53 protein-coding genes (2 of these 53 only partly in view) are annotated in these 55710 nt (G+C 70.8%); 33 read left to right on the forward strand and 20 right to left on the reverse strand.

The annotated features are described in order from the left end of the window. The 4 genes from ACZ4WQ_RS17250 to ACZ4WQ_RS17265 all read left to right on the forward strand — a co-directional run. Window positions 1–976 carry the 3' portion of a sugar kinase gene (locus tag ACZ4WQ_RS17250; RefSeq protein ID WP_385340649.1) on the forward strand. The gene continues 35 nt to the left of window position 1, outside the view, so only the last 976 of its 1011 coding nucleotides appear in the window; its start codon lies beyond the left edge, outside the window; its stop codon occupies window positions 974–976. Continuing rightward, window positions 973–1806 (forward strand): IclR family transcriptional regulator, encoded by an 834-nt coding sequence (locus ACZ4WQ_RS17255; RefSeq protein ID WP_398371003.1) that lies wholly within the window; start codon window positions 973–975, stop codon window positions 1804–1806. The genes ACZ4WQ_RS17250 and ACZ4WQ_RS17255 overlap by 4 nt, the downstream gene beginning before the upstream one ends. A gap of 28 nt (window positions 1807–1834) precedes the next feature. Then, window positions 1835–2248: a RidA family protein gene (locus tag ACZ4WQ_RS17260; protein ID WP_311726225.1), complete on the forward strand. Its 414-nt coding sequence runs from the start codon at window positions 1835–1837 to the stop codon at window positions 2246–2248. A gap of 188 nt (window positions 2249–2436) precedes the next feature. After that, window positions 2437–3909, forward strand: coding sequence for a GntP family permease (locus ACZ4WQ_RS17265; protein WP_398371006.1), 1473 nt, complete (start codon window positions 2437–2439; stop codon window positions 3907–3909). Window positions 3910–4023: 114 nt separating this feature from the next. Here the strand turns inward: ACZ4WQ_RS17265 and ACZ4WQ_RS17270 are convergent, their stop codons facing one another. The 3 genes from ACZ4WQ_RS17270 to ACZ4WQ_RS17280 form a co-directional block, all read right to left on the reverse strand. Then, window positions 4024–4566: a GNAT family N-acetyltransferase gene (locus tag ACZ4WQ_RS17270; RefSeq protein ID WP_398371008.1), complete on the reverse strand. Its 543-nt coding sequence runs from the start codon at window positions 4564–4566 to the stop codon at window positions 4024–4026. Between the two features lie 85 nt (window positions 4567–4651). Further along, on the reverse strand, window positions 4652–6610 hold the full coding sequence (locus ACZ4WQ_RS17275) for a ricin-type beta-trefoil lectin domain protein (protein ID WP_398371010.1): 1959 nt from the start codon (window positions 6608–6610) through the stop codon (window positions 4652–4654). A gap of 117 nt (window positions 6611–6727) precedes the next feature. Beyond that, entirely contained in the window at window positions 6728–7315 is a 588-nt protein-coding gene (locus tag ACZ4WQ_RS17280; RefSeq protein WP_398371012.1) for a CGNR zinc finger domain-containing protein, read from the reverse strand. 76 nt (window positions 7316–7391) lie between these two features. On the opposite strand from ACZ4WQ_RS17280, the gene ACZ4WQ_RS17285 reads away from it, so the two are divergent. Further along, the gene (locus ACZ4WQ_RS17285; RefSeq protein WP_398371014.1) at window positions 7392–8249 is read left to right on the forward strand and encodes an alpha/beta fold hydrolase; all 858 of its coding nucleotides are present in this window, start codon (window positions 7392–7394) and stop codon (window positions 8247–8249) included. A 34-nt stretch (window positions 8250–8283) separates the two neighbouring features. Here ACZ4WQ_RS17285 and ACZ4WQ_RS17290 read toward each other — a convergent pair whose 3' ends face one another. Both ACZ4WQ_RS17290 and ACZ4WQ_RS17295 read right to left on the reverse strand, forming a co-directional pair. Continuing rightward, entirely contained in the window at window positions 8284–8970 is a 687-nt protein-coding gene (locus tag ACZ4WQ_RS17290) for a cation efflux transmembrane domain-containing protein (protein ID WP_311726220.1), read from the reverse strand. Next, window positions 8970–9305, reverse strand: a complete 336-nt coding sequence (locus ACZ4WQ_RS17295) for an ArsR/SmtB family transcription factor (protein ID WP_311726219.1) — start codon at window positions 9303–9305, stop codon at window positions 8970–8972. The genes ACZ4WQ_RS17290 and ACZ4WQ_RS17295 overlap by 1 nt, the downstream gene beginning before the upstream one ends. A 109-nt stretch (window positions 9306–9414) precedes the next feature. On the opposite strand from ACZ4WQ_RS17295, the gene ACZ4WQ_RS17300 reads away from it, so the two are divergent. Next, the gene (locus tag ACZ4WQ_RS17300; protein WP_398371816.1) at window positions 9415–9687 is read left to right on the forward strand and encodes a MerR family transcriptional regulator; all 273 of its coding nucleotides are present in this window, start codon (window positions 9415–9417) and stop codon (window positions 9685–9687) included. Here the strand turns inward: ACZ4WQ_RS17300 and ACZ4WQ_RS17305 are convergent. Further along, the gene (locus tag ACZ4WQ_RS17305; RefSeq protein WP_398371016.1) at window positions 9654–9995 is read right to left on the reverse strand and encodes a hypothetical protein; all 342 of its coding nucleotides are present in this window, start codon (window positions 9993–9995) and stop codon (window positions 9654–9656) included. The genes ACZ4WQ_RS17300 and ACZ4WQ_RS17305 overlap by 34 nt on opposite strands. 110 nt (window positions 9996–10105) lie before the next feature. Between ACZ4WQ_RS17305 and ACZ4WQ_RS17310 the strand changes: the two genes are divergently transcribed. Further along, a complete protein-coding gene (locus ACZ4WQ_RS17310) occupies window positions 10106–10834 on the forward strand; it encodes a dienelactone hydrolase family protein (protein ID WP_398371018.1) in 729 nt (242 codons plus the stop codon). 42 nt (window positions 10835–10876) lie between these two features. Here the strand turns inward: ACZ4WQ_RS17310 and ACZ4WQ_RS17315 are convergent, their stop codons facing one another. From ACZ4WQ_RS17315 to ACZ4WQ_RS17325, 3 genes are all read right to left on the reverse strand, one after another. Next, window positions 10877–12691, reverse strand: coding sequence for a protein kinase domain-containing protein (locus ACZ4WQ_RS17315; RefSeq protein WP_398371020.1), 1815 nt, complete (start codon window positions 12689–12691; stop codon window positions 10877–10879). Window positions 12692–12884: 193 nt separating this feature from the next. After that, the gene (locus tag ACZ4WQ_RS17320) at window positions 12885–14078 is read right to left on the reverse strand and encodes a hypothetical protein (protein ID WP_398371022.1); all 1194 of its coding nucleotides are present in this window, start codon (window positions 14076–14078) and stop codon (window positions 12885–12887) included. A gap of 122 nt (window positions 14079–14200) precedes the next feature. Continuing rightward, window positions 14201–15559 (reverse strand): M14 family metallopeptidase, encoded by a 1359-nt coding sequence (locus tag ACZ4WQ_RS17325; RefSeq protein WP_398371024.1) that lies wholly within the window; start codon window positions 15557–15559, stop codon window positions 14201–14203. Between the two features lie 183 nt (window positions 15560–15742). On the opposite strand from ACZ4WQ_RS17325, the gene ACZ4WQ_RS17330 reads away from it, so the two are divergent. Together ACZ4WQ_RS17330 and ACZ4WQ_RS17335 are read left to right on the forward strand one after the other, a co-directional pair. Then, entirely contained in the window at window positions 15743–16594 is an 852-nt protein-coding gene (locus ACZ4WQ_RS17330) for a serine protease (RefSeq protein WP_398371027.1), read from the forward strand. A 167-nt stretch (window positions 16595–16761) separates the two neighbouring features. After that, window positions 16762–18069 carry a lipase gene (locus ACZ4WQ_RS17335; protein WP_398371029.1) on the forward strand — a complete coding sequence of 436 codons (1308 nt, stop codon included), beginning with the start codon at window positions 16762–16764 and terminating at the stop codon, window positions 18067–18069. A 13-nt stretch (window positions 18070–18082) separates the two neighbouring features. Here ACZ4WQ_RS17335 and ACZ4WQ_RS17340 read toward each other — a convergent pair whose 3' ends face one another. Together ACZ4WQ_RS17340 and ACZ4WQ_RS17345 are read right to left on the reverse strand one after the other, a co-directional pair. Further along, on the reverse strand, window positions 18083–20680 hold the full coding sequence (locus tag ACZ4WQ_RS17340) for a WD40 repeat domain-containing protein (protein ID WP_468022274.1): 2598 nt from the start codon (window positions 20678–20680) through the stop codon (window positions 18083–18085). 91 nt (window positions 20681–20771) lie between these two features. Further along, window positions 20772–21785, reverse strand: a complete 1014-nt coding sequence (locus ACZ4WQ_RS17345; protein WP_385340499.1) for a chitinase — start codon at window positions 21783–21785, stop codon at window positions 20772–20774. Window positions 21786–21985: 200 nt separating this feature from the next. Between ACZ4WQ_RS17345 and ACZ4WQ_RS17350 the strand changes: the two genes are divergently transcribed. Then, the gene (locus tag ACZ4WQ_RS17350; RefSeq protein ID WP_468022275.1) at window positions 21986–22819 is read left to right on the forward strand and encodes an NAD(P)H-binding protein; all 834 of its coding nucleotides are present in this window, start codon (window positions 21986–21988) and stop codon (window positions 22817–22819) included. 57 nt (window positions 22820–22876) lie between these two features. Here ACZ4WQ_RS17350 and ACZ4WQ_RS17355 read toward each other — a convergent pair whose 3' ends face one another. Further along, a complete protein-coding gene (locus ACZ4WQ_RS17355) occupies window positions 22877–24622 on the reverse strand; it encodes a chitinase (protein WP_468022276.1) in 1746 nt (581 codons plus the stop codon). A 235-nt stretch (window positions 24623–24857) separates the two neighbouring features. Between ACZ4WQ_RS17355 and ACZ4WQ_RS17360 the strand changes: the two genes are divergently transcribed. The 12 genes from ACZ4WQ_RS17360 to ACZ4WQ_RS17415 all read left to right on the forward strand — a co-directional run bounded on the left by ACZ4WQ_RS17360 (window position 24858) and on the right by ACZ4WQ_RS17415 (window position 35965). Then, complete coding sequence (locus ACZ4WQ_RS17360; protein WP_398371038.1) at window positions 24858–25754, forward strand: hypothetical protein; 897 nt, start codon at window positions 24858–24860, stop codon at window positions 25752–25754. A gap of 25 nt (window positions 25755–25779) precedes the next feature. Continuing rightward, complete coding sequence (gene cpaB, locus ACZ4WQ_RS17365; protein WP_311727485.1) at window positions 25780–26484, forward strand: Flp pilus assembly protein CpaB; 705 nt, start codon at window positions 25780–25782, stop codon at window positions 26482–26484. A 61-nt stretch (window positions 26485–26545) separates the two neighbouring features. Beyond that, entirely contained in the window at window positions 26546–28327 is a 1782-nt protein-coding gene (locus tag ACZ4WQ_RS17370; RefSeq protein WP_398371040.1) for a CpaE family protein, read from the forward strand. A 4-nt stretch (window positions 28328–28331) separates the two neighbouring features. Beyond that, window positions 28332–28700 carry a TadE/TadG family type IV pilus assembly protein gene (locus ACZ4WQ_RS17375; RefSeq protein ID WP_385340490.1) on the forward strand — a complete coding sequence of 123 codons (369 nt, stop codon included), beginning with the start codon at window positions 28332–28334 and terminating at the stop codon, window positions 28698–28700. A 55-nt stretch (window positions 28701–28755) separates the two neighbouring features. Continuing rightward, window positions 28756–30114: a CpaF family protein gene (locus tag ACZ4WQ_RS17380; RefSeq protein WP_311727488.1), complete on the forward strand. Its 1359-nt coding sequence runs from the start codon at window positions 28756–28758 to the stop codon at window positions 30112–30114. Between the two features lie 6 nt (window positions 30115–30120). Further along, window positions 30121–31059 carry a type II secretion system F family protein gene (locus ACZ4WQ_RS17385; protein WP_311727489.1) on the forward strand — a complete coding sequence of 313 codons (939 nt, stop codon included), beginning with the start codon at window positions 30121–30123 and terminating at the stop codon, window positions 31057–31059. A 13-nt stretch (window positions 31060–31072) separates the two neighbouring features. Next, entirely contained in the window at window positions 31073–31966 is an 894-nt protein-coding gene (locus ACZ4WQ_RS17390; protein WP_311727490.1) for a DUF5936 domain-containing protein, read from the forward strand. Window positions 31967–32419: 453 nt separating this feature from the next. After that, window positions 32420–32584, forward strand: a complete 165-nt coding sequence (locus ACZ4WQ_RS17395) for a membrane protein (protein WP_014176788.1) — start codon at window positions 32420–32422, stop codon at window positions 32582–32584. Window positions 32585–32592: 8 nt separating this feature from the next. Then, the gene (locus tag ACZ4WQ_RS17400) at window positions 32593–33300 is read left to right on the forward strand and encodes a hypothetical protein (protein WP_311727492.1); all 708 of its coding nucleotides are present in this window, start codon (window positions 32593–32595) and stop codon (window positions 33298–33300) included. A gap of 56 nt (window positions 33301–33356) precedes the next feature. Next, window positions 33357–33950, forward strand: a complete 594-nt coding sequence (locus tag ACZ4WQ_RS17405; protein ID WP_311727493.1) for a hypothetical protein — start codon at window positions 33357–33359, stop codon at window positions 33948–33950. Between the two features lie 7 nt (window positions 33951–33957). Next, window positions 33958–34593, forward strand: coding sequence for an OmpA family protein (locus tag ACZ4WQ_RS17410; protein WP_311727494.1), 636 nt, complete (start codon window positions 33958–33960; stop codon window positions 34591–34593). Between the two features lie 58 nt (window positions 34594–34651). Beyond that, window positions 34652–35965 (forward strand): SLC13 family permease, encoded by a 1314-nt coding sequence (locus ACZ4WQ_RS17415; RefSeq protein WP_398371045.1) that lies wholly within the window; start codon window positions 34652–34654, stop codon window positions 35963–35965. 58 nt (window positions 35966–36023) lie between these two features. Here the strand turns inward: ACZ4WQ_RS17415 and ACZ4WQ_RS17420 are convergent, their stop codons facing one another. Both ACZ4WQ_RS17420 and ACZ4WQ_RS17425 read right to left on the reverse strand, forming a co-directional pair. Further along, the gene (locus ACZ4WQ_RS17420) at window positions 36024–36434 is read right to left on the reverse strand and encodes a cold shock domain-containing protein (RefSeq protein WP_311727496.1); all 411 of its coding nucleotides are present in this window, start codon (window positions 36432–36434) and stop codon (window positions 36024–36026) included. Window positions 36435–36543: 109 nt separating this feature from the next. After that, entirely contained in the window at window positions 36544–36939 is a 396-nt protein-coding gene (locus ACZ4WQ_RS17425; protein WP_385340485.1) for a DUF192 domain-containing protein, read from the reverse strand. A 71-nt stretch (window positions 36940–37010) separates the two neighbouring features. Here ACZ4WQ_RS17425 and ACZ4WQ_RS17430 point away from each other — a divergent pair, with 71 nt between their 5' ends. The 5 genes from ACZ4WQ_RS17430 to ACZ4WQ_RS17450 all read left to right on the forward strand — a co-directional run bounded on the left by ACZ4WQ_RS17430 (window position 37011) and on the right by ACZ4WQ_RS17450 (window position 43427). Then, on the forward strand, window positions 37011–37763 hold the full coding sequence (locus ACZ4WQ_RS17430; protein ID WP_398371048.1) for a prepilin peptidase: 753 nt from the start codon (window positions 37011–37013) through the stop codon (window positions 37761–37763). A 332-nt stretch (window positions 37764–38095) separates the two neighbouring features. Next, complete coding sequence (locus ACZ4WQ_RS17435) at window positions 38096–38857, forward strand: isoprenyl transferase (RefSeq protein ID WP_311727677.1); 762 nt, start codon at window positions 38096–38098, stop codon at window positions 38855–38857. Window positions 38858–39260: 403 nt separating this feature from the next. Continuing rightward, window positions 39261–40598 (forward strand): PhoH family protein, encoded by a 1338-nt coding sequence (locus ACZ4WQ_RS17440; RefSeq protein ID WP_398371050.1) that lies wholly within the window; start codon window positions 39261–39263, stop codon window positions 40596–40598. A 438-nt stretch (window positions 40599–41036) separates the two neighbouring features. Continuing rightward, window positions 41037–41750 (forward strand): aggregation-promoting factor C-terminal-like domain-containing protein, encoded by a 714-nt coding sequence (locus ACZ4WQ_RS17445; protein WP_449658051.1) that lies wholly within the window; start codon window positions 41037–41039, stop codon window positions 41748–41750. Window positions 41751–41888: 138 nt separating this feature from the next. Continuing rightward, complete coding sequence (locus ACZ4WQ_RS17450) at window positions 41889–43427, forward strand: AI-2E family transporter (RefSeq protein ID WP_468022277.1); 1539 nt, start codon at window positions 41889–41891, stop codon at window positions 43425–43427. A 60-nt stretch (window positions 43428–43487) separates the two neighbouring features. Here ACZ4WQ_RS17450 and menC read toward each other — a convergent pair whose 3' ends face one another. After that, the gene (gene menC, locus ACZ4WQ_RS17455; RefSeq protein ID WP_361183501.1) at window positions 43488–44600 is read right to left on the reverse strand and encodes an o-succinylbenzoate synthase; all 1113 of its coding nucleotides are present in this window, start codon (window positions 44598–44600) and stop codon (window positions 43488–43490) included. After that, window positions 44597–45472 carry a GNAT family N-acetyltransferase gene (locus ACZ4WQ_RS17460; protein WP_311727503.1) on the reverse strand — a complete coding sequence of 292 codons (876 nt, stop codon included), beginning with the start codon at window positions 45470–45472 and terminating at the stop codon, window positions 44597–44599. The genes menC and ACZ4WQ_RS17460 overlap by 4 nt, the downstream gene beginning before the upstream one ends. 191 nt (window positions 45473–45663) lie before the next feature. Between ACZ4WQ_RS17460 and ACZ4WQ_RS17465 the strand changes: the two genes are divergently transcribed. Further along, window positions 45664–47295, forward strand: a complete 1632-nt coding sequence (locus tag ACZ4WQ_RS17465; protein WP_398371055.1) for a PucR family transcriptional regulator — start codon at window positions 45664–45666, stop codon at window positions 47293–47295. 41 nt (window positions 47296–47336) lie between these two features. On the opposite strand, the gene dapE is transcribed toward ACZ4WQ_RS17465, so the two are convergent. After that, window positions 47337–48398, reverse strand: a complete 1062-nt coding sequence (gene dapE / locus ACZ4WQ_RS17470; RefSeq protein WP_311727505.1) for a succinyl-diaminopimelate desuccinylase — start codon at window positions 48396–48398, stop codon at window positions 47337–47339. Window positions 48399–48676: 278 nt separating this feature from the next. On the opposite strand from dapE, the gene ACZ4WQ_RS17475 reads away from it, so the two are divergent. The 4 genes from ACZ4WQ_RS17475 to ACZ4WQ_RS17490 are packed head-to-tail and all read left to right on the forward strand — an operon-like array spanning window position 48677 to window position 52844. Continuing rightward, window positions 48677–49567, forward strand: coding sequence for an ABC transporter substrate-binding protein (locus ACZ4WQ_RS17475; RefSeq protein ID WP_398371058.1), 891 nt, complete (start codon window positions 48677–48679; stop codon window positions 49565–49567). Beyond that, the gene (locus tag ACZ4WQ_RS17480) at window positions 49564–50502 is read left to right on the forward strand and encodes an amino acid ABC transporter permease (RefSeq protein WP_311727507.1); all 939 of its coding nucleotides are present in this window, start codon (window positions 49564–49566) and stop codon (window positions 50500–50502) included. Before ACZ4WQ_RS17475 ends, ACZ4WQ_RS17480 begins: the two co-directional genes overlap by 4 nt. Next, window positions 50499–51263: an amino acid ABC transporter ATP-binding protein gene (locus ACZ4WQ_RS17485; protein ID WP_311727508.1), complete on the forward strand. Its 765-nt coding sequence runs from the start codon at window positions 50499–50501 to the stop codon at window positions 51261–51263. Before ACZ4WQ_RS17480 ends, ACZ4WQ_RS17485 begins: the two co-directional genes overlap by 4 nt. Continuing rightward, window positions 51264–52844, forward strand: a complete 1581-nt coding sequence (locus ACZ4WQ_RS17490) for an N-acyl-D-amino-acid deacylase family protein (RefSeq protein WP_361183492.1) — start codon at window positions 51264–51266, stop codon at window positions 52842–52844. Between the two features lie 63 nt (window positions 52845–52907). Here the strand turns inward: ACZ4WQ_RS17490 and ACZ4WQ_RS17495 are convergent, their stop codons facing one another. Both ACZ4WQ_RS17495 and ACZ4WQ_RS17500 read right to left on the reverse strand, forming a co-directional pair. Beyond that, the gene (locus ACZ4WQ_RS17495) at window positions 52908–53447 is read right to left on the reverse strand and encodes an alkyl hydroperoxide reductase (RefSeq protein WP_311727510.1); all 540 of its coding nucleotides are present in this window, start codon (window positions 53445–53447) and stop codon (window positions 52908–52910) included. A gap of 12 nt (window positions 53448–53459) precedes the next feature. Continuing rightward, on the reverse strand, window positions 53460–54014 hold the full coding sequence (locus ACZ4WQ_RS17500; RefSeq protein ID WP_361183490.1) for a peroxiredoxin: 555 nt from the start codon (window positions 54012–54014) through the stop codon (window positions 53460–53462). Window positions 54015–54152: 138 nt separating this feature from the next. Between ACZ4WQ_RS17500 and ACZ4WQ_RS17505 the strand changes: the two genes are divergently transcribed. Then, window positions 54153–55112: a hydrogen peroxide-inducible genes activator gene (locus tag ACZ4WQ_RS17505; protein ID WP_398371062.1), complete on the forward strand. Its 960-nt coding sequence runs from the start codon at window positions 54153–54155 to the stop codon at window positions 55110–55112. A gap of 4 nt (window positions 55113–55116) precedes the next feature. Here ACZ4WQ_RS17505 and ACZ4WQ_RS17510 read toward each other — a convergent pair whose 3' ends face one another. Next, window positions 55117–55710, reverse strand: the 3' portion of a protein-coding gene (locus ACZ4WQ_RS17510; protein WP_398371064.1) for a Uma2 family endonuclease. Its footprint extends 15 nt past the window's final position; only the last 594 of its 609 coding nucleotides appear in the window; the start codon falls outside the window, past its right edge — the gene reads right to left on this strand; the stop codon is at window positions 55117–55119.

The raw sequence follows: 55710 nt of genomic DNA on the forward strand, positions 1-55710 counted from the left end.
CGCCGACGTGCCCGCGTTCTCGCGGGGGATCGGCGGCGCGGAGTCCAACGTCGCCTGCGGGCTCGCGCGCGGCGGGCACACCGCCCGGTGGATCAGCCGCGTCGGCGCGGACGGCTTCGGGGACCACCTCGTCGCGGAGATCGCCGCCGCGGGCGTGGATGTCTCCCGCGTCCAGCGCGACCCCGACCGCCCCACCGGCATCTACTTCCGTACGGCGGGGGAGCGGGAGCGGGAAGGCGACGGGCAGCCGCTCTCCGAGGTCGTCTACTACCGGGCCGGGTCCGCCGCCTCGGCCATGTCCCCCGGCCTGGTGCCCCGGGAGGCGGCGTGGTCGGGCCGCGTCCTCCACCTCACCGGGATCACCCCGGCCCTCTCCGCCGACTGCCACACCCTGATGCGGGAGCTCACCGCCCCCGCCCCGGGCCGCCCCCTCGTCTCGTTCGACGTCAACTACCGCACCGCACTGTGGCGCGGCCAGGACAGCGAGCGCCTGCTGGACCTCGCCCGCGGCTGCGACCTCGTCTTCGTCGGCGAGGACGAGGCCGAGATCGCCTGGGGCCTGCACGGCGCGGAGGCGGTCCGGGCGGCCCTGCCCGAGCCGCGGGTGCTGGTGGTGAAGCAGGGCAGCGCGGGCGCCACCGCGTACGCCCGGCAGCCGGACGGCGGGGAGGACGAGGTCACCTTCGAGCCTGCCCTTGACGTGGACGTGGTCGCGTCCGTCGGCGCGGGCGACGCCTTCGCCGCCGGGTTTCTGTCGGGCACCCTGCGCGGGCTGCCCGTCGCGGAGCGGCTGCGCCACGGCCATCTGATGGCGGCCGCCGCCCTCACCGTCCCCGGCGACCTGGGCACCCCGCCTTCGCGCGAGCACGCCGACCGCCTGGCCGCCCTCGACCCCGGCGCGTGGGGCAGACTGCGACTCGGCCCCGGCTGGACGGACACCGGGACCGTACGCGCGGAGGTGGTGACCGACCCATGAGCCAGACCGTCGACCGAGCGCTGAGCATCCTGCCGCTGCTGGCGGAGGGCCCGGCCAATCTGGAGCAGGTGGCCACGCGGCTCGGCGTGCACAAGACGACCGCGCTGCGGCTGCTGCGCACCCTGCACGAGCACGGCATGGTCTACCGGCAGGAGGACCAGCGCTACCGGCTCGGCGCCCGCCTCTTCGCGCTCGCGCAGCAGGCCGCGGAGAACCTGGACGTACGCGAGATCGCCCACCCCTATCTGGTCGAGCTCAACGAGCGGTGCGGGCACACCGTCCACCTCGCCGTGTACGAGGACAACGAGGTGCTCTACATCGACAAGGTGGAGAGCCGCTACCCGGTCCGGATGTACTCGCGCATCGGCAAGCCCGTCGCGATCACCGTCGCCGCCGTCGCCAAGCTGCTGCTCGCCGACCTGCCCGAGGCGGAGCGGCGCGCGGTGGCCGAGCGGCTGCCGTACCCCGCCTACACCCCGCGCTCCACCCCGAACGCCGCCGCGTTCCTCAAGGAGCTGGCGACCGTGCGGGAACAGGGCTGGGCCACCGACCTCGGCGGCCACGAGGAGTCGATCAACTGCGTCGGGGCACCCATCCGGGGGGTGGACGGGCGGGTCGTCGCCGCGTGTTCGGTCTCCGCGCCGAACGTCGTGGTCACGGCCGAGGAGCTGCTCGCGCTGCTGCCGCTGGTGCGCCGCACGGCGGAGGCGATCAGCCGCGCGTACTCCGGAAGCGCCCCGCCGGACGTGCCGGATCCCGACGTGCCGGACCCCGACGTGCCGGACCCCGACGTGCCGGATCGCGACGTGCCGGACCCCGAAGACAAGTAACCGCCCGCCGAACCAAGGGAATCGACCCATGAGCGAGAAGCTCCAGAAGATCGCGATCACCCCGGACACCCACACCGCGCCGCCCGCCAAGTTCTCCCACGGCGTGAAGAAGGGCAACATCCTCCAGGTCGCCGGGCAGGTCGGTTTCGGCCCCGCGGTCCCCGGCCAGGCCCCCGCCCCCGTCGGGCCGACGCTGCGCGAGCAGACCCTCCAGACCCTGCGCAATGTGCAGTCCGTCCTGGAGGCGGGCGGGGCGAGCTGGGAGGACGTGGTGATGGTGCGCGTCTACCTCACCGACACCGCCCACTTCGCCGAGCTCAACGACATCTACAACGACTTCTTCGCGGACCTGAAGGAGGCCCCGGCGGCCCGTACGACCGTCTACGTCGGCCTCCCCGCCGGGCTGCTCATCGAGATCGACGCGCTGGCCGTCCTCGGCTGACGCACGCCCGAGGCGGGCGGGGCACGCCCCGCCCGCCCGCCGCACTCCGCCGTACTCCCTCCGCCCACCGCACGCGCCACCGTCGTCGAAATCCAGCGTTCTGAACCTCCGCACCGGCACCTCCAGTTCCCCCGCGCGCGGCCCCCCGCCGCGCGGCGGTACCCCCTACCCGGAAACCGGAGTTCCTCATGCCGCTCACGGCCGCCCCCGCTGCCGAGACCCCGCCCCACACCGGTGGTCTCCTCGCGATCATCGACGGCACCGCCGGTCTGCTGACCGTCGCCGCCCTGGGCATCGCCTTACTCCTCTTCCTCATCATCAAGGCCCGGTTACAGCCCTTCGTCGCGCTGCTGGGCGTGTCCATCGCGGTGGGCCTGGCCGCCGGCCTGTCGGTCACCGAACTCTTCGGCACGGTCCAGAAGTCCGACGCCGTCTCGCTCATCGAGTCCGGTATGGGCGGCATCCTCGGGCACATAGCCATCATCATCGGCCTGGGCACCATGCTCGGCGCGATCCTCGAAGTCTCCGGCGGCGCCGAGGCGTTGAGCGCCCGGCTGCTCGGTCTCTTCGGCGAGAAGCGCGCCCCGCTCGCGATGGGCCTGACCGGTCTGATCTTCGGCATACCGGTCTTCTTCGACGTCGGAATCTTCGTCCTCGCGCCGATCGTCTACGCGGCCGCCAAGCGCAGCGGCAAGTCGATCGTCCTGTACGCGATGCCGATGCTGGCCGGTCTGTCCATGACCCATGCCTTCCTGCCCCCGCACCCCGGCCCGGTGGCCGCGGCCGGGCTGCTCCACGTCGACCTGGGCTGGGTCATCCTGATGGGCATCCTGGTCGGCGTCCCCTCCGTGCTCGCCGCCTGGGCGTACGCCGCGTGGATCGGCAACCGCCTCTTCGTCCCCGTGCCGCAGGACATGCTGGAGGCGGCGGAGGAGGCCAAGGCGGCCGTGGCCGCCGAGCAGCGCGCCGCGGGCACCACGCCCGCGGAGCGGCCGGTGCCGGTCTCCACCGTCCTCGCGATCATCGGCACCCCGCTGGTCCTCATCCTCAGCGCGACGTTCTCCTCCATCGCGCTGGACCCCAGCACCGGCCGCTCGGTGATCGAGTTCTTCGGCCACCCCTTCGTGGCGCTGACCATCGCCCTGCTGCTCGCCTACTACCTGCTGGGCATCCGGCGCGGCTGGTCCCGCAAGTCCCTGGAGACCGTCTCCACCGCCTCCCTCAAGCCGATCGGCAACATCCTGCTCGTCGTGGGCGCGGGCGGGGTCTTCGGCGCGGTGCTCAAGGGCAGCGGCGTGGCCCAGGCGCTCGCCGACGCCTTCGACAGCGCGGGCCTGCCGGTCATCCTGCTGGCCTGGCTGATCTCGGTGGTGCTGCGCGTCGCGCAGGGCTCGGCGACGGTCGCGATCGTCACCACGGCGGGCATCGTCTCTCCGATGCTGAGCGAGGGCCACTACGCGCAGGCGCATCTGGCGCTGGTCATCATGGCCATCTCGGCGGGCTCGATCTTCGCCTCGCACGTCAACGACGGCGGATTCTGGATGGTCGCGAAGTACTTCGGCATCTCCGAGCGGGACACGCTCAAGTCGTGGACCGTGCTGGAGTCGGTGCTGTCGGTGGCGGGCTTCGTGGTCGCGGGGCTGCTCAGCCTGGTCGTCTAGGAACTGTGCGCTCCCAGCTGAGGCGTGTATCGAAAGTAGATCTTGTTAGTGGGATGACCTTGGTTCGTGACAAACTCGCGGCCCGCTACGAGGCCACCGTCCTCGTTTCCGCGATCAACGAGCGGTTGTGACGTACTGGTCCGACGACAACTCGAACACCCGTACTCGCCGACCGCAGGTGGGATTGACGGTCTCTCGGACCGGATGCATCCCCAGTTTGGTCATGATCCGTTCGGAGGCGTCGTTGCCCACTTGAGCGATGCTGACGATCCGCACCAGCCCTCGCTCTTCGAACCCGAACCGTACAGCGGCCGCAGCGGCCTCGGTGGCCAAGCCCTGCCCCCAGTGGGAACGTCCCAGCCGCCAGCCGACCTCAACCGCCGGCAGTACCTCCGGCAAGAAGGTGGGCACCGAAAGGCCGGTGAACCCGGCCAGTTCGCCAGTGGACCGGATTTCCACGGCGAACAGGCCGAAGCCCTGTGACTCCCACTCGCTCTCCCATGCCTGGATCCCGCCGCGAGTCTGCTGTTCGTCACGGACGCTGCCGTCACGGATCCACCGCATGACCTCGGGGTCGGCATTGACGGCAGCCATGGGCGCAACGTCTTCCTCGCGCCAGCGACGCAGGATCAAACGGGGAGTCTCAAGCGTGACCATCCCATCATTCTGGATCACAGATGGGCTCTCCGCCATCCGCACCAGGCACTTCGATACACGCCCGTGGACAACGGGAGTTGTGCAACTACGGTGAGGCGGCAGTCCATCGCTGATCGTCGCCTTCATCGCACTCGCTCGTTTTCAGCTGATAGCCGTTGGTCTCCGAAGGGGAGTTGGAGTCCTCCAGGCAGAGACGAGTCTTCATGTTGTACAGAGTGGAACTGTCGCCGGAGATATCCCACCGCTGATAATCGCCTTCATTGCATGAATACGTGTACACCTGGCCGGATTCGTTACTGTCCAAGCAGAGATCAGTCGCCACATCGCGCAGTTCGATCTCTTCCCCGGAGATGTTCCACTTCCCGTCCCCGCTCCCATTGTCGGAGCAGTCGCCCAAGTGCGGGCCGCCGGAGCCGCTGCCGCTCAAGCAGCGATCAGTCGCCACATTGCGCAGCACGGAATTTTCGCCGGAGATGTTCCACTTCTGGCGATCGCTGCTATCGCATTCGATCGTGCGCAACGTGCCGTCGTCGTCGCCGTCCAGGCAGAGATCAGTCGCCGCATTGCGCAGTACTGACTTGTTGGATATGTTCCATCTCTGCTGATCGTTGCGATCACATGTCGACATGCTCAGCTCACCGGCATCGTCACTGCCCAAGCACATATCGCTCGCCGCATCACGCAGACTGAACCTCTTCCCGGACGCGGTCCATTTCTGGTAACCGCCGCCATTGCAGTCGAATGCGTAAGCTTCTTCGTCGCCGTTACTGTCCAGGCAACGTCCGGTCGCCGCGTTGGTGAATGTTTTTACGGTCGAGTCCAACTCTTTTGGAGGTGCCGCGGCGTTCGCCGGAGGGTTCGCGGGGGACGTCTTTTCCTGTGAGGTATCCCGCGATGGGGTTTTCTGTGATGAGGATTTCTGCGAGGAGTTCGGGGAGGCGCCGTCGTCCCCGTCGCCGCCTCGGTTCGGGAGCCAGATGAGCAGGGCGGCGACCGCGACGGCGGCGAGCGCTGCAACGCCTATGGCCAGTCGGCGCCTCCCGGGAGTCCCGGGCCGCGTCGCGGATTGCGGGTCGTAGACGGTTCTCTCGGGTATGGGCGGCGAGGAGACCGTCTGGGCCGAAGGCTGAGGTGGCATGGGCGATATGGGCGGCGCGGGCGCGGGCGCGGGAAGGAAGGCCGGGGGCAGCCACCCGGCGGTGGGAAGCACCTCGGTCAGGCCGAGCCTGGCCCCGGCATCCCGGCAGAGGGCCACCACCTCGGCGGGCGTGGGCCGCGCCTCGGGGTCCTTCTCCAGGCAGCGGCTGATGACGGGCCGTATTTCCGCCGGGCAGGCGGTGAGGTCGGGCTCTTCGCGATCGATGCGGTAGAGCACGGCCGGGCCCGGCCCCTCCCCGAAGGGGTGGACCCCGGTCGCGGCGACATACGCGGTCAGGCCGAGCGCGAAGACATCGATGGCCGGGGTCACCGGAGCGGCGCCCCTGAGCTGCTCCGGAGCCATGTACAGGGGGGTGCCGATGCGCACGTCGGTGCCGGTCAGCGGAGTGGCCTCGGCGGCCCGCGCGATCCCGAAGTCGATGACGGCGGGGCCGCCCGGCGCCAGGATGACATTCCCCGGCTTGAGATCCCGGTGGGTGACCTGCACCGCGTGGATGGCCTCCAGCGCGTGGGCCACGCCCGCGATCAGCCGCAGGGCCGCGTCTGTCGGCAGCGGTCCGTGCGTGGCCACCGCCGCCGCGAGCGAGAGGCCCGGGGCGTACTCGGTGGCCAGCCAGGGCACGGGCCCTCCCGTGTTGCTGTCCACGACCGGCAGGATGTAGCGGCCCCGCACCTGCCGGCTGGAGCGCACCTCCTGCTCGAACCGCTGCCGGAACTTCGGGTCCTCGGCGAACTCGGGATGCACCACCTTCAGAGCGATCGGCTGCCCGCCCCGTGTGGCGGATAAGAACACCGTCCCCATTCCGCCCGCCCCCAGCCGCCCTTGGAGCGCGTAACCTGCAATATCACGCGGATCTCCCGGATTCAGCGGCCGTATTCCCGCCACGCGATTCCCTCCCTTTCAACACCTGTGGCATACGCGTGACTACGCACGGCCAGCCAACTACCGTGGACCAGCGTAAAATACCTCGATCATCAGGTGGCCGACGGCCGGTCCCGCCGATCAGTCACGCGCGCGTGAGCGGGCCTGGTGGAGCCGCACCTTGGTGCGGTTCCCGCAGCGGGTCATCGAGCACCAGCGGCGGTTGTGCGCGGGCGAGCGGTCCACGAAGCGCAGGGCGCAGCGCTCGGAGCCGCAGATACGGACTCGACGTAGCTCCGGGGAGAGCAGCAGCTCGATCGCGTCCTGAGCCACGAGGCCGAGCCCCCCGGCCGCGTCATCGGCGGCATGCGGAGCGCGGCCCGACTCCAACTGACCGTCCCTGACGCTCAGTTGGGGTACGGGACGGGGTGCCGCAGCCGACGCCTGGTTGATCACGGTGATGTCGGCAGGTGTCGGCAGCTCACCGTCGACCGCGCACAGCACCGCGCGGTCGATCGCCTCACGCAGCGCCACCGCGGAGCGCAGCGCGGACTCGGACGCCCCGTGGGCCCCGTCGGCGAGCAGATCGACGCCCCGCAGCCAGCGCACCAGGTCGGCCGGCTCGCGAAGCGTCTCCCGGGGCAGCGCCAGCCACCGGTCGCGGAGGGTGTTGACGAAGTCCAGGCACACGCGTCCGCCGTACCAGAGCCATTCGTCATCCGTCGTCATGGCTCTATTGTCCACTGCTCGTCGCGGTACTAACCTCCTATGGGGGTTAGTAAGCGCGAAGCGGAAGGGTACGGCCATGAGCACAGAGACGGTGACCACAGGCGTCGCCCAGGTCAACGGGGTCCGGCTGCACTACACGCGCGCGGGCTCGGGGCCGCTGCTCGTACTGCTCCACGGGTGGCCGCAGACCGCGCTGTGCTGGCGACCGGTGCTCGGCGAACTCGCCACCGGCCACACCGTCGTAGCCCCCGACCTGCGCGGATACGGCCTCAGCGACAAGCCCGCCACCGGCTACGACAAGCAGCTGATGGCCTCGGACATCGCCGAACTGGTCCGGCAGCTCGGGTTCGAACGGGCGGCGGTCGTCGGCCACGACCGCGGCGCCCGGGTCGCGCACCGCTGGGCCCTGGACCACCCCGGCCAGGTCGAACGGCTCGCCGTACTCGACGTGATCCCCACCCGGGAGATGTTCCGCCGCCTGGACGCCTCCGTGGCCCTCGGCTACTGGCACTGGCTGTTCCACATGCAGCCCGATCTCCCCGAGTTGCTGGTCGGGAACAACGTCCGCGCCTACCTGGAGTACTTCTTCGAGCGCTGGACCTACAACCGCCACGGACTCGACCCCGACGCCGTCGACGCCTACGTCCGCGCGTTCTCCCGCCCCGGCGCGCTCCGCGCCGGTTTCGACGACTACCGCGCCCAGGAACGCGACCTCGCCCTCGACGACGAGGACGCCGCCGCGGGCCGCCGCCTGACCATGCCCGTCCTGGCCCTGTGGGGTTCGGCCGGCCTACCCGCCCGGCTGCCCACCCTGGACATCTGGCGCCAGTACGCGGACGACGTCACCGGCGCCCAGATCCCCGACTGCGGCCACTTCATCCCCGAGGAACGTCCCGACGCCCTCCTGGCCCACCTGCGGACGTTCCTCGGCTGATCGGTGCATCAGTGCCGAACGGCTTGACAGGCGGTCAGCCGCAGCAGTCACAACCGGCGTGGCAGGCAGAGGTGTCCGAGGTGGCCGGGGCCGCGCAGCAGCCCTTGCCCCGCCAGGCGTCGTGGCCTTCCTTCACGGCGACGACGGCGATGACCAGAGCGGCGATCGGGTCGGCCCAGGACCAGCCGAGGGTGGTATTGAGCACCAGGCCGACCAGCAGCACGGCGGAAAGGTATGTGCAGAGCAGGGTCTGTTTGGAGTCGGCGACCGCGCTGGCGGAGCCGAGTTCGCGGCCGGCGCGGCGCTGGGCGGCGGACAGGAACGGCATGACGGCGAGGGAGAGTGCGGCGAGCACGATGCCGGGGATGGAGCCTTCCGCCTCGCCGGTTCCGGCCAGCGCGCGGACGGCGTCCACGGTGACGTACGCGGCGAGCGCGAAGAACGAGACGGCGATGATCCGCAGGGTGGTCTTCTCGCGGGCCTCGCGCACGTGGTGCTCGGCGGCGGAGAACTGCCAGGCGACCGCGGCGGCGGACGACACCTCGATGATCGAGTCCAGGCCGAAGCCGATCAGCGCGGTGGAGGAGGCGAGTGTGCCGGCGGTGATGGCGACGACCGCCTCGATGACGTTGTAGGTGATGGTCGCGGCCACGAGCAGCCGTATCCGGCGGGTGAGCGCGTCGCGGCGGGCGGGGGACGGCCCAAGGGATATCGCGGTCATCAGCAGCACCCCTTGGCCTCGGCGTCGACACACGTGCGGTCGGTGGCGACGGCCACCACAGCGGTGCGCAGGTCGTCCAGCGCGTGGCCGAGGCGTTCGTCTGCGAGCTCGTAGCGGGTGCGGCGGCCGTCGGGCACGGTGACGACCAGGCCACAGTCGCGCAGGCACGCCAGGTGGTTCGACAGACGGGTGCGCGAGATGCCGAGGGCGTCGGCGAGATCGGCGGGGTAGGCGGGGGCATCGCGCAGGGCGAGCAGGATGCGGCAGCGGATCGGGTCGGCGAGCGCGCGGCCGAACCGGGCCAGCACCTCGATGTCGGGGGCAACGGTCAGCACATCATGAGAGTACACGCGATCCTGAATTCAGGCAATCCTGGATTGAATGCCCGGTCCAAGGCCCTTGACCTTCGAGCCGGGTCGAAGGTCTACCGTCGGCGGTGTGAGCATGATGCGGATCTCCCAGCTCGCCGAGCGTTCCGGCGTCCCGGCCACGACGCTGCGGTACTACGAGAGCGCCGGGCTGCTGGCCGCCGACCGGTCCCCGGCCGACTACCGCCTCTACGGCGAGGAGGCCGTCGAGCGCCTGGCGTTCATCGGCTCGGCCAAGCACCTGGGGGCTGCTCCCTGGACAACGGCGGTCTCGCCGAGCGCACCGCCCAGTGGCGACGGCTGGTCGACGGAGCCCTACGGCAGGAGACCGAAGACGGCATCCGGCTGACCCTGCCCGCCGACCGCGCCGGTGACATCGCGGCGCTGGCCGCCGCCGAACAGCGATGCTGCCCGTTCTTCGACTTCCGCCTCCACCTCGACGGCCCCGTCCTGCACCTTCGGGTGCGCGCCCCCGCCGAGGGGATCGCCCTGCTCACCGAGGTCTTCGGCCCGGCTGCCTGACGCAGGGGCGCCCGCCTGCCCTCGTACGACGAAGGCGACGGCCAGGGCGACGCTCCTGCGCCCCGTAGCGCTGCGGGGTCGCCGTGAGGCGCGCGTGATGATCTTTGTGATACCTTCGGCGCCGCCGTGCACCATGACGAATTCGAGGAGGTGAGACCGATCAACGCTGTGACAGGTCGGGGCTCCCTCCTTTGCATGGTTTAGGGAGTGCCCGCACAAGGCATCCCGAAAGGCCTGAAACGCTGATGCGCTTCACCTCCCAGACGTCGTCGGACGGCGTCACCGAGCAGTTCTTCACCCTCGACGAGATCCCCGGCGTGCTGTGGACGCCGGATGGCGCCTGCGGCGCTCGTCCCCTGATTCTGCTGGGCCACGGCGGCGGGCAGCATAAGACGGCCCCCGGCAATGTGTCCCGCGCGCGTCGCTACGCCGCCGAGGGTTTCGCGGTCGTCGCGATCGACGCGCCGAACCACGGCGACCGTCCCCAGGACGATGAGTTCGGCCGGATCGCGGACGAGATGCGGGCCGGTATGGCCGCCGGTACGGATCCGGGCGCGCTGGTGGCCGGCATGCACAGCTATCTGGCCGGTCGGGCTGTCGCGGACTGGCAGGCGGTTCTGGCCGCGGTCCAGCGCCTCGACCAGGTCGGCGTCGGTCCGGTGGGTTACTGCGGTATGTCGATGGGCTGCGGGCTCGGCATACCTCTCATCGCCGCAGAGCCCCGGATCCGCGCCGCGGTGCTGGGTCTGCTCGGCGTGCACGGGCTGGCCGAAGACGCCGCGCGGATCACCGTGCCGGTGCAGTTCCTGGTCCAGTGGGATGACCAGATGGTGCCGCGGGACCAGAGCCTGGCGTTGTTCGACGCCCTGGCCTCGGCGGAGAAGACGCTGCACGCCAACCCCGGCAGGCACGGAGATGTGCCGTCCTTCGAGGTGGACAGCTCGGTGAAGTTCTTCGCCCGGCATCTGAGCTGACGCCGGCGCGTTCGGTCCGGCGTGTCCGACCTGATGCGGCACTTAGTAGGGCACTGTGCCGCACCAGGTCTCCGCCCAGGCCGAGGCGCCGTAGGTGTTGGCCGCGCGCACCGTGACGCAGATTTCGTCACCGGAGAACGGGCCCTTGATCGTGTAGCTGGTGCTCCCGGTGGAGTAGACCGTGTTGACGTTCTTCTGCGTGTAGTTGCTGCCCTTGTTGGTGTAGTGGATGTCGTACCTGGTCGCTCGGGAGATCGCCGACCAGCTCACCTTGAGCGGCATGTCACACGCGCCAACACAGGAGTTGGTGTAATCAAGCCTGTAGCTCTTCATGGCGGGCGGCCGTGAGCCGGAGGACGTGCCGCTGGAGCCGGATGAACCTCCTCCGCCGGCAGACGAGTTTCCGCCGTCCGAGCCCGAAGAAGAGCCGGACCTGCCGTTGCCGGAACCACTGTCGTCTTTGGATGAGCTGCTGCCGCCGTCACCATCCGACGACCCGGAGCTACGGCTGCTCGTCTGGGCGTTCGGCTTGTCCGTCTCCTTCCCCTTCTTGCCGTCGTCCCCGCTCTTCTTCTTTTCTCTCTTGGAAGGTGAACTGTTAAGCGCGCTGGGCGAGGTGCTGCCCCCAGGAGCGGAACTCGCGCCACTGCTCGGTGACTGGGCATGCGTTCCGCCCCCGTCGTCACCCCCAAAGGGCTGAAGCAGGGCGACCGTGCCGCCGCCGGCGGTGATGACGACGACGATGGGCAGCGCGATGAGCCTGCGGCGCCGACGGGGCTCCCGCTCTCGCTTCGTGGCTCCGGCGCCCGGGACGGCCGGGACGGCTTCGGGAGGCCCGTTCTTCGGCCGCAGCCCGATGGTCGCCAGGTCCGTGGACTCCTCCCGCAGCGGCGCCGCCTCGGCGTCGAGCAGCCGCGCGGACTGCCGCGCGAGGTGCGCGACGACACCGGCAGGCAGCCAGGCGCCGCGCGTGGCGGCGGGACGCACTCGCTCGGGGTCCTCCAGCAAGGCGTCTACGTCCGGTCGTTGAGCGACGTCCTTCACCAGACAACGGGCGATGAGCGCCCGCAGCGAGGCGTCCCCGACCCCTGTCAGATCGGGCTCGCCCTCCACGATCTCGAACATCACCGCGTGCTGATTAGCCGCCCTCTTCCCGAACGGCAGTTGCCCGGTCGCCGCATACGTCAGCACGCACCCGAGGGTGAACACATCGCTCTTGACCCCCGCGCGCTGCCCGCGCACCTGCTCAGGCGACATGAACCCAGGAGACCCGACGACCATCCCCGTACTGGTCAACAAGGACTCGACGGACGACTCCAGAGCCCGCGCGATCCCGAAGTCGATGACCTTCGTGCCGTCCACGGTGAGCATCACGTTGGACGGCTTCAGATCGCGGTGCACGATCCCGGCGCCGTGAATGTCCTTGAGCGCCTTCAGCAGCCCGTCCGCCAGAGCGTGCAGAGTCGCCGTCGGCAACGGCCCGTGCCGTCGCACGACCTGTTCAAGCGAGAGCCCGGGAACGTACCCCGTGGCGACCCACGGCGGTTCGTCGCCCGGACCCGCCTCGAGCACCGGCGCCGTGTACCGCTCCCCGACCCTCCGCGCCGCCTCGATCTCCCGCCGGAACCGCGCCCTGAAGTGCTCGTCGGACACGTGCTCCTCGTGCACCACCTTCACGGCCACCGTCCGACCGCTGTCCGATCGCGCGAGGAACACCCGCCCCATGCCGCCGGCACCAAGCCGACCGAGCAACAGATACGGGCCGATGCGCGTCGGGTCGCTCACCGCGAGCGGCTTGACACCCCCATCGACATAGTCGTCCCGCTCGTCGGGTCCGTCCCCGTTCGTGCCGCTCATGATGGTTTGGCTCCCCCTGCCATCCTCGCCTGGTCAACGCGCAACCCGGATGAGGATAGACGTCGTGGAGCGGGTCAGGTGGTCGATCGAAGGCGGGTGGTACGTGTCGGCCCGGACCCCAGCGCCCCGGCTGGGGTTTTGGTCGCCCGCCCGCCGCCGGGTGGCCGTATCTCCCAGCGTTCGGGAGCGTGGTTCAGGGGAGGATGCCTTGCAGCACACTGCCCCATGTGTCCATAACCCCCTGCAAGTGGCCTCCGGTTGCTGCTGCTGTCGTCAGCGCGAGGAGTGCAGCCGAGATGAGCCCGCGTTTCCGATGCTCGGGAGGAGTGTTCGCAGCGGTAGCCAGATATTCGACGTTGTCGAGGAGGTCTTGGCGTTCAGAGTCCTCCAAACTGGGTTGGCTCAGGACGGCTTGTTGAAGTGCTTTGAGCGCTTCTGCCGCATCGGTGCCGCTTTGATTCGCGACTCCAGCAATAGTCGACTCGATGTTGGCGATCTGGGCGGCAAACTGAACGCCGTGGAAGGTCCCTCCGCTGATCGCGAATGAGACGCGCGGCTCCGGCGCCGCCTGACCAGATGCTTCGGCGTAGTCCGGCATTCGTTCCAGCACCTCTTCTAGGTAAGACAAACCAAGAGACAAATATGCTTGACTTAAGGCTGCCGGATCAGGAAACACCGGGCTCTTGCAGACGCCGACGTCGCGTACCAAACGCCAGAATTCTGATGGAACGTCGTCTGCGAATGCGCGGAGCACCCCCCAGGACTCCGAGCACCATGACCACACAACCCGCAAAGGTTCCTCATCCAGGGACCCTTCGAGAGCCCGGCCCGCATCTATTTGTTGCCCGACGTCTTCGATCACGAGCCTGGCCAGCATTCCTTGATTGAGACGGCCATGGCGAGGGGGTGCTTCCACTGGCGCGGAAATTAGAGGGTGCGCAGAGCGAGAAAGAGGATCCTTCAGAGTTGCGCTCGCGAAGGTCCAGAGCCAGGAGCGCACCCTTCTATGATATGGATTCTCGGGGAAGCCCATTCCTTGAATGTAACTTTCCCGGAGGGCAGTGCAATCGCTTGGGGTATCCTGCCGCGAGGTTGCCTCCAGGTCCGTGACGCGGCTGATTACCCTATCCTGAAGGTGATAGGAAATTCCGTACGGAAACGGATTGTTGGTCATCAGCCACTGGTGGGCGGTGTCGATCTGGCGAAGAACTCCAGGCTTTGGGCGGCCGCCAAAAAATGTCTTACTTTCTTCCCATCTCGCCAGAGATTTCGCTAGTCTATCGGCTTCCGCGCCACGCCTGCGCAGCTCCTTCCATAGCAGCTCGCGAACGATCAGTTCCTGCTCAGAAATGATGCGCCTTGCTGTTTCCCCCTGCATGGCGACCATCTTGACAACCTACGTTCCGGCCGGACAAGGGGGCGCACCCGCACCCCACCTCATTCGCGAGGCGCCGTCCCGGCGGGTCTCCCCGCCGGGACGGCGCCCGCTTCGTGCCGTACGGCCTGGGCTCAGGCGCAGTACTGCGCTTCCTTGCCGATGGAGCGGTACATACAGTCCGCGTTCTCCAAGAGCTGGAGCACCGCGTCGCGGTTACGGGCGGTCTCCCGGTCGATCACCTCGTCGGGCGGGTAGAAGCCGCCCGCGCCGCTGGAGGTCGGGTACATCTCGAAGGTGTACGCGAAGACCTTCTGGGCGCCCCACAGCCAGTCGTCGATCGCCCCGTCCGTGATGTACAGCTCGCTCGACTGCTCGGGGGTGTAGCCGTTGCTCGCGGCCATCTTCTTGCCGACGGCGGCGAAGGCGTCGTAGTCGTCCCGCGTCATGCCGGTGGTGGTTTCGTCGTACGTCCAGCCGAACGGCCACAGCACCAGCTCGCTGTAGGTGTGGAAGTCGATGGCGGCCTTGATCTGCTGCTTGCCGCCGACGACGCGGCTGCGCGCGAAGTCCGCGACGACCTTCACCTCGGGGGCCGACTCGGCCTTGGGGCCGCGGTAGGTCTCGGAGCCGGTGGAGCCGGAGGAGCCGCCGCAGCAGCCCCACTTGAAGTCCCAGTTGCGGTTGAGGTCGGTGCCGACGTTGGAGGAGCCGGAGTTGGGCTGCCGGTTCTTGCGCCAGCTGCGGTAGGAGCCGGTGGCGATGTCGTACTCGCCGCCGTCCGGGTTCACATCCGGGACGATCCAGATCTCGCGGCTGTTGACCAGGTTGGTGACCCGGGTGTCGCTGCCGTAGCCCTGGGTGAACTCCCGCACCAGGTAGAGCGCCATCTCGACGGTGAGGTGCTCGCGGGCGTGCTGGTGGGCGGTGAACAGCACCTCGGGCTCGGCCTCGTCCGTGGCCACGTTGTCGCTGATCTTCAGCGCGACGATGTCCCGGCCCTCGTACGACTTGCCGATGACCCGCTTGCTCAGGATGTTCGGGTACTTGGCGACCGCGGCGTTGATCTCGGCGGTGGCCTCGGCGTAGTTGTGGTACTTCGCGTCCGCGGAGGGGAAGTCGAAGGGCTTGACGGCCCGGCCCTCGGTACGGGCCGGCGGGGTGGCCAGCGGGCTGAGCTCATAGCCGAGCGAGCGCAGCTTGCGGGCCTGGGCCGGGTCGGCGGTGACCACGACGGAGCGGGCGTCCGCCTCGTCGATGGAGACGCCGGTGGCCGCGATGGAGGAGCGCTCGGCCGGGGTGGCGGGGCCCGAGATCTCGTACTGCCGCACGCTCTCGTCGGCCGAGGCGTCGGCCGCGGTGGCGGCGGCCGCGGCGGCTGCCCTGGGCGCGGAGCCCGAGCCGTCGGCCTGGGCCGCGACGGGCGCCGCGAGGGCGAGGGTCAGCAGGGCGGTGAGGGCGGTGGCCCTTCTGCCGCGAATGCGTAGTCGCATGAATTCTCCTGGGGGGTGGTCTGAGGCGAGCGACTGCTGCGCCAGTGTTCGGCCATGCGCATGACATGGTCAAGGGTGGGAAATGGTCGAAGCCGAGAGAACATTCGTGCGGCTCCGGGCCGAGCCGCCGCGACGTGACCGGTCGCGGCGTGGTCCGAAGCCTCGTCATGGGAGGGGAACCACATGCGCAGACCCCTGATCGGTGCGCTGTCCGCGCTGCTGCTGGGCGGCGCGGGCCTCGCGACCGCCGGCGTCACCCCGGCCGCGGCCGCCCCGGACACGTCGAACGCGACCCGCGTCAAGGCGGTCGACTTCGCGGGCACCGTGGCGCTGAGCAACTGCTCCGGCTCGGTGGTGCGGATGCCGAACTCGGCGGACAGCGACCCGGCGTTCGTGCTCTCGAACGGCCACTGCCTGGAGACCGGGATGCCCGGCGCCGGACAGGTGATCGTCGACCGGGCCTCCACCCGGAGCTTCACCCTGCTCAACAGCTCCGGCAGCGGCGTCGGCACGCTCCGGGCCACCAAGATCGCGTACGCGACCATGACCGACACCGATGTGTCGCTGTACCAGCTGAGCTCGACGTACGCCCAGATCCAGCAGACGTACGGCATCAAGGCGCTACAGCTGTCGGACAGCCACCCGGTCCAGGGCACTGGCATCAACGTGGTCTCCGGCTACTGGAAGCGGATCTACTCCTGCAATATCGACGGGTTTGTCTACCGTCTTAAAGAGGATGAATGGACCTGGAAGGATTCGGTCCGCTACACCTCCGCCTGTAACACGATCGGGGGAACCTCGGGCTCGCCCGTTGTCGACTCCGCCACCGGCAAGGTCGTCGCCGTCAACAACACGGGCAACGAAAGCGGCGGGCGGTGCACCCTGAACAACCCGTGCGAGGTCGACGCGAGCGGGAACGTGACGGTGCGCCAGGGCATCAACTACGCCCAGGAGACGTACGGCATCACCAAGTGCGTCGCCGCCGGCAACAAGATCAATCTGAGCCTGGCGGGGTGTGAGCTGCCCAAGCCCTAGCCCAGACGTGCCGGTCCCCGGTACGCCCCGGCCTCGGGATTTCCCGAGGCCGGACCGGGGGCCGGGCGCATCATGAACCCGGGGGTCGGCACCAGTGCGTCCCGGGGGAGCCCTGCGCAAGGCTGAGGTCCTCATCGTTGATCGTCGAGCAGGGAGACGGGGACCTCATGCGCAACTCGACACGCCGCACCCGAACAGGCGCCAGGGCCGGCACCCGGGCGGCGGCCCTGTGCGCCGCGCTGCTGCTGGCCGGCTCCGCCGCCCCGGCCGTGGCCGCCGCGCCCGGCGCCCCCCGCGGCACGACGGCCACGGGGGCGGCGGGGGCGAAGGCCGACGCGGCGTCGCGGTCCGGCCGGGGTGCCCTGGTCTCCGCCGACTTCCTCTACTCGCTGGAGAAGCCCGAGGACGTCACCGCCTGGCTGACCTCCGCCGAGTTCGACGCCGACACGGTCCGGTACGGCGTCGACGCCTACCGACTGGTGTACCGCACGGTCGACCCGCACGGCCGTCCCACCACCGCCAGCGGGCTGCTGGTCCTGCCGCGCGGGGGCGGGAGCCGGCTGCGCCCGGTGTCCTTCACGCATGGCACCGGCAGCCATAAGACGGACTCGCCGTCGATGCAGACGGGCGGCTTCCTGCCCGCGCCGCCGATCACCTACGCCTCCGCCGGGTACGCGGGCATCGCCCCCGACTACCTCGGCATGGGCGTCGGCCCCGGACCGCACCCCTGGATGGACGTCCCCTCCGAGACCACCGCGTCCCTGGACATGCTGCGTGCCGCCCGCGCCTTCGTGACCGGCACCGGCCGCACCCTGGACCGGGAGGTGGCGGTCACCGGCTTCTCCCAGGGCGCCTCGGCCGCCCTGGGCCTGGCCCGGGCCCTCCAGTCGGGTGAGGACGGCTGGTTCCGGCTGGGCGCGCTGGCCCCGGTCAGCGGGGCGTACGACTTCGGCGGCGCCGAGCTGCCCGCGCTGCTCGCCGGCGAGCTGGAACCCAAGTCGAGCGTCCTGTACGCGGCCTACACCCTGGTCGCCTTCAACCGGCTGCACCACCTCTACGACAGCCCGGCCGAAGTGTTCCAGGCGCCGTACGCCGACACCGTCGAGGCGCTGTTCGACGGCGCGCACACCGGCCGGCAGCTCATGGAGGGCACCCCGGCCACCCTCGACAAGCTGCTCACCGCCCACGGCCGCGACCTCCTCGCCCACCCGACCGGCCCCATGGCCGCCGCCCTGCGCACCACCGACGACGTGTGCGACTGGGCGCCCCGCGTGCCGACACGCCTCTACATGGCGAGTGGCGACGAGCAGGCCACCGTCGCCAACACCGCCCACTGCCGCACGGCCCTCGCCCGCCACGGAGTGGCCGCGCCGGTCGTCGACCTGGGAGCCGTCGACTACAACGGCTCCCGCCACCTGGGGTCCAACGTCCGGGGCACCGCGGCCATCGTGCGCTGGCTCGACGAACTGCGTTAGCCCGACGGAGGCGTCACCAGTGGGCCTGGTAGTGGCCTGTGGCGGCGCGCCACAGCGCGGAGAACGCGGCTTTCGGCCGGTGGTTGAAATCATGGGCCGGAAGGTCGCCGAGCAGGTCCAGCACGGCGCTGAGGTGCCCACAGTCCGCGGCCTGCCCGATGAGCTCCTCAGTCGGCATCTGGCGTTTGGCGCGCGGCGTCTTGAGCAGCTTGGCGTGCGCTTCGCCGAGGGCCGCGAGGTCCTCCTCGGTCGGTGTCGGCGGCAGGGACCGCCGCGGGGCGCCGTCGGCGATCGCCTGGGCACGCTCGTAGGACTCGTCCGGTATGTACCACGAGCCGGAGAGCCATGAGCGGAGCAGATCGGGGCGGCCGAGCTCGACCAGTGCCTTGATCATGCTCGACGGCCGGTCCATGCCGGGTGGGACGCACGCCTCCAGGAACTCTTCCGCGATGTCGAGCCGGTCGGTGCTCAGCAGACAGAGCAGCCACGGCTCGCAGCGGAAGCTGTTGGTCCGGTTCCCGGCGGAAGTCCACAGCGACCGGGCCTCGTCCACGCGCCCGCACTCGGTGAGTGCCCAGATGACCGCGAGACGGTTCTGCCATGCGTTGGTTTCCGGCTCGATGGCATCCCGCGCGCGGGCGAACCACGCGTCGGCGGCGGCCGTGTCGCCCAAGGCGTGGTAGGCGCCGGCCACCGAGGAGGCGACACTCGCGACGTTGTACTTTCCGAGGGCCGCCTCCGCCCTCGGCTCGGCGAAGGTGAAGACGGCCTGCGCCTGTTCGGTCCGTCCCGCGCGGGCCAGGATCATGGCCACCTGGGCCGAGGCCACGACGCGCTCGTCCGTACCGGGTATCGCCTCGAGCAGTTCCGCGGCCCCTTCGGGCTCCCCGCGCCGCGCCCGGAGCCGGGCCGCGTCACCGAGGTATTCGTTCACCGCGAAGTTCCAGTTGCTCCCGAGCTGGGAGACGGCATCCCGCACCGCCGAGAACAGGTCGTCCATCGTCGCCGTGTTGGGCGGCGGCCACGCCCCGTCCCCCCGGGCCTCGGCGGGTTCCATCCTCTCCACGTACTCCCGGACGAAGTAGCCGAGGCCGTCGTCCCCGAGCCGTTCGGCGGCGGTCCGTACGTCCGGTACGACATCGAGCCCGCCCCACCGCACCGGCCAGGCGAAACGCCGGTCGACCGACCAGGTCAGCACCGCGTCCAGGTCTTCCCTGCGGTTCGGCGGCGCGATGACGACACCCTCCTCGAACGCCGCACACCAGGTGTGGTCGTCCAGGGCGAAGTTGACGTTGTGCTGGTCGAGTACGTAGTCGTCCTCCAGGAGCCGGGGGCCCGGTGGTTCGCGGAGGAAGGTGAAGTCGCCCAACTCCCCTCCGGTGTCGGGCCGGCGGAAGGTCACCCGGGTCGGGTCCACGGAGACCCGCACTCCACCCCCGCCGCCCTTCCCCACGGCCGGCTCGGGTCCGTCTTCCTCAGCCGCCCAGCCGACCTGTCTGGTGGCCAGGTCGATGACCAGATCCCGCTTGTGCCGGGTGTCATACGCGTACAGCCGGGTGCCGTCCGGCGACCAACTGACCCCGTCGTCCAGCCACAGCTCGTCGTCCTCGGTCTCGAACTCCTCGGGAAGCGCCTCGGGCAGCAGGTAAGGGTGCGAGGGGGGTGCGTAGCCGGGCAGCCAGAACAGATGGCCCGCCTCCAGCGGAACGACACAGCCCTTGATCGAACAGGGGGAGCCGGACGAGATGAACGCGCGCCGCCCGTCGGGCGCCAGCGCCCACGTCGGCGGCCGGCTGGCCCCGTCCGTCACCGACGCGCTGGCCAGCGGAAAGGTATTGGCGGTGCGGGTCTCGAACGGGTCGAACACGCCTACCTGGTTGGTGTTGTAGGCGAGCCCGACGCGGGTGCTGTCGGCCGACCACTGGATGGTGTCGCCGTAGTCGGGCCAGCCGACTCCGCCCTCGATGCGCTGGAGTGTGTTGACGCAGCGGCCGCTGGCGACCTCCCAGATCTGTAGCGCACCACCGCGGTGGTAGTCGTCGCCGACCCAGCTGCCGGTGGCCAGATAGCGTCCGCACGGGCTGACAGCGGACGACTCGATCTCCGTGCTGTGCCCGTACGGATGCTGGAGCCGCGTGTCGCCGAGCCCACGAATCCTGTCGGTGGCGAAGCGGTGCGCCTCGGTGACCCCATACGTGCCCTCGAGCTCCAGCAGCCGGGCCCGGAGCGGCGGCAGGTCCCGCTCGGCCGCGAAGACGGGCCAGTCCGCTCCCTGAAGGGCCGCGAGCAGTGCGGCCGGGTCGGCGGCCGACGTCAGCGACGCGTGATCCACGAAGGTCCCGTCGGTGGCGGACTCATGGCCCGCCGAGGGCTTGGCCGCCCCCTTGAGCACAGCCCGCAACGCCTTCTCGTCGTAGATCGGAATCCCGCGTGTGCTCGCCGCTCCGATCTTGCGGCCCGGGACATCATGCGCGACGAAGACGAGATCTGTTCTGTCGGACACCGACCCCGACACCCGCGCGCCCAGCGCCTCCAGTCCGGCTTTCGCAGCAGCATGCGGCAGTTTGTGGAACCGACCCATCACGACGATGGACTTTCCCTGTAGATCCATGGCCTTGACCGTAAGGCCACCCACCGACGACGCGATCACCCCAACTCCCCGTTCGAGGGGGGACTTTCGGTCCCCCTCGAACGGGAGGGCCCTACGACAGACCGTGGACGTGCGGTCCGACCGCCTTCGACCAGGCGCTGCCGTTCGCCGCGTCCCAGTTGGTCGACCAGGTCATCGCGCCGCGCAGCCCCGGGTAGGTCTTCGAGGGCTTGAACGAGCCGCAGCCGGTGCCCTTGGTGAGGCAGTCCAGGGCGGCGTTGACGATCCCCGGCTCCACATACCCGGAGCCCGCGCCGCGCGTGGAGGCCGGGACGCCGAGGCCGACCTGGGACGGGTCGAGGCCGTTCTCCAGCTGGATACAGGCGAGGGCGGTGAGGAAGTCGACGGAGCCCTGTGAGTAGACCTTGCCGTCGCAGCCCAGCATGGAGCCGCTGTTGTAGTACTGCATGTTGACCACCGTCAGGAAGTCCTTGGTGGCCAGCGCGGTCTTGAAGTACTCGTTCTGCGGCGACTGCATGTCGATGGTCTGCGGCGCCATCGTCACCACGACATCGCTCTTCTTGTCGTGGATCGCCTTGAGCGCCTTGGTCATGTAGGTGGCGTTGAGGCCGTTCTCCAGGTCGATGTCGACGCCGTCGAAGCCGTACTCGTCCATGAGCTCGGTGACGGAGGCGGCGAAGGCGTTGGCGGACGCGTCGTCGCTGATCGAGACGGTCCCGTTCTGGCCGCCGATGGAGATGATGACGGACTTGCCCGCCGCCTGCTTGGCCTTGATGTCGGCCTTGAACTGGTCGACGGTGTAGCCGCCGAGCCCGGCCGAGTCGAGGTTGAACGTCACCGCGCCGGGTGTGGTGGTGGCGTCGGCGAAGGCGACGGCGATGATGTCGTAGTCGTCCTGGACGTCGGCGAGCTTCTGCACGGTCGCGCCGTTGTTGAAGTTCTGCCAGTACCCGGTGACCGCGTGCTTGGGGACGGCGGCGGTGCCCGCGGGCTCCTCGGCCGCGCCCGCGGTGTTGGCGGCCATCAGCCCGCCGGCGGCGAGGGCCGCCACGGCTATGCCGCCGAGCAGTTTCCGGGTGAACGTACGTGAATGTGCGCGTGCCACGGGTGCCTCCGGGCGTGGGGGGATGTGGGGGGAGTGGTGCGCCTATGCGTTCGGGGCCCCTGAGGCTGTGATCCACCGTGGTCCAGACCAATGCGTCTGTCAAGTCCCTGACAGAAATGAAACGGCTTGACCTGAAGTTTGGTTGAGGTTTTAGCGTTCACGCCGGATTGATCGACGTCTGGCGACAGGAGAGTGTGCCCGTGATCCTCGTGACGGGAGCCACCGGAAACATAGGAAGTGCCCTGCTGAAGGAGTTGCGGGCGAGCGGTGCCGGGCCGCTGCGAGGTCTCACCCGGGACGCCGCACGGGCCGGATTCCCGGCGGGGGTCGAAGCCGTGGAGGGTGACTTCGCGCGGGCCGCCACGCTGAAGCCCGCGCTGGACGGGGTGCGGTCGCTGTTCCTCCCGTCGCGCATGGGCCCGGACGCCGACATCCTCGATGTCGCCCGGCAGGCCGGGGCGGAGCATGTGGTGCTCGTGTCGTCCATCACCGTCCAGACCCATCCCCACCTGGGCCCCGCCGAGGAGAACCTCGCCGTCGAGCGGCTGCTCCAGGGCAGCGGCATGGCCTGGACGATCCTGCGGCCCACGCAGTTCGCCTCGAACGCCCTGTGGTGGGCGGATGCGATCCGCGGGCGCGAGCCGGTCCGCCTGCCGTACGCGGGCGTCGGGCTGCCCGCCGTCCACCCCGCGGATATCGCGGCGGTGGCCGGGGCGGCGCTGACCGAGCCGGGGCATCGCGGGCGGACGTACGCGCTGACCGGGCCGGAGCGGGTCACGGCCCGGCAGCAGGTCGAGGCGATCGCGGGGGCCCTGGGGCGGGAGGTGCCGCTCGCCGAGATCAGCCGGGAGGAGGCTCACCGCGGCATGGCGGCGTTTCTGGGGGACGAGGCCGCGAGTGCGGTGCTGGACCTGATGGGCGGGGACGTCAACGACGAGTTGCTGAAGGTGCGCGACACGGTGGAGCGGGTCACCGGTCGGCCGGCCAGGCCGTTCCGGCAGTGGGCCGCGGAGAACGCCGACGCGTTCCGCTGACAGCGCTGTTCGAGGGAGGGCGCTCGGCCCTCCCCCGAACGGCCCGAACGAGATGGCTTACGGCAGGCCGTGGACCTTCGGCCCGACCGCGTTGGACCAGGCGTTGCCCGCCAGCGCGTCCCAGTTGGTCGACCAGGTCATCGCGCCGCGCAGGCCCGGGTAGGTCTTCGCGGGCTTGAACGAGCCGCAGTTGGTGCCCCGGGCCAGGCAGTCCAGGGCGTTGTTCACGACCGCCGGGGCCACGTAGCCGCTGCCCGCGCCGCGCGTCGAGGCGGGCAGGCCCAGGCCGACCTGGGACGGGGACAGGCCGCCTTCCAGCTGGATGCAGGCGAGGGCGGTGAGGAAGTCCACCGAGCCCTGTGAGTAGACCTTGCCGTCGCAGCCCAGCATCGAGCCGCTGTTGTAGTACTGCATATTGACGACGGTCAGGATGTCCTTGATGTTGAGCGCCGTCTGGAAGTAGGCGTTCGACGTGGACTGCATGTCGATCGTCTGCGGGGCCATGGTGATGACGAGCTTCGAGCCCGCCTTCGCGGAGAGCGAGCGCAGGGCCTGCGTCATGTAGGTGGCGTTGAGGCCGTTCTCCAGGTCGATGTCGACGCCGTCGAACCCGTACTGCTGCATCAGCGCGTAGACGGAGTTGGCGAAGTTGTTCGCGGAGGCCGAGTCGTTGATGGAGACCGTGCCGTTCTGGCCGCCGATGGAGATGATGACGGACTTGCCCGCCGCCTGCTTGGCCTTGATGTCGGCCTTGAACTGGTCGACGGTGTAGCCGCCGAGCCCGGCCGAGTCGAGGTTGAAGGTGACCGCGCCGGGCGTGCCGGTCGCGTCGGCGAAGGCGACGGCGATGATGTCGTACTGGTCCTGGACACCGCTGATCTTCTGGACGGTCGCGCCGTTGTTGAAGTTCTGCCAGTACCCGGTGACGGCGTGCTTGGGGACGGTGCCGCCCCCGCCGCCGCTCCCGGCCGAGGTGGTGCCGGTGACGGCCGCAGACCTGGGCGACTCGCCCGCCGCGTTGGTCGCGGTGACCTGGAACTGGTACGAGGTGGCGGCGGCGAGCCCGGTCACCGTGGCCGAGGTGCCGCTGACCGCCTGCACCTTGGTGCCGTCCCGGTAGACGTTGTAGCCGGTCGCGCCGCTGACCGTGGACCAGGACAGGGCGATGGACGAGGAGGTCACCGCGCCCGTCTTCAGACCTGACGGGGCGGTCGGAACCGGGTCGCCGGGGTCACCGGGGTCGGAGCCGCCGGGGCCGGTGAGGCTGATGTCGTCGGCGTAGTAGGCGGGCTGTCCGTACCAGCCGTGGGTGTAGACGGTGACCGAGGTCGTGCTCGGGCCGGTCTTGAAGGTGGTGGTCAGCTGCTGCCAGCCGGAGGCGGACGGCGTCCAGGTCGACACGTCCGTCGTCCCGGTGCCGCTCGCGCCGAGGTAGACGTAACTGCCCTGCACCCAGGCGCTGAGCGTGTACGAGGAGTCCGGCTTGACGCTCACGGTCTGCGCGCACTGGGCGTTGTCCTGCCCGGCCGGGGTCGCCTTGAGCGCCGACGAGCCGCCGTGCGCCGGGGTGGCGACCGTGGTCCCGGAGGCGGCGGAACAGGTCCAGCCGCTCAGCCCAGACTCGAAGCCGGAGTTCTGTACGAGGTTGGCGTCCGCCGCGCCGGCCGTGCCGCCGCCGACGGCGACCAGCGCGCCCGCGCCGAGCACGGCCGCGGCGGCGGCGGAGAGGAATCGGGTGAGCCTGGTTCTGCCGGTTCTGCCGGTTCTGCCGGGTCTCGCGGGGGGTATCGCAGCACGGTCCACGACTGCCTCCGTGGGGGAGAGTTGAGGGAGGAGCTCAGGGAACGGCGGCCACCGTACGACCGTTTCAAAATGGTCCAGACCAATGGGCTTGTCAAGGGGGCGGGCATGGGCCCGTAACCCAGGGGAACTGTTCTCTCACGCGGCTTTCGTGGATAAAGTGCTGATGCACCAGGACAGCAGCAACGACCTGCGGCCGCCGCTCTCCCCGGCGCCGACGTGAGACGGGGTAGCCGACGTGCCCACCGCGATAGCAGTCACCAGCCGTGAGCTGGTGCTTCCGCCGCCCGATGGCCAGACCCCGTCGGCCGTCGTGCTCATGCCGCCCGACGTCCAACCGCTGGACGACGCGCTCACCGAGACCGCCGGCCTGCTCGACCAGCAGGGCTATCTCATCGTGGTCTACCCCGCGGCGACCCCCGCGCCCATCGTCCGCCGGCTCCATACGGTGCGGGCGGTCCTGGAGAGCGACCGCATCGCGCTGCTGCCCCTCGAACTCCCCCCGCTCGCCGTCGCCGTGGTCGCCCGTCAGCTGCGCCAGCTCTCGATGTGCGACTTCAGCCCCGGCGTGCTCGCCTGCGCCGCGCGCCTGCTGACGCACTACGTCCACGCGGGCGCGCTGCTGGGCAGCGTGGCCAAGCTGGACCGGGTGCCCGTCAGCCTCACCTCGCACGTCAAGTCCTGGGTACCCGGCGCCCAGTTCGCGGTGCTCGCCCACCCCACCCCCCAGCTGGTCAAGGTGGGCGGCGAGGCCGCGCTGCCCGGGCCCGGGTACGCCACCCACCTCACCGTGGCGCGCGGCAACCTCAACAACCACGGCCACGGCCATGCGGGCGGCGACTGGATCAACGCCAGGCTCGCCCCCGGATGGGGGGTGCAGGGCGTCGAAGAGGTGCCGCCGCCGCATGAGTCGGCCGCCTGGTGGGGTACCCCCAAACTGATCGAGTTCGCCGCCGCCATCCCGGACCTCTCCGTCCTCTACCAGTTGGTGGCGTCCGTACGGAGAGAGGAGTGCCACTGGTGCGGCTTCGAACTCATCGGCGACCGCTGCGCGTTCTGCTCCGCCCCGGTGCCGCGCGGCGATGACATCCTTGCCCTGACCCAGACCGAGCGACCCGCTCTGACGAGCCGGTAACGTCCCCCAACGAGGTTGTGCGTCCATGAATTCACGCCAGCGCCGCGGAGTCATCCTGCTGCTCCTGTCGGTCCTGTGCGCCGGCGGCGCGTTCGCCGGAGTGCTGTCCGTCATCCGCGACGTGGAGTCGAAGGTCGGTCCCGAGACCACCGCGTACAAGCTCAAGTCGGACGTCCCGGCCTATCAGGCGCTGGACGCGGACAAGTTCGAGAAGATATCGATGCCCGAGCGCTGGCTGCCGTCCACGGCCGTCACCGACCTCGCCGACGTACGCGGCAAGATCGCCGTCATCCCGCTGCGCAAGGGCTCGCTGCTCCAGGCCGACATGATCGTGGAGCGCCCGGCGCTCAAGGCGGGGCAGCAGGAGATCGCCATCATGATCGACGCGGCGACCGGCGTCGCGGGCAAGATCAACCCTGGGGCGAAGGTGAACATCTACGCGACCTTCGAGGGCAAGGGCCGCAACGACGACCCCGTCTCCAAGCTCATCGTCGCGGGCGCGGAGGTCATCGACGTCGGCAAGCTGACCGCGCTGGAGCCGAACCAGGACGACACCCGGCGCCTGGACAAGGCCGTGCCCATCACCTTCGCGCTGGACACCGGCGACGCCCAGCGCGTGGCGTACGCGGAGTCCTTCGCCACCCATGTACGGCTCGCCCTCGTCGCCCCCGGCGACGACGACAGCGTCTCCCCACGCGACCGCACCTACACCCTCGACGGCGACAGATGACAAGCGGCACGACGACCCGACAAGCGGCGTGCCGCGGGAACATGAGTGAGGCGGTGCCCCGGTGACGATCAGAATCCTTCCGGCCGTCGGAGATCCCGACGCCGCCCGCGCGCTCGGCGGGCTGCTCGGACAGCTGCCGGGCGTCGAACCATCCCAGCCGGTGGGCGACTCGACCCGGCTGCTCGACACCCTCGCCGCGCTGGCCGCCGCCTCCCTGGAGGACCTGCCCGAGGTCGTCCTGGTCCATGAGCGGATCGGCCCGGCCCCCGCGCTCGAACTCATCCGCGAGATCGCGCTGCGCTTCCCGGCCGTGGGTGTGGTGCTGGTGACGGCGGACGCCGGCCCCGCGCTCTACTCCGCCGCCATGGACTCCGGCGCCCGCGGCATCGCCGGGCTGCCGCTGGCGTACGACGAGCTGGCCGCCCGCGTCCAGGCCGCGGCCCAGTGGTCCACCGGCGTACGGCGCCATCTCGGGGGCGGCGGCGAGGCGATCGCCACCGGGCCCGGCGGGAAGCTGGTCGCCGTGGCGGGCGCGAAGGGCGGGGTCGGTACGACGGTCACCGCCGTACAGCTCGCGCTGGCCGCGCAGGCGGCGGGCCGCAGGGTCGCGCTCGTCGACATGGACCTCCAGTCCGGCGACATCGCCTCCTACCTCGATGTGCAGTTCCGGCGGTCGATCGCCGACCTGGCGCAGATCAACGACATCACGCCGCGCGTGCTCCAGGAGGCGGTGTTCACCCACCAGACCGGCATCGGGCTGCTGCTCGCCCCCGGCGAGGGCGAGCGCGGCGAGGAGGTCTCCGACCGCGCGGCCCGGCAGGTCGTCAGCGCGCTGCGGTCGCGCTTCGAGGTGGTGATCGTCGACTGCGGTACGCAGATGACCTCGGCGGGCGCGGCCGTCGTCGAGATCGCGGACCTCGCGGTGCTGGTGACCACCCCGGACGTGGTCGCGGTGCGGGCCGCCAAGCGCATGGTCCGGCTCTGGGACCGGCTCCAGGTCCGCAAGGCCGAGGACACGGTCGCCGTCGTCAACCGCCACACCCGCAGCGCGGAGATCCAGCCGCAGCTGATCGAGCGCGCGACGGGCACCCGGATGGCCCGTACGGTGGTGCCGGCCGGCTTCAAGGAGCTCCAGCCGGCCGTGGACTCGGGCCGGATGCAGGACCTGGACGCCAAGTCGGCCGTCAAACAGGCGCTGTGGGGCCTGGCCGGGGAGCTGGGCCTGGTGGAGCCGGGCCCGTCTGGTGCGGCCATGGGCCCGCCCGGCCGGGCGCACCGCGGGCACCCCGGCCCGACGGACCACCGCACGCTCGCGGGCAGCCGGCAACGCCGTGCCATAGGAGTGGGCGCCGACGACCCGGGCGGCGGGGGCGGCACGGGCGCGGGGGCGGGCGGCGGCGATGCGGGCACCGGCCCGGAGTCGCTGCGGGAGGTCCCCTCCACGCCCTCCAGGCGCTTTATGCGCAAGCGGGGCGGCGACCGGGGCCAGGTCGCGGTCGAGTTCCTCGGCGTGCTGCCGCTGGTGCTGGTGGTACTGGCCGTCATCTGGCAGTTCGTGCTGCTCGGTTACACGTACTCGCTGGCGGGCAACTCCGCCGACAAGGCCGCCCGTGCGGGCGCCGCGGTCGGCGGGGACGCGGGTGCCTGCCAGGAGGCGGCGCTGGACGACCTCCCGGGGGCGTGGCAGGGCAGCGCGGAGATCACCTGCGGCCAGAGCGCCGACGGGGTGTGGAAGGCCACGGTGAAGGTGCACGTCCCGGTGCTCTTCCCCGGGGCCGCGGACTTCCCGTGGCCGGTGACCGGTTCTGCGGGGGCGGTGGATGAGCAGGCGGAGGGGGTGTGAGGCGATGGCTGGGCGCGGGGCGCGCGACCGGGGGTCTGCGTCGATCGAGTTCCTCGGCTTTCTGCCGGTCCTGCTCTTCGTCGCGCTGGCCGCCGTCCAGCTGGGCCTCGCCGCGTACACCGTGCAGCAGGCGGGCACGGCGGCCCGCGCGGCGGCGCGTACGGCCTCGCTCGACGAGGTGCGGACCAGCCCGGCGGCGGCCGGGCGGGCGGCGATGAGCGGATGGCTGGCGGACGGCGCGGACGTCGGCATCACCCCCTGCGGGGACGGCCGGGCGCGGGCGACCGCGACGGTGCAGATTCCGTCGGTGATTCCCGGGGTGAGCTTCGGGAGCGCGGAGAGGAGCGCGACGATGCCGTGCGACGACGGCTAGGGGACCTTTTCCCCGCGCAGCGTCACCGCAGAACGAGACCACGAGGAGGACACCGATGAGCCTGCGGGCACGCATCACCGCGCCCGAGGGGCCCGGTGAGGGGCGGGAGGACGGGCATCTCGTCTCCGTCTACCGCGCCAAGCTGCTCGAGGAGATCGACCTCGCGGAGATGTCCTCGCTCGCCGCCGGCGATCGGCGCTCCCGCCTGGAGCGCGTCCTCGGGCACATCATCAGCCGCGAGGGCCCGGTCCTGTCCACCGCCGAGCGGTCCCAGCTGATCCGCCGCGTCGTGGACGAGGCGCTGGGGCTCGGGGTGCTCGAACCGCTCTTGGAGGACGCCTCCATCACGGAGATCATGGTCAACGGCCCGGACCAGATCTTCGTGGAGCGCGCGGGCCGGGTCGAGCTGGTCCCCGTGCGCTTCGCGTCCGAGGAGCAGCTGATGCAGACCATCGAGCGGATCGTCTCGACGGTCAACCGCCGCGTGGACGAGTCGAATCCGATGGTGGACGCCCGGCTGCCGTCCGGCGAGCGGGTCAACGTCATCATCCCGCCGCTCGCGCTGACCGGCGCCACGCTCACCATCCGCCGCTTCCCGCGCGCCTACACCCTGCACGAGCTGATCGGCATGGGCACGCTGGACGAGCAGATGCTGCTGCTGCTCGCCGCGCTGGTGCGGGCGAAGTTCAACGTGGTGGTGTCCGGGCCCACCGGATCGGGCAAGACGACGCTGCTCAACTCGCTGTCCGGGCTGATCCCGGAGGGGGAGCGGATCATCACCGTCGAGGACGCGGCGGAGCTACAGCTTCAGCAGACGCACGTCATCCGCCTGGAGTCCCGGCCGCCCAACGTCGAGGGCAAGGGCCGGATCACCATCCGCGACCTGGTGCGCAACTCGCTGCGCATGCGCCCCGACCGCATCATCGTCGGCGAGGTGCGCGGCGGGGAGACCCTGGACATGCTCCAGGCCATGTCCACCGGCCACGACGGATCGCTGGCGACCGTGCACGCCAACAGCGCGGAGGACGCGCTGATGCGGCTCCAGACGCTCGCCTCGATGTCGGATGTCGCCATTCCGTACGAGGCGCTGCGCGACCAGATCAACAGCGCGGTGGACTGCATCGTGCAGCTCGTGCGGCACGCCGACGGCTCGCGGCGGATCAGCGAGATCGCGCTGCTGGACAGCCATGGCCACGACGACTACCGCATCGCGACCGTCTCCCGGTTCGACGCCCAGCCGATGGGCGGGGACCGGGTGGTGCGCGGGCGGTTCTCGTACTTCCCGCTCCCGGAGCGGGTCGCGGAGCGGCTGCGGCTGGCCGGCGAGTCGGTGCCGCCCGCGTTCGGCGTGGCCGCGTTCCCGGCGCAGCTGAGCGTGCGCGGCGCCGTGTACAGCCCGACGGAGCGGAGGTAGCCGGGCATGGACCAACTGGCGGCGGTGACGGTCGGGGCGACGCTGGTGTGCGGCGCGCTGGGCGTCGCGGGCGTGCACACGTACGCCAAGGGCAAGGCGGCCCAGCGGGCGCTGTTCGACCGGCTCTCCGATACGGGGCCGCTGCCGCTGGCCGGCCGGCCGCACCGCTTCGCGCGGGTCGACCGGCGGCTGCGCGCCACCTCGCTCGGGCGGAAGCTGGAGCTGCGGCTGGCCTCGACGGGTCTTGAGATCACCCCCGGTGAGTTCTTCGTCTATACGGCGGCGGCGGCGATCGGGCTGTGGCTGGCGGCGGCGTCGCTGCTCGCGGCGTTCTTCGGGCCGATCGCGGCGGTGGTCGGCGTCTGGTCGGCGTTCGCGTTCCTCAACTGGCAGCGGCAGAAGCGGATCGAGAAGTTCATCAACCAGCTGCCGGAGCTGTCGCGGATCCTGGCCAACGCCACCCAGGCGGGGCTCGCGCTGCGCACCGCGCTGGGCATGGCGGCCGACGAGATGGAGGCCCCGGCCGGGGAGGAGCTGGCCAAGGTCGCCGACAAGCTGGCCGTCGGCCATTCGATCGACGACGCGCTGGGCGAGCTCGCCGAGCGGCTGCCGTCCCGGGAGCTGGTCGTTCTGGTCACCACGCTCGTGCTGTCCAACCGCGCGGGCGGGACGGTCGTCAGCTCGCTGCGCAATCTGACCCAGACGCTGGAGGAGCGGAAGGAGACCCGGCGCGAGGTCCGCACCCAGCTGTCGCAGGTCACGGTCACCGCGTATGTGGTACCGCTGATGGGGATCGGCACGCTGCTGCTGATGAACCGGATCGCGGACGGGTCGCTGGACCGGATGACCTCGTCCTTCTGGGGGCAGGCCGCGGTGGTGGTGGCCTTCGGGCTGTACGGGATCGGCTTCTTCCTGATCCGCCGCATGTCGAAGATCGACGTCTGAGGGGGCGGCGGAGATGGCGATCGGTGTGCTGCTGGCGCTGGTGGCGGGGTTGTCGGTGGCGGGTGTCGCGTACGGCGTCGCGCTCTACCGCAGCGAGGCCAAGCTGCCCAGCGACCTGGCGGTGGCGCTGGAGGTCGGGGCGACGCGCACGACGGTGGTCGGCTCGGCCGTCGACCGTCTGGGCATGCGCTACGCCCCGTTCGTGCTGCGGCTGATGGGCGAGAAGCGGGTCGCCAAGGTGCGGCGCCGGATCGATCTGGCGGGCAATCCGGGCGGGTTGACGGTGGACCGCTACGCGGCGCGGCGCGCGGTGTACGGCATCCTCGGCTTCGGCGGCGCGCTGGTGATGCTGATGAAGGGCCAATTGCTGCTCGCCCTGGTGCTGGTCGCCTTCGGCCTGTCCTGGATCGAGGTGGGCATCTGGGCGGCGGTGCGGGAGCGCCGGGCGGCCATCGAGCGGACGCTGCCCGACTTCCTGGACGTTCTGGCGGTGGTGGTGAGCGCCGGGCTTGGCTTCCGGCAGGCGCTGGACCGGGTCGCGGAGAAGTACGAGGGGCCCTGGGCGGATGAACTTCGTATCACGCTCCGGCAAATGGACATGGGGGTGAGCCGCAGACAGGCGTTCGAGGAATTGCGGAAGCGGAACGACTCCGACCAGGTCGCCCAGTTCGTCACCGCGCTCCAGCAGGGCGAGGAGCTCGGCGCGCCGATCGTCGATACGCTGATCGCCATTGCGAACGACATGAGGCGTACGGACGCGCAGAACGCCCGGCGTCGCGCGGCCCGCGCGGTGCCCAAGGCGACCATGGTGATCACGACCTTCATGGTGCCCGGCACGATGATCCTGCTCATCGCGGGATTCTTCGTCGGCTCGGGCACGGACTTCGGCTCCATTACGGGGGATTGACCGCACTGACACCGGTGGGAGGAGACCCGCGATGACCGATGTCCCGTACCGCACATCCCTGGCGTGGCCCGCGTACGGCGCCGCGTCCGGCCATGTCTCGCAGCACATCTCGCCCCCGCAGGAGCAGCTGCTCTCGGCCGCCGCGGTCTCGAATCCGTCTCCATTCGACGAAGTTGCTTCGCGATTGCAATCGGATATGGGACAGTCGTCTCCGGAGAACTCCTCGGGGCCGGGAGGGGGTGAATCGTATGGGCCGCGCCGGCCGGAATGCTGACTCGAACGTCAGCCGGAAGGGGAAGGCGCGGTTCGGACGCCTCGAAATGGGCAGGCAATGGTGCCGTGGGCACTGTTCCCGGGTAGGTGTTTCGGCGTACTTTGCTCGTGTCGCGAGCGACACCACGGGGGTTGAGTCGCCGGACCGGAGCGGTACGGCCACCCATGGAGGGGAACACAATGGGGAAGCGCGTCATGCGGAACGACCGGGGGCAGACCTCGATCGAATACCTGGGCATCATCGCCGTGGTGGTCGCCATCGTCCTGGTGCTGTCGACCACGGACTTCGGCAGCATGATCGCGAACGCCATCTCCGACAAGATCTCCGAGGTCGTCGGCATCTGACCGGCTTCGTGACCGCCCGTCGCTCCCGCCGCCTCGCCGGTGACGCGGGGCAGGCATTCCCGATCTACATCACCGCCGTGGCGGGCCTGCTCTTCCTCGCGCTGGCCCTTTTCGCGGTCGGCCAGGCCGGGGCCACCCGCAACGGCGGACAGACCGCGGCCGACGCGGCCGCGCTCGGCGCGGCCGAGGACTTCCGCGGCCAGCTGCGCAAGGGGCTGCTCGACGCGATCACCAGCGGTGAGGTCCTGGAGGATGTGGCGGACCTGCTCAACGGCCGGGGCTTCGACCCGCCCGGCGACCCGTGCGACCAGGCGCAGTGGTTCGCCGGCGAGAACGGCGCGGATGTTGTCGACGGCGGGTGCGTCCCGGGCTATCTGCCCGTCTCCTTCACCGTCACGGTCAGGACCAGCAAGGCGGTCGGCAAGTCCGTCATCCCGGGTACGGAGACCAAGCACGCGACCGCGCGGGCCAAGGCGGTCGTGGAGCCGCGCTGCACGTACGAGGAGCCGACCCCGCTGCCCGACCCCACCGGGGACGGCGACAAGGACGAAGACGGCACAGGCGACGGCAAGGGCGACGGCAAGGACGACGGGGACAAGGACGAGAAGTCCGTCATCGATCTGGTCTGCGAGGGCAGGAACATCACGATCGACCCCGAGCATCTGGATCTCTTCCCCGACGCCAAGGACCTGTTCTCCGTGCATCTCGCCGACTGACGACCGATGACTGACGAGCGAACGAAGAGTCAACGAAGAGTAAGGGACAGCGAGCGATGAGCATTCGGCACACGACGAAGGCCCGGAGGGGGGTCGCCGTGGGGGCTCTCGCGGCGGCCCTGGCCCTCGCCGTGGCCGGGTGCGGCAGCGACGACGGCAAGAAGCCGGACGGGGGCGGGGGAAAGACGTCCGCCGCCGCCAAGGACGACCGGTCCGGGGACGACGGCCCGGACAGCGAGCCCGCGGCCGACTCGTCCAAGACCATCGGCGAGATCAAGGGGCCGAACGGGATCGTGGTCACGCTGCACTCCGCGGTCCGGGACAGCGGCGGGTTCGTCACCGTGAACGGGACGGTGACCAACCGCGGGGACCAGCCCTTCAACGCCGTGGACTGGCGCTCCAAGGAGACCGAGATGAGGTCCCGGTCGTCCGTCTCGGGCGCCTCGCTCGTCGACCAGGCGGGCAAGAAGCGCTATCTGGTGCTGCGGGACACCGACGGGGAGTGCCTGTGTACGACGGGGCTCTCGGGGATCAAGCCGGACGAGAGCCGCCCGCTGTTCGCCCAGTTCCCGGCGCCGCCGTCGAGCGTCACCAAGGTCGACTTCCAGATTCCGACCATGCCGTCGGTCGGCATCGAGCTCACGGGCTGAGCGGGCGATGACCACACTCCGCGACCGCCGCGCCCGTACCCGCGCCCGCCGGGGCTCTCTCCTCGCCGCGCTCGCCTCCACCGCGCTCCTGGTCGCCCCGTCCCCAGCGGCCCGCGCCGACAGCGGGCCCGGCGCCCCCGCGGACACCACGCCGCCCGTCAAGATCGACACCGGCGACTCCGATCTGCGGATGCCCGGGAACGCGAAGCTGGCCCCCGGCCGGGTGCTCGACATCAAGTCGGTCGTCGAGACCGACGACGGGGACGAGCGCCGCGAGGACACGAACGCCAAGGTCAAGTTCGCCCTCCAGGCCGAGGTGCTGTTCGGCAAGGACAGCTCCAGGCTGGGCGGCGAGGCCAGCGCCCGGATCAAGGCCATCGCGCAGGAGATCGAGAAGCAGAACGCGACCAGCGTGCGGGTCTTCGGCTTCACCGACGACCTGGGCTCCGCGCTCCATGGCATCAAGCTGTCCAAGGAGCGGGCCAACGCCGTCCAGCGCGCGCTCTCGGCCGACCTGGACTCCGCCGTCCAGTACGAGATCCGCGGCTACGGCGAGCAGTACCCGATCGCGGACAACTCCTCGGAAGCGGGTCGCAGGAAAAACCGCCGGGTAGAGGTCAGCTTCGCCCGCGCGGGGGAGTAGGCCCCGGCTCCCGCCCAGGGGGCCGTGGGCGTGCACCCCGGCGCGTATCCCATGATGGATGTGTTTGTCGCATCCGGACCGGGAGTCCCCCCTGAGCACCGCCCTCACCGAGACCATATCCGCCGCCCTGCTGCTGGGCGTGCTCGCCTTCGCCGTCGTACGGCCCCGGGGGTGGCCCGAGGCGGCCGCCGCGGTGCCCGCCGCCGGGCTTGTGGTGGCGGTCGGGGCGGTCTCGCTGCCGGAGGTATGGCAGGTGACCCGCAGACTGCTGCCGGTCGTCGGCTTTCTGGCCGCGGTGCTGCTGCTGGCCCGGATGTGTGCGGACGAGGGGCTCTTCGAGGCCGCGGGAGACGCGGTGGCCCGGGCCTGCCGGGGTCGTACGGACCGGCTGCTGGCCGGGGTCTTCGCGGTGGCGGCGCTGGTCACCGCGGTGCTCAGCCTGGACGCCACCGTGGTGCTGCTGACCCCTGTGGTGTTCGCCACGGCCACCCGGCTCGGCGCCCGGGCGCGCCCGCATCTGTACGCGTGCGCCCACCTGGCGAACTCCGCGTCGCTGCTGCTTCCGGTGTCGAATCTGACCAACCTGCTGGCGCTGAAGGCCAGCGGGCTGTCGTTCACGCGGTTCGCCGTGCTCATGGCGCCCGCGTGGCTGCTGACCATCGGCCTCGAGTACCTGGTCTTCCGTCGCTACTTCGCCGCCGACCTGGCCGAAGGTGCCGCGCTGCCGCCGCCCGCCCGGCGGCCGGAGGTGCCGGTGTTCGCCCTGACCGTGCTCGTGCTGACCCTGTGCGGATTCATCGCCACCTCGCTCGTCGGCGTGGATCCGGCCTGGGCGGCCTGGGCCGGGGCCCTGGTGCTCGCGGTGCGCGCGGTGGCGCGCGGGCGGGAGACGGTGCGGGGCGCCGTGGCCGCCACGGGTCCGCTGTTCTGCCTCTTCGTGCTCGCCCTCGGGGTCGTGGTCCAGGCCGTGCTGGCGGGCGGGCTGGGGACCGGCCTGGCGCGGCTGCTCCCCGGCGGCGCCGGGCTGCCCGCGCTGCTCGCGATCGCCGGGGTCGCGGCCGTCCTGGCCAACCTCGTCAACAACCTCCCCGCCACGCTCGCGCTGCTGCCGATCGCCGCCGCGGGCGGGCCAGGGCCGGTGCTCGCCGTGCTGATCGGGGTCAACCTGGGGCCGAACCTCACCTACGTCGGCTCGCTGGCCACCCTGCTGTGGCGGCGCGAGATCCGCGCCTACGGCGTGGACGCGGGCCCGAGCCGTACCAGCGGCTCCGGGCTGGGCGACTTCACCCGGCTCGGGCTGCTGACCACACCGGCCACGATCGTGGCCGCGACGGTCGCGCTGTGGGCGATGCTGACGGCCACCGGGGCCTGAAACGGAAACCGCCGCGGCGGGGCTGGGCCCCGCGCGGCGGTTCGGTGTGGTGCTGGGCTCAGGACTCGATCCAGTTGTGCGCCTGGGCCAGCTCGATCACGCGTCTGCGCACCTGCTTGATCTGGTCGGCGGTCAGCGTGCCGCCCACCTCGACCAGCGCCTCGGTCAGCTCCTGCCGGAACTCGGCGACCGACAGCACATCGCACATGGTGTCGTCGCCCGAGTCCGCCGCCGGGCCCGGCGTGTGGATCCGGACGGCGGCCCGCTGCACGATCCGTACTTCGGCCGCCTTGGGGCCCTTGTCCCCGTACTCCGGGACGAACTCCACCTTGCTGCCCGGCTGGAACAGGTGCTTCTCGTCCAGCAGGTCGTTCGCGTGCATGAAGACGTCTTCGCCGCCGTCGTCGGGGGCGATGAAGCCATAGCCGCGGAACTCGTCAAACCGCAGAATTTTGCCCGTGGTTGTCACCGTGCAACCCCTACCCCTGTACCTCTACCTCAAGGACCTCGATCCGCGCGACCGAGGGTGTCCAACCATGACACCGAGGCCTCAGCGTACAGCTCGGGTCCTGCCCCGGCTATGCGTCCGGGCGCCCGATGGCGACCCGGGTCCCGGCCCGCAGCCCCCAGCGTTCCATCGCGCCGGCTTCGGCCTCCAGGACATGGCGCGCACGGGGGCGGGGCAGCCCGAACCGGCCGGGGCGCATGGTGCGCACGGCCAGGACGGTCAGCCGGCGGTCGAGGTAGGCGACGTCGATGGCGAAGCGCATCCCGAGGGTGTGGACGCTGCTCGCGGGGGTGAGCAGCAGCGCGCCGGCCACCCCGTCCCGGCCGAGCAGCCCGCGGGTGCGGGCCCGGTAGGAGGCCGCGATCTCCAGGGGGATGCCGGCGGCGCGGCCGTCCCCGTCCGGCCCGGCGCCGGGCTCCGGGCCGAGTACGTACAGCGTCCCCGTGCCGTCCCGCCAGTGACCCATCCCAGCCCATCCCTGATAGCTGATGTCCGGTGCGAGTGTCGCACCGGGCCGCGCTTTCGTAGGCTCGGCCCGTGCTTGTGCCCCCGGTCGTCCTGGTCGTCCTGGCCGCCGCCTACGGCGCGGCGGCCGGGCTGCTCGTGCCCCGTGCCCGGTACCGGCTGGCCGTCGAGCCCGAGGAGCCGTGGCGGGCGGCGTGCCCGCGCGGGCACGCGCTCGCCGGGGCGGCCCGGGGCTGGCTGGGGCTCGCCCGCTGCCCGGGCTGTCCGGACGGCGAGCGGAACTACGGCGCCGGCGGGCCCTGGGCCGCGGCCCTCACCGCGCTGGTGTGCGGGGTGCTGGCGGCGGCCGTCGGCGCACGCCCCGAGCTGGCGGTGTGGCTGCTGCTCACGCCGCCCCTGGTGCTGCTGGCGGGCGTGGACCTGGCGGTGCACCGGCTGCCGGACGTGCTGACGCTGCCGCTGGCCGCCGGGGCGGCCGCGCTGCTCGGCGTGGCGGCGCTGCTGCCGCACAGCGCCGGGTCCTGGCGGCGGGCGCTGCTGGGCGGGGCGGCGCTGGGCGGCGCGTATCTGCTGCTCTTCCTGATCAGCCCGAGCGGGATGGGGTTCGGCGATGTGAAGCTGGCCCTGGGTCTTGGGGTCGCGCTCGGCTGGTACGGCTGGGCGGTGCTGGTCCTGGGCGCGTGCGCGGGGCTGCTGCTGGGCTCGTGCTACGCCGTCGCGCTGCTCGCGACGCGCCGGGCGACCCGCGGAACCGGGATGGCGTTCGGCCCCTTCATGATCCTCGGGGCCTGCGCGGGGCTGGTGCTCGGGGGGCTCGCGGCCTGACGGCGGCTTCGGCTTTCCCGGCGACATTCATTGTCACCCGCGCCGATGCCTGGACTATCCCTCACAAAGCGTTATGGTGGAAGCCCCCCCTCGGGCCGGTCCGTATCCCCCCCACGGACCGGCCCGCTTCTTTCTCGGGCGATTCCGGGGCGTACCGGCCATGATCTGGGACAGAGCGCTCATCGCAACACTACGGAGCGTGACGTATTGGGGGGTGGGCAGGCGCTCGCGGGGGCGCACCCGGTTCGCCAGCGCCCCCCGCCCGCAGTAGGGTGTCGGCCCTGGGCGGACCGCCATCGCACATCATGCAAGGCACTGAGGGGCTGGAAGACGTGAAGTTGCGCGACCTGGTGTACGGGCTCTACGCACGCCGGGTGGAAGGCCGCCTCGACCACGCCCAGGTGCCCAAGCACATCGGTGTCATCCTCGACGGCAACCGCCGCTGGGCCCGCGCCGCCGGGGGGACGATCGAGCAGGGGCACAAGGCGGGCGCGAGCAAGATCCAGGAGCTGCTCGGCTGGTGCAGCGAGACGGACGTCGAGGTCGTCACGCTCTGGCTGCTGTCCACCGACAATCTGGACCGCCCCGAGGAGCAGCTGGTCCCGCTTCTGAGCATCATCGAGGGCGCGGTACGCGATCTGGCCTCCGACGGCCGCTGGCGGGTGCACCACGTCGGAAACCGCGATCTGCTGCCCGCCCATACCCAGACGGTCCTCAAGGAGGCCGAGCGGGACACCGAGCACATCGACGGGATACTCGTCAATGTCGCCGTCGGCTACGGCGGCCGGCAGGAGATCGCCGACGCGGTGCGTTCGCTGCTGCACGACCACGCGAGCAAGGGCACCACCTTCGACGAGCTCGCGGAGATCGTGGACATCGACCTGATCTCCGAGCACCTGTACACGCGCGGCCAGCCCGATCCGGACCTCGTCATCCGCACCAGCGGCGAGCAGCGGCTGTCGGGGTTCATGCTCTGGCAGAGCGCCCATTCGGAGTACTACTTCTGCGAGGTCTTCTGGCCGGCCTTCCGCAAGGTCGACTTCCTCCGCGCGCTGCGTGACTACGCCGCGCGGCACCGGCGGTACGGCGGCTAGTCCCGTACCCGGTACGGCAGTCGGGGCCGGGCGCCTCATCCATCCGTACGGTTTCCGTTACGACCTCACCTCGCCCCGCAAGGGGCGGGTTTCACAACGTTCATGTGCACGCCGTCATATGCCATTGCATGGCTGCGCACGTTCGAGGGAATATCCCTTCCAGGTCGACGCCCTGCCCCAACTGTCCTAGGGGTGTCGAACTGCCAGCGGACGGCATTGGCCCGTTCGCCCGGGAGGCCCTTTGCACACGGACGACTGTGCGGATCGTGCGTATGACGCGGAGGGCCGGCGCTCGGCCCTTCGCGTGGGGTCTGAGCCCGGTCCGTCCCCCCGCCTGCGGCCGGGGGACCCGTTCCCGCGACGCCGTCGCACCCCAACCTCTCCCGAGGGGGTTCGTCCACCCGTGGTGACCAGCAAAAAACGCCGCGAGCAAGACCGGCGCACCTATGTTCTCGACACCAGCGTCCTGCTCGCCGACCCGAACGCCATGGCCCGCTTCGACGAGCACGAGGTCGTGCTGCCGGTCGTCGTGGTCACCGAGCTTGAGTCCAAGAGGCACCACCCGGAGCTGGGTTACTTCGCCCGGCAGGCGCTGCGCCTGCTGGACGACTACCGGATCCGGTTCGGCCGTCTGGACGCCCCGATCCCGATCGGCGATCTGGGCGGCACTCTGCGCGTCGAGCTCAACCACTCCGACCCGGGCATCCTGCCCGCCGCCTTCCTGACCCATGGTGGCCGGGTGGGCGACAACGACTCGCGGATACTCGCGGTCGCCAGGAACCTCCAGGCCGAGGGGTACGACGTCACGGTCGTCTCGAAGGATCTCCCGCTCCGCATCAAGGCCTCCTCGGTGGGGCTGCTCGCGGAGGAGTACCGCGCCGAGTTGGCGATAACCGACTCCGGCTGGACCGGGATGGCCGAGCTGAGCGTCACCGCCGAGCAGGTGGACGACCTCTTCGCGGCCGAGACCGCGCATGTCCCCGAGGCGGCGGAGCTGCCGGTGCACACCGGTCTGGTGCTCCAGTCGGAGCGCGGCAAGGCGCTGGGCCGGGTCACGCCGGACGGCCAGGTGCGGCTGGTGCGCGGCGACCGCGAGGCGTTCGGGATCCACGGGCGGAGCGCGGAGCAGCGCATCGCGCTGGATCTGCTGCTCGACCCGGACATCGGGATCGTCTCGATGGGCGGCCGGGCCGGCACGGGCAAGTCGGCGCTGGCGCTGTGCGCCGGTCTCGAGGCGGTGCTGGAGCGCCAACAGCACCGGAAGGTGATGATCTTCCGGCCGCTGTACGCGGTGGGCGGACAGGAGTTGGGCTATCTGCCGGGCACCGAGGCGGAGAAGATGAGCCCCTGGGCCCAGGCGGTGTTCGACACGCTGTCGGCGGTGACCACCTCGGATGTGATCGAGGAGGTCGTGGGCCGCGGGATGCTGGAGGTGCTGCCGCTCACCCACATCCGGGGCCGCTCGCTCCATGACGCCTTTGTGATCGTGGACGAGGCGCAGTCACTCGAACGGAACGTCCTGCTGACCGTTCTGTCCCGTATCGGCGCCAACTCCCGGGTGGTACTCACCCATGACGTGGCACAGCGGGACAATCTGCGCGTCGGGCGTTACGACGGCGTGGTCGCGGTGGTCGAGAAGCTCAAGGGGCACCCGCTGTTCGCCCATGTCACCCTCGCCCGCTCCGAGCGGTCGCCGATCGCGGCCCTGGTGACCGAAATGCTCGAAGACAGCCATATCTGAGGCAGTTGAGGGGAGTGCGTGACCTCGCGTGACCCAGGCGCCGCGCGGCTGAGCCCAAAGAGCTTAGTCGCGCGGCGTCTTGGTGCGCTCGGATTTCCGAAAATCCTAGGGTGTAAACGGGGTGTGAGCTTTCACACTCAACGGGGAATTGCCTCCGGGCGTCCGCTTCCGGCAGTGTGTGGGTCCTGTCAGGCCCCGCATACGGCACACCAGTACCCCCAGCGGTACGGAACCACGGCAGTACCAGAACTAAACAGCGTTCGCCGTATGCCGCCCGAGCACCTTGCGGCCCTCCCGAGGGAGGGTCCACCGGGCCCGTGCCTCCCGTGACCAGCCGTGCCCATGAGTAACAGGGGGACGGAACAAGGGGAAGCCAGCGCCAGGGGCACGATTGCGTCCGCGAGGTCACCTAAGCGGGCGATGCTGGAAGGAAACCGTGTGAGCCGGATTTCGGTCCGGGGATTCGCAGTGGCCTCCGCCACCGCGGTCACCACTGTGGGCGCTGTCGTCGGTGTCGCCGCGGGCGGAGAGCAGGGCTCTTCCGACCCGATGGAGGCGGCCGCCGCCGACTCGACGCTCCTCGCGGACATACCCGCCGGCCAGCAGGCCGTGGCGCAGACCGCATCCCTGTCGCAGCAGGCGGACGTCCAGTCCACCGCGGCGGACGCGGAGGCGAAGAAGTCCGCGGAGGAGGCCGCTCGCAAGCAGGCCGCCAAGGACGCCAAGGCCAAGAAGGTTCAGGCGGAGAAGGAAGCCGCCGAGGCCAAGCTCGCCAAGGAGCGCGAGGAGGCCAAGAAGAAGCTCGAGGCGAGCCGTTCGGCCGCGCGCGACGCGAGCAGCTTCACCCAGCAGGCTTCGTACACCGTCGCGCAGGTCCAGGCCATTGCGCGGCAGATGGTCCCCGCGGACCAGTTCCAGTGCTTCAGCAACATCGTGAACCACGAGAGCACCTGGAACTACCGGGCCGAGAACCCCTCCTCGGGCGCGTACGGTCTGGTGCAGGCGCTGCCGGGCACCAAGATGGCCTCGGCGGGCGCCGACTGGCGGACCAACCCGGCCACCCAGATCAAGTGGGGTCTGGGCTACATGAACGACCGCTACGGCAGCCCCTGCGGCGCCTGGTCGTTCTGGCAGGCCAACAACTACTACTGATACCTCCCGGCCCGATCGGTCGCCCCAGGTGTTCAGCTTCGGGAAACCCCCGACCGCAACCGGTCGGGGGTTTCCCGCGTCCTGAGCCTGTAACGTCTTCCCGGAGACCGCGGGGGAACTGGGGGTAGGGGAAGCGAAATGTCCGCATTGCCACACTGGGTCGGCAGAATGGGCGCCGGTCTGACACGGCTCGCCGAGCGGCTGGAGCACCAGGCCAAAGCCGCCGATCCCGCCGACCCGGGCGACACATACACCGACGACGGCAGGGATCGCGGCGAGGGTCGCGCAGTCGCCGAGGGCGCCGAGAGCCCGGCCCCGGAGCGCACCGCCGCGGAGCGTCCTGCCCCGGAGCGTCCAGCCCTGGAGGGTTCGGTCCTGGAGGGCCCCGCCCCGGAAGGCCCCGACCGCGAGGATTCCGGCCGCGAGGATTCCGGCCGTGAGGATTCCGGCCGTGAGGATTCCGGCCGTGAGAGCGAGCTCCCGGTCCGGCGGGAGCCGGCCAGCGTGCCCGCCCCGCCCGCCTACGCCCCCGCCATCTCCGCCAGGCCCGACCCCGTCGCCGCCGTCCCCTGGGGCGTCCGGGTCGCCGCCGAGGTCGGCTGGCGGCTGCTGGTCCTCGCCGGGACCGTCTATGTGCTGATGACCGTCATCAGCGCCGTCGAGTTGGTGGTGCTCTCCTTCACCGTCGCCCTGCTGATCACCGCGATGCTGGAGCCGACCGTCACCCGGCTGCGGAACCGGGGCGTCCCCCGTGGCCTGGCCACGGCCATCACCTTTATCTCCGGCTTTGTGATCATGGGCCTGGTCATCTGGTTCGTGGTCTGGCAGGTCATGGAGAACGTCGACGACCTGTCCAGCAAGGTCCAGGCCGGCATCGACGATCTGCGGCGCTGGCTGCTCAACAGCCCCTTCCATGTGACCGAGAAGCAGATCAACCAGATCGCCAACAACCTGCGCGACGCGATCGGCGCCAACACCGACGAGATCACCTCGGCCGGTCTGGAGGGCGTCACGGTCATCGTGGAGGTGATGACCGGCATCCTGCTGGCGATGTTCAGCACGCTGTTCCTGCTGTACGACGGGCCGAAGATCTGGTCCTGGTTCCTCAAGCTCGTCCCGGCCCCGGCCCGCGACGGTGTGGCGGGCGCGGGCCCGCGCGCCTGGACCACGCTCACCGCCTATGTGCGCGGCACGGTGATCGTGGCGCTGATCGACGCCATCGCCATCGGCACCGGCATCTTCTTCCTCGATGTCCCGATGGCCGTCCCGCTCGCCGTCTTCATCTTCCTCTTCGCCTTCATCCCGCTCGTGGGCGCCGTGGTCTCCGGCGCGCTGGCGGTCGTGGTCGCGCTGGTCACCGAGGGCGTGTGGACGGCGGCGATGGTGCTCGTGGTGGTGCTGGCCGTGCAGCAGATCGAGGGCCATATCCTCCAGCCCTTCATCCTGGGCCGGGCGGTGCGGGTGCACCCGCTGGCCGTGGTGCTCTCGGTCGCGGCCGGCTCGCTGATCGGCGGCATCGGCGGCGCGGTGGTGGCCGTACCGCTGGTGGCGGTCGCCAACACGGTGGTCGGCTATCTGCGTTCGTACTCCAAGGAGGCCGCGCTGCGCACGACCCCGGGGCCGCACGGCTCCACCGCCGCGGAGATCGCGCCGACCCGGCGCGACGAGGGTGCGTGAGCCGCCGCCCGAGGGACCGTAGGACCCGGGGCACGCAGGCGGCAGCCCACAACGCGCCTGCTACGGACGGCGGTACAGGGTGCGGCGGGTGGCGGTGAAGCGGCGCAGCACCTCCGGCAGCGGATCGGTGCCGATGCCGGGCGCGGTGGGCACCCGCATGTGCCCGTCCACCAGAGTGAACGGCTCGGTGATGTCCTCGGCGAAGTAGCGGCTCGACGCCGAGGTGTCGCCCGGCAGGGTGAACCCGGGCAACGCGGCCAGCGCCAGGTTCGGCGCCCGCCCGACCCCGGTCTCCAGCATCCCGCCGCACCACACCGGGACGCCGTGTGCCATGGCGACGTCGTGGATGCGCCGGGCCTCCAGGTAGCCGCCGACACGGGCCGGTTTGACGTTGATCACCCGGCAGGCGCCGAGGGCGATCGCGGTGGCGGCGGCGCGGGCCGAGGTGATCGACTCGTCCAGGCATACGGGCGTCCGCAGCCGTTCCGCGAGCCGGGCGTGGCCGTACATGTCGTCCTCGTCGAGCGGCTGCTCGATGAGGAGCAGACCGAACTCGTCCAGCGCCCGCAGGTGTTCGGCGTCGGCGAGGGTATACGCGGTGTTGGCGTCGACCTGGAGCGGCAGGTCGTCGCCGAAGCGCTCACGGACCGCCCGGACGGGCTCGATGTCCCAGCCCGGCTCGATCTTGAGCTTGATCCGCAGATAGCCCTCGGCGAGGTACGTCCCGACCTCGTCGAGGAGCCGCGGCACCGATCCGCTGATGCCGACCGACACCCCCGCGGGCACCCGGTCCCGGACCGAGCCGAGCAGGGTGGCGATCGGCATCCCGTGGGTGCGCAACTCGGCGTCGAGCAGGGCGGTCTCCAGGGCGGCCTTGGCGAGCAGATGCCCCTTGACTCCGGCCATCGCCGGGGCCAGGGCGGCGCTGGAGACCTCGGGCAGCGCGGTGACCCGGGGCACCAGATGCTCGGCGAGCACGATCTCCGCCCCGGCGACGAACTCCGAGCAGTACAGCGGCTCGGGGTCGGCCGCGAACTCCGACCAGCCCTCGGCGCCGTCCGTCGTGACATGCAGCAGAAAGGTGTCCTTGCTGGTCATCGTCCCGAAGGACGTCCGGAACGGCGTCACCAGGGGAATGTGGACATGCAGCAGCTCGATGTGCTCGATCTTCACGCGGTCGCCTCCGGGGTGAGCAGGTACCAGCCGTCGCGGGTCATGGCGGTGGCCATGAAGCCCTCGGCGAACGCCTCGGTGAACACCTCGCGGACAGCGTGCCGCCAGCGCAGCGCCGCCGTCGCGTCGGTGGCGCGCAGCGCGACCACATCGGCCGGCACCCGGCACCAGATCCGGTCGCCGTCGCGGACGGCCAGCGGGCCGCCGTCGGGAGCGAGGCGGGTCACGGGCGCGGCCTGCCGCGAAGCGGTCGCCTCTCCGTCCCGGCCCCCGGTGCCGTGCGCGCCGCCGTCGAGCAGATCCCAGCGGGCGGTCAGCCGGTCGCTCTCGTCGCCGTCGTTGAGCCCGTCGCGCATCGGCCCGTAGAAGTCGATCAGATACTCGACGCCGACCGCGCCCAGCTTGACCAGGTTGAATCGGGCGTTGCGACCGACCAGCGGATCGAAGGTCCACACCATGGCCCTCGCCCCGTGCCGCAGTGCCCAGCTCCGCTGGGCCTGCTTGAGCGCGAAGCCCACCCCCCGATCGGAGTGGCGTGCGGCGGCGACCAGCGAGTAGACGGCCCCCGTCCCGGGCGGCGAGAACACGGCGGCGGTCGCCCCGATCAGGTGCGGGCCGTCGTACGCGCCGAGCACTTCGCCGCCCGCGTGGCACAGGCTGCTCAGCAACTCGGCGGGGTACGGAGGGTTGGTGCGGGGGGTGCGCCATACGTCGGCGAAGAAGTCGGCGACGGCCGCGATTCCGGCGACGTCCTCGACGGGCCGGATGGTGACACCGCCCGGCGGGGCGGCCGGGCCGGCCGGGACCGGGGCGGTCGCTGTCGTCGCCGTGACGGTCTCCGGTGAGGGCTGGAATCTGGTTTCACGCTTCACCGGTCCGATTTTCGGGCGCCGCGCGCCCCAGGGGACTGGACGCACAGGCAAGAGGCCCCGGCGATCGTTGTACGATCGGCCAAAGCGCGCCGGTGGTCCGGTGTGGTGCGGTGAGCGGCGGGCCGCCGCCCAGCGGACGCCCGGCGGACAAGCCGGCCGGTCTCAGGCACTGGACGGGAGCCGATAACGACGTGGACCAACGCACAAGCCAGAGCGGCACCCGCGAGATCCGGGCCTGTAGCCTCGCCCAGCTCCTCGACGTGCTCGGCCAGTCCGTGCTGCGGCTGCTCACCGCCCCGGCCGGCCTCTCCGCCCCCGTGACCGAGGCACTCGTGCACGACGTCCACACCCCCCTGCCGCGCACGCCGGACGGCCTGCTGCTCGCGGTCGGCGTCCGGCCCGCCGAGCCCGAGGCGCACGAGCTGGTCCGGGCCGCGGGCGCGGCCGGGCTCGCCGCGCTGGTCGTCAAGGAGTACGGCGGGACCGCCGCCGCCCTCGCCGCCGCGGCCGAGGCCCATGGCGTCGCCGTGCTGGCCGTGGACGAGGATGTGTCCTGGCACCATCTGCACCTGCTGATCGCGTCGACGCTCAACGCGCCGCGCACCGTCGCGGGCACCGCGGGCGGGGCCGCGCTCGGCGATCTCTTCTCGCTCGCCAACGCCCTGGCCGCCGCCATCGGCGGGGCGACGGCCATCGAGGACCCGCGGCAGCGCATCTTCGCCTACTCCACCCTGCCGGACCAGCCCGTGGACGAGGACCGGCGGCAGGGCATCCTCGGCCTCCAGGTGCCGGACGGCCCGGAGAACAGCGCCCAGTACCGGATGCTCTACCGCGGCCCGGGAGTCTGCCGGCTGCCGGCGGTCGGCGACGGACTGCCGCGGCTCGCGGTGGCCGTCCGGGCGGGCGGCGAGACCCTCGGCTCGATCTGGGTCGTGGACACCGGCACGCTCGCGAAGGACGCCGAGGAGGTGCTCGCCCAGGGCGCGTCCATGGCGGCGCTGCACCTGCTCCAGGCCCGGGCGGCCGAGGAGTTGGTCCGGCGTCAACACGGCGACCTGCTGCGCCGGGTGCTCGACGGCGGGGCGAGCGCCGCGCTGGTGGCGCCCCAGCTCGGGCTGCGGGAGGACGACCCGGTCCGGGTGGTCGCCTTCGCGCTCGCCGGGGACCTCTCCGTGCCGTCGGGGGAGCAGGCAGCGCTGCGGCTGGTCGAACTGGTCAGGCTCCAGTGCGAGGCCCGGTACGGACAGCATGCCTGCGTCCTGGTCGGCGGCATCGTCTACGCGCTGCTGCCCGTCCCCGACGAGCGGAGCGAGGGACGCCAGCGCGGCCTCGCCGCCGACATCGCCCGGCAGGCCGGCCACGCCCTGCGCGTGCCGGTGGTCGCCGGGCTCGGCGGCGTGGTGCGCGGACTGGCGGAAGCCACCGCCTCACGCGTCGACGCCGACCTCGTGCTGCGCATCCTCACCGGCGGCGGCCGGCCGGACGGACCGGCCGCCGCCACGGTGGCCGAGCTCCGGTCCAAGGTGACCCTGCTGTGCCTCGGCGAGCTGCTGGCGGACCGGCCGCAGCTGGCCGAGGGACCGTGGCGCCGGGTGCTCGCCCACGACGCCGAGCACGGCACCGAGTACGCCCGGACCTATCTGGCCTATCTGGACGCCGGATGCGACATGGCCCGGGCGGCCCGGCTGCTCGCCGTCCACCCCAACACCTGCCGCTACCGGCTGCGGCAGGCACAGGCGCAGCTCGGCATCGACGTGGAGGATCCCGACGAGCGGCTCGTGCTGTGGCTGCACCTGCGCACCCTGGCCAGGACCGCGCCGTGATCGGTCAGAAGCCCATGAGCCCCGTCATGCCGTGAGCCCCGTCATGCCGTGAGCCAGGCGCGCAGCCGCTCCTCGCAGCGGGTCAGCTGGTCCAGGGTGACGTACTCGCCCGGGGTGTGCGCCAGGCCGGGGTCGCCGGGGCCGTAGTTCAGCGCGGGGATGCCGAGTTCGGCGAAGCGTGCCACGTCCGTCCAGCCGAGCTTGGGGCGGGGTTCGCATCCCAGGGCGCCGACCAGCGCGGCGACGGCGGGTTGCCGCAGTCCGGGCGGGGCGGCCGGGGCGAGGTCGGTCACCCGCACCTCGAACTCGGGGAACAGCCCGGTTACGTAGGCCACGGCCTCCTGGGGGGAGCGGTGCGGCGCGAATCGGTAGTTGACGGTCACCACGCAGCTGTCCGGCACCACGTTGTCGGCGACCCCGGCCCGCACGCCGACCGCGCTGAGCCCCTCGCGGTAGGTCAGCCCGTCGACCTCCACCTCGGCGCCGATATGGTCCTCCAGCCGCTGGAGGATCGCGGCGGCACGGTGCGCGGCGTTGCGGCCCAGCCACGCGCGGGCGGTGTGAGCGCGTCTGCCGGTCGCCACCACCTCGGCCGTCAGCGTGCCCTGGCAGCCCGCCTCCACCCCCGCGTCGGAGGGCTCCAGGAGGACGGCGAGGTCAGCGGCCAGCAGGTCGGGCCGGTGTGCGGCGATGCGGGTGAGCCCGTTGCGGTCGCTGGAGACCTCCTCGCACTCATAGAAGACATAGGTCACGTCGTGCGCGGGCGCGGGGAGCGCCGCGGCCGTGCGCAGCGCCACCGCGACGCCGCCCTTCATGTCGCAGGCGCCCAGGCCGAGCAGCCGCCCGTCCTCGATGCGCGACGGGAGGTTGTCCGCGGCCGGGACGGTGTCCAGGTGCCCGGCGAGGACGACGCGGGTGGGGCGGCCGACGTGGGTGCGGGCGACCACGGAGTGGCCGACGCGGCTGACGTCCAGGTGTGGAAGCCGGGCCAGGGCCGCCTCGACCGCGTCGGCCAGCGCCGCCTCCTGGCCGCTTTCCGAGGGTGTGTCCACGAGCTGCCGGGTGAGGGACACGACGTCGGACGCCAGGTCGAGGGCTGCCATGGTGAGAACTCCTTCCGCGCGGGTGCTGGCCCCAGGGTTACCCCGGCCCGCGACGGTCGCGCATTGGAGGATCGGCTAATGCCCGGGCCCGCTCTAGGCCGGACGGCCAACGACTGCGGATCGCGGACCCTTCAGGATGCTGACACGGCCAATGATTCACCTGCCCGCACACAGGGGTTCGAGTAGCCGGTCATACCCGCTCACATACTTGAGGCCCCATGCGAAGACGACATCGACCCCGTTTTCCCCTACCTGCTGTGGCCGCCGGGTGCCTTGCCGTGGCATTGCTCGCTTCCGGGTGTTCCGGTGGCGTCACCGGCCAGGCGCCCGCTTCGGCCGATCTGTCCGGCATCTCGGAAGACGCCCGGCTGCACGCGCTGCTTCCCGATCCGATCCGGAATTCCGGGCGGGTCGTCGTCGGTACGAACGCGCCCTACCCTCCGTTCGAGAGTTTCCGCTCCGAGAGCGACCAGGAATTCGTCGGGCTGGACATCGATCTCGGCAAGGCCGTCGGCAAGGTGCTCGGAGTCGAATTCGAATTCCGGCAGCAGCCGTTCGATGGGCTGGTCCCCGGCGTCCAGGCGGGCAAGTACGACCTGGTCATGGCCGGGATGGTGGACACCCCGGACCGCCAGAAGGTCATCGACTTCGTCGACTACGGCGTCCTGGTCCCCGCCCTGGTGGTGAACAAGAAGAAGGCCATGGGATTCCGGGACACGATGAGCCTGTGCGGGCACAGGGTCGGTGGCCAGACCGGCACCACCACCGTCGATGACATCGCCAAGGACACGCGTGCGTGCGCGGCGGCGGGAAAGCCGGGAATCGAACTCCAGACGTATCCCGTCTTCTCGCAGTCGCTGCTCGCGCTGAGCAGCGGCAAGGTGGACGCGGTCATCAGCAATTCCGCACTGAGCGGATACACCGTCGAACGGCAGGGCACGGACGGGCCGCTGGAGATCGAGAAGCAATTCGACTTCGGAGCCAAGCGGGACATCCTCGGAATCGGCGTCTCCAAGAAGCGCGCGGGACTGGCCGAGGCCGTCCAGGCAGCCCTGCGACGGCTGAAGGCCGACGGCTCGTACCGCCGGATCCTGGGGCACTACGGCATGGCCGACTACGGCCTGAACGACTACGCGATCAACGGAGCGAGCAAGAGGAGACAGCGGTGAGCACCGTCCCCGAGCTGAGGACCGACGACCCCGCGTCCTCCCGAGTGCCGGGCCCGGCGCCCGTGATCAGGCCGCTACGGCACCCCGTCCGGACCGCCTGCGGCGTGCTGGCGCTGCTGTGCCTGGCCGGCGTCGTCTGGTCGGTCGCCAAGAACCCCAACCTGGAGTGGCACACCGTCGGCCAGTATCTGTTCCATGAGCGCACGCTCTCCGGCCTCGGCGTCACCCTCTATCTGACCGTCGTCTGCATGGTGATCGCCGTCGTCGGCGGCACCGTACTGGCGATCATGAAGCTGTCGGACAGCTTTCTGCTCCGTACGATCGCCGACGGCTACATCTGGCTGTTCCGCGGCGTGCCGCTGGTCGTCCAGCTGATCTTCTGGGGCTTCCTCGGCGCCTTCTACCAGCGCCTGACCATCGGCATCCCCTTCACCGACGTGGTCTTCTACAGCGTGGAGACCAACACGCTCGTCACCGCCACCGTCGCGGCGGTGCTCGCGCTCGGCCTCAACGCGGTCGCCTACGCCGCGGAGATCGTCCGTGGCGGCATCGCCGCCGTGGACGCCGGGCAGCGCGAGGCCGCGTACGCGCTCGGTCTGACCCCGGCACAGACCATGCGCCGGATCGTGCTGCCCCAGGCGATGCGGGTGATCGTCCCGCCGATGGGCAACGAGGTCATCACCATGCTCAAGATGACCGCCCTGGTCTCGATCATCGCGGGCAACGACCTGATGACCAACCTCCAGAGCATCTACTCGATGAACTTCAAGGTCATCCCGCTGCTCGTGGTCGCCTGCGTCTGGTACCTCGCGCTGACCACGGTGCTCACCTTCGGGCAGCGCTATCTCGAGCGGCGCTTCGGCCGCGGCACCACGGCATCGCGCGGCGGCTTCGGGCCCCGCGCCGCCCGCACCACCGGAGGTGAGCAGGCATGAGCACTCCCATGCTGGTCGCGGAGGGCGTCCGCAAGAGCTTCGGGGACAGTGAGATCCTCCGCGGCATCGACCTGACCGTAGGGCATGGCGAGGTCCTGTGCCTCCTGGGGCCGAGCGGTTCGGGCAAGAGCACCTTTCTGCGCTGCGTCAACCACCTGGAGCGCCTCGACGGCGGCCTGCTGTCCGTCGACGGCGAGCTGGTCGGCTACCGCCGGGACGGGGACGTGCTGCACGAACTGCGGCCGCGTGAGGTCGCCTCCCGGCGCGCCCACATCGGCATGGTCTTCCAGCGCTTCCATCTGTTCCCGCACATGACCGCGCTGGAGAACGTCATCGAGGCGCCGTGCCGGGTGCGGAAGCAGAGCAAGCAGGCCGCCGTCGCCCGCGCCCGGGAACTGCTGGAGCGGGTCGGGCTGGCCGACAAGGCCGACTCCTACCCGTCCCAGCTCTCCGGCGGTCAGCAGCAGCGCGTCGCCATCGCCCGCTCGCTGGCGATGGAGCCCAAACTGATGCTCTTCGACGAGCCCACGTCGGCGCTCGACCCCGAACTGGTCGGCGAGGTGCTGACCGTGATGCGGGACCTGGCCGCGTCCGGCATGACGATGGTGGTGGTGACCCACGAGATCGGCTTCGCCCGGGAGGTCGCCGACCAGGTGGTCTTCATGGACGGTGGGGTGGTCGTCGAGTCCGGTCCGCCGGACGAGGTGCTGACGCGTCCCCGGCACGAGCGCACCAAGTCGTTCCTCGGAAAGGTGATCTGAGTGTCCGCCACTTCCCCTCCGCCCGCGGCCTCCGGAGCGTCCGCCACTCCCCGCGGCGGCGCGCTCCTGATCACCGGTGCGACGGTGCTGGACGGTACGGGGGCGGCGCCCCGACCGGCCGATGTCACGGTCGCCGCAGGCCGGATCGCCGCCGTCGCGCCGCCCGGCACCCTCGCCCCCGGGGACGGCTACGACACCCTCGACGCCACCGGCCTCGCGCTGGCGCCCGGTTTCATCGACCCCCACTCGCACGCCGACGGCTCGCCGCTGGAGAGCGAGGACGACACCAGCAAGATCCTCCAGGGCATCACCACCGAGATCGTCGGCAACTGCGGCCAGAGCCCGGACCCGGGCCCGTACGGCGGCTTCGGTGCCCTCTTCGAACGGCTGGACGCGTCGGGTTACGTGACCCACTACTGCCCGCTGGTCGGCCACGGCGCACTGTACGAGGCGGCCATGGGCGGCCGGCCCGGCCCGCCGGACCGCGACGACGCCCGCCGGATGGGCGCGCTGCTCGACGAGGCGGTCGAGGCCGGGGTCTTCGGGATGTCCAGCGGGCTGATCTACCCGCCGGGCCTCTACACCGAGCCGGACGACCTGGTCGACCTGGCCGGCCGGCTGCCCGAGGGCCGTATCTACGCCACCCACATGCGTGACGAGGGGCGCCACCTGGGGCGCAGCGTCGAAGAGGCGGTCATGCTCGGCGCCCGCACCGGCCGCCGCGTGCAGGTCTCGCACCTCAAGGCGGCCGGCGTGCCGTTCTGGGGAGGCGTGGACGACGCGCTCGCCCGACTGGACCGGGCCCGTGCCGAAGGCGTGGACGTCAACCAGGACGTCTACCCCTACGACGCCAGCTCGACGACGCTGCACGCCGTCCTGCCGCCCTGGTTCCAGGAGGGCGACGACGCCCTGCTGCGTCAGCGGCTGGCCGACCCGCGGCAGATCGAGCGCGCCCGGGCGGAGGTGGAGGACCCCACCGACCACGGCTGGGAGAACATCGTGGCGGGGGACGGCTACGACCGGATCATGGTCTCCTCGACCCGCAGCCACTCCCATGAGGGCGCCACGCTCGCCCAGCTCGCCGAGAAGCTGGACATGGCGCCGTTCGACGTGATCGTGCATCTGCTGCGTACCGAGGACCTTCAGGTGCACATGGTCGACTTCTCCATGGACGAGCGGGACGTGGAGACGGTGCTGCGCGCCCCGCGTACCAGCGTGTGCACCGACGGGCTGCCCATCGATCTGGGCGGCAAGCCGCATCCCAGGCTGTACGGAAGCTTCCCCCGGGTGCTGGGCCGGTATGTGCGTGAGCGCGGTGTGCTGGACCTGGCGACGGCCGTCCACAAGATGACCGGGCTGACCGCCGAGGTCTTCGGGGTGCCCGAGCGCGGGCGGATCGCTCCGGGCCTGGTCGCCGACCTGGTGGCGTTCGACCCCGCCACGGTCGGCGACACCGCGACCTATCAGGAGCCCCGGCGCACCCCGGCCGGCATCCGCTGGGTCATGCAGTCGGGCCATGTCGTCGTCCGCGACGGCCGCTGGCTCGGCACCCGCCGTGGCGCCCGGCTCACCCCGGCCTGACCCGCACGCACGCGAGGGGCGGCCCCACCAACCGGTGGGACCGCCCCTCGCGTGGGTTTTCCGTCAGCCGTTCGCGGCCAGCGTCGCCTCGGCGTCGAGCGTGGTGCCGACCGCCTGCACCACGGCGGCGATCTTGAAGGCTTCCTGGACCGTCTCACGGTCCACGCCCGCCTTGCGGAGCACCTGCTCATGCGAGTCCAGGCACTGGCCGCAGCCGTTGATCGCGGAGACCGCGAGCGACCAGAGCTCGAAGTCGGTCTTCTCCACGCCCGGGTTGCCGATGACGTTCATCCGCAGACCCGCGCGCAGGGTGCCGTACTCCGGGTCCGACAGCAGGTGCCGGGTCCGGTAGAAGACGTTGTTCATCGCCATGATGGCGGCGGCCGACTTGGCGGCGGTGTACGCCTCGGGCGTCAGCTTGGCCTTGGCCTCCGGCTCGAGCTCCGCCAGCACGCGCGGCGATCGCGAGGCGATCGCGCAGGCCAGCACGGTGCCCCACAGCTGCTGCTGCGGCAGGTCGGAGTTGCCGATGACCGAGCCCAGGTTGAGCTTGAGATCCTTGGCGTAGTCCGGCAGGGCGGACTTCAGGTCGTCGAGTGCCATGGTCGGGTCAGCTCACTCGCCCGAGAGGAGCTTGACCGGGTCGAGGGTGTCCTCGCCCTTGCTCCAGTTGCACGGGCACAGCTCGTCGGTCTGGAGGGCGTCGAGGACCCGCAGGACCTCCTTGGGGTTACGGCCCACGGAACCGGCGGTCACCATGGTGAACTGGATCTCGTTGTTCGGGTCGACGATGAAGACCGCGCGCTGCGCGAAGCCGTCCTCGCCCTCGACGCCGCAGTCCCGCATCAGCTCGTGCTTGGAGTCGGCCAGCATCGGGAAGGGCAGGTCACGCAGGTCGGCGTGGTCCTTGCGCCAGGCGTGGTGGACGAACTCGGAGTCGCCGGAGACACCGAGGATCTGCGCGTCACGGTCGGCGAACTCGTCGTTCAGCTTGCCGAACGCGGCGATCTCGGTCGGGCACACGAAAGTGAAGTCCTTCGGCCAGAAGAACACGACGCGCCACTTGCCCTCGTAGGACTTGTGGTTGATCTGCTCGAACTCCTTGCCGCTCTCCAGCGACACACAGGCGGTCAGATCGTACGTGGGGAACTTGTCACCGACAGTGAGCACGTGCTCTCCTTGCAGCTTTCAGCGGAGAAAACCCTTATGGGGTGGTTTCCTCGGGGTTGGACTGAACCACCCTGTCATACTCGGCATTGATCAGTGAAATAGCTAGACTAGGTGCTCTTGATCGGAGGTGGTTATCAGTTGGTCGCACCGACCACACCCGGGGGCAAGCCCCGTCAGCCCAGCCTCGCCCAGCTCAGGGCGTTCGCCGCGGTCGCCGAGCAGCTGCACTTCCGCGATGCCGCGGCCGCCATCGGCATGAGCCAGCCCGCGCTCTCCGGGGCCGTGGCCGCGCTGGAGGAGGCGCTCGGGGTGCAGCTCCTGGAGCGTACGACGCGCAAGGTGCTGCTCAGCCCGGCGGGGGAGCGGCTGGCGGCGCGCGCCCGTACGGTGCTGGAAGCGGTGGGCGCGCTGATGGACGAGGCGGAGGCGGCGCGGGCGCCGTTCACCGGGGTGCTGCGGCTCGGGGTGATCCCGACCGTGGCGCCGTATCTGCTGCCGACCGTGCTGCGGCTGGTGCGCGGCCGCTATCCGCTGCTCGACCTCCAGGTACACGAGGAGCAGACCGCCTCGCTGCTGGACGGGCTCGCCCAGGGCCGGCTCGATCTGCTGCTGCTCGCGGTCCCGCTGGCCGCCCCCGGGGTGGTCGAACTACCGCTGTTCGACGAGGACTTCGTGCTCGTCACGCCCCAGGACCACTGGCTCGGCGGACGGAGCGACATCCCTCGCGCGGCGCTGAAGGAGCTGGATCTGCTGCTGCTCGACGAGGGCCACTGCCTGCGCGACCAGGCCCTGGACATCTGCCGCGAGGCGGGCCGTACGGAGGGCGCCCCGGTGACCACGAGCGCCGCCGGGCTCTCCACGCTGGTGCAGCTGGTCGCGGGCGGCCTCGGGGTGACGCTGCTGCCGCGTACGGCGCTGCGCGTGGAGACGGGGCGCAGTGAGCAGCTGGCCACCGGCTACTTCGCCGATCCGGCACCCGCGCGCCGGATCGCGCTCGCGATGCGGGCGGGGGCGGCGCGGCAGGAGGAGTTCGAGGCGTTCGCGGGGGCGCTGCGGGAGGCGATGGGGGTGTTGCCGGTGCGGATCGTCAAGGGGTAGCGGGTCAGCCCTTTTGCCGTCCCGCCTGCAACAGCTCGGACACATCGAGGGTGACCTTGGCACCGATCGAGTCGGGGAGGGTGATCTGCTCGCCGGGAGCATGGACACAGTGGGTGTCGTATCCGCCCGCGCCGGGGTCGGTCAGCACATGGACCTGGCCGTGCTTGCGGTTGACGATCAGATACACCGGGATCTTGGCCTCGGCGTATACGGCAACCTTGTTCCGTAGGTCGTTGTTGTAGTTGTTCGAGGTGACTTCGACGATCAGACGGAATACTTCCGGGCCGTAGCAGTTGTTCTCACGCTGGTGCTCCATGATGTCGGCGTCCACGATCGCGAGGTCCGGAATGGCGTAGTCGTCCGGTCCGGTCGGCAGCCACACGCCGATCCTCTGGATTACCTCCGTTTCCTGCCCATGAAGGTCCGCTGCGAAGAAGTTCCCCATAAGGTCGGTCAGGACCACCGCATGCGACATATCGGGGAGAGCGGTCACGGTGAGCACTCCGCCGATGATCTCGGCTCGCCACCCCGGGAGCCGGTCCATGAGCAGGTTGGCTTCCTCGAGCAGAGTCAGCGGCTTGCGCTTAACACGCGGCTC

The sequence above is a fragment of the Streptomyces sp. NPDC028305 genome (assembly GCF_055569495.1).

Excerpts from the sequence above, each read along its gene's own strand:
- ACZ4WQ_RS17255 (WP_398371003.1), top strand. The coding sequence starts at position 973 with ATGAGCCAGACCGTCGACCGAGCGCTGAGCATCCTGCCGCTGCTGGCG.
- ACZ4WQ_RS17260 (WP_311726225.1), top strand. The coding sequence starts at position 1,835 with ATGAGCGAGAAGCTCCAGAAGATCGCGATCACCCCGGACACCCACACC.
- ACZ4WQ_RS17265 (WP_398371006.1), top strand. The coding sequence starts at position 2,437 with ATGCCGCTCACGGCCGCCCCCGCTGCCGAGACCCCGCCCCACACCGGT.
- ACZ4WQ_RS17270 (WP_398371008.1), bottom strand. The coding sequence starts at position 4,566 with ATGGTCACGCTTGAGACTCCCCGTTTGATCCTGCGTCGCTGGCGCGAG.
- ACZ4WQ_RS17280 (WP_398371012.1), bottom strand. The coding sequence starts at position 7,315 with ATGACGACGGATGACGAATGGCTCTGGTACGGCGGACGCGTGTGCCTG.
- ACZ4WQ_RS17285 (WP_398371014.1), top strand. The coding sequence starts at position 7,392 with ATGAGCACAGAGACGGTGACCACAGGCGTCGCCCAGGTCAACGGGGTC.
- ACZ4WQ_RS17290 (WP_311726220.1), bottom strand. The coding sequence starts at position 8,970 with ATGACCGCGATATCCCTTGGGCCGTCCCCCGCCCGCCGCGACGCGCTC.
- ACZ4WQ_RS17300 (WP_398371816.1), top strand. The coding sequence starts at position 9,415 with ATGATGCGGATCTCCCAGCTCGCCGAGCGTTCCGGCGTCCCGGCCACG.
- ACZ4WQ_RS17305 (WP_398371016.1), bottom strand. The coding sequence starts at position 9,995 with ATGGTGCACGGCGGCGCCGAAGGTATCACAAAGATCATCACGCGCGCC.
- ACZ4WQ_RS17310 (WP_398371018.1), top strand. The coding sequence starts at position 10,106 with ATGCGCTTCACCTCCCAGACGTCGTCGGACGGCGTCACCGAGCAGTTC.
- ACZ4WQ_RS17315 (WP_398371020.1), bottom strand. The coding sequence starts at position 12,691 with ATGAGCGGCACGAACGGGGACGGACCCGACGAGCGGGACGACTATGTC.
- ACZ4WQ_RS17320 (WP_398371022.1), bottom strand. The coding sequence starts at position 14,078 with ATGGTCGCCATGCAGGGGGAAACAGCAAGGCGCATCATTTCTGAGCAG.
- ACZ4WQ_RS17325 (WP_398371024.1), bottom strand. The coding sequence starts at position 15,559 with ATGCGACTACGCATTCGCGGCAGAAGGGCCACCGCCCTCACCGCCCTG.
- ACZ4WQ_RS17330 (WP_398371027.1), top strand. The coding sequence starts at position 15,743 with ATGCGCAGACCCCTGATCGGTGCGCTGTCCGCGCTGCTGCTGGGCGGC.
- ACZ4WQ_RS17335 (WP_398371029.1), top strand. The coding sequence starts at position 16,762 with ATGCGCAACTCGACACGCCGCACCCGAACAGGCGCCAGGGCCGGCACC.
- ACZ4WQ_RS17340 (WP_468022274.1), bottom strand. The coding sequence starts at position 20,680 with ATGGATCTACAGGGAAAGTCCATCGTCGTGATGGGTCGGTTCCACAAA.
- cpaB (WP_311727485.1), top strand. The coding sequence starts at position 25,780 with ATGAATTCACGCCAGCGCCGCGGAGTCATCCTGCTGCTCCTGTCGGTC.
- ACZ4WQ_RS17375 (WP_385340490.1), top strand. The coding sequence starts at position 28,332 with ATGGCTGGGCGCGGGGCGCGCGACCGGGGGTCTGCGTCGATCGAGTTC.
- ACZ4WQ_RS17380 (WP_311727488.1), top strand. The coding sequence starts at position 28,756 with ATGAGCCTGCGGGCACGCATCACCGCGCCCGAGGGGCCCGGTGAGGGG.
- ACZ4WQ_RS17385 (WP_311727489.1), top strand. The coding sequence starts at position 30,121 with ATGGACCAACTGGCGGCGGTGACGGTCGGGGCGACGCTGGTGTGCGGC.
- ACZ4WQ_RS17390 (WP_311727490.1), top strand. The coding sequence starts at position 31,073 with ATGGCGATCGGTGTGCTGCTGGCGCTGGTGGCGGGGTTGTCGGTGGCG.
- ACZ4WQ_RS17395 (WP_014176788.1), top strand. The coding sequence starts at position 32,420 with ATGGGGAAGCGCGTCATGCGGAACGACCGGGGGCAGACCTCGATCGAA.
- ACZ4WQ_RS17405 (WP_311727493.1), top strand. The coding sequence starts at position 33,357 with ATGAGCATTCGGCACACGACGAAGGCCCGGAGGGGGGTCGCCGTGGGG.
- ACZ4WQ_RS17410 (WP_311727494.1), top strand. The coding sequence starts at position 33,958 with ATGACCACACTCCGCGACCGCCGCGCCCGTACCCGCGCCCGCCGGGGC.
- ACZ4WQ_RS17415 (WP_398371045.1), top strand. The coding sequence starts at position 34,652 with ATGTGTTTGTCGCATCCGGACCGGGAGTCCCCCCTGAGCACCGCCCTC.
- ACZ4WQ_RS17425 (WP_385340485.1), bottom strand. The coding sequence starts at position 36,939 with ATGGGTCACTGGCGGGACGGCACGGGGACGCTGTACGTACTCGGCCCG.
- ACZ4WQ_RS17450 (WP_468022277.1), top strand. The coding sequence starts at position 41,889 with ATGTCCGCATTGCCACACTGGGTCGGCAGAATGGGCGCCGGTCTGACA.
- dapE (WP_311727505.1), bottom strand. The coding sequence starts at position 48,398 with ATGGCAGCCCTCGACCTGGCGTCCGACGTCGTGTCCCTCACCCGGCAG.
- ACZ4WQ_RS17485 (WP_311727508.1), top strand. The coding sequence starts at position 50,499 with ATGAGCACTCCCATGCTGGTCGCGGAGGGCGTCCGCAAGAGCTTCGGG.
- ACZ4WQ_RS17495 (WP_311727510.1), bottom strand. The coding sequence starts at position 53,447 with ATGGCACTCGACGACCTGAAGTCCGCCCTGCCGGACTACGCCAAGGAT.